This window comes from Aliirhizobium wenxiniae (assembly GCF_019511445.1).
GTDB classification, from domain to species: Bacteria; Pseudomonadota; Alphaproteobacteria; order Rhizobiales; family Rhizobiaceae; genus Neorhizobium; species Neorhizobium wenxiniae_A.
In genome coordinates this window covers 114,663-172,333 of the sequence record NZ_JAEUAN010000002.1, presented here as the reverse complement: position 1 = coordinate 172,333, position 57,671 = coordinate 114,663, and the positions used below count along the sequence as shown (strand labels likewise).

Genomic DNA, 57,671 nt, shown 5'->3' with positions numbered 1-57,671 from the left:
CCCGGCGGAAGTGCTGCAGGAGACTGCCGGCAGGGTGCGGTGGGTTTCCGGTGCGCCCGGTGAGCCGTCGGCTTATGCGGGGACCGACTTCATCATTGCCCGCGATGGGCGGATCAGCGCGATTTACCTGTTCTTCGATCCGCTGCCGGGCGAGGGGGATGTGTCGCAGGACAGGACCCGGGGGTAGGTGGTTTTGCCCTCCGATGGATCAGGCCAGTTCCCGCAATTCCTCGCGATGGCGGACCATGGTGAGGAAGCGGCGGTAATCGCGGTCATAGGCTGCCTTGCGGACAGGATCGGGGAGATATTCGGTGCCGCCTGCCTGCATCGTTGAGCCTGCGGCGAATAGCGATGAATGGAGGCCGCCGGCGACGGCTGCGGTCATGGCGGTGCCGAGCAGGACGGCATCGCTCGTCTGCGGCACCACGACCCGGCAACCGGTGACATCGGCGTAGAGTTCGACGAGCAGCGGGTTGTTCACATGGCCGCCGGTGACATGCAGGGTTTCAAACAGATAACCGAAACCGACCATGGTATCGAGGATATGGCGGATGCCGAGCGCGATCGCCACGCAGCTGCGCCAGTAGCGACGGCACAGGCCATCGAAGGATGTGTCGAGGGTCAGGCCGGTGATGACGCCGCGCACATGCGGATCGGCGAGCGGCGAGCGGTTACCGTGGAAATCCGGCAGGATATGCAGGTTGGGCGCAATGTCGCCGTCCGTCTCGGCGCGCAGCTCGGCAATGCGGGCGATGATGCGGCCGTGCAGGTCGGCGGTCGGTTCGCCGCCGGCGGCATGCATCTGGACGATATGATCGAGAAGCGCGCCTGCCGCCGACTGGCCGCCTTCGACCAGCCAGTGATCGGGCAGAACCGCCTCGTAATAGGGACCCCAGAGGCTGCGGCCGGGTTTGGGATCACGCGAGAAGGCGACGATGCAGCTGGAGGTGCCGCCGATCAGTGCGACACTGGTTTCCAGCGTCGCATCGCTGGCCGCACCCGCAAGTGCGCCGAAGGCGCCAGCATAGGCGTCGATCAGGCCGGGGGAGACTTGGACCTCCGTATCGAGACCAAGCTCGGCCGCTGCTTGTTTCGCCAATCTGCCAAGGCTGGAACCGACTTCCGCGGTGCTTTCGGGTAAGCCGGCTTTTTCCTTCAGATCTGCGAGACCGGCAAGTTTCAGATAGTCGCTCTTCCAGCCGGGCTTTTCATGCGCCAGATAGTTCCATTTGGCGGTGACGGTGCAGCGGGAACGCTCGGCCGATCCGGTTGCCTTCCAGGTGAGGAAGTCGGCGAGATCGAGGATGAAGCCGGATTTTTTCCAGCTTTCCGGCCGGTTCTCTTTCAGCCATTTCAGCTTCGGCATTTCCATTTCCGGCGACAGCGAACCGCCGGAGAAATCCAGAACATGGTGCCCGGAAGCGGAAAGTTCGTCGGCCTCACGGATAGCGCGGTGATCGTGCCAGACGATCGTATCCTGTTCAGGGAGGCCGGTGGTGGAGACGGAGAGTGGCTTGCCATTCGTGTCCCGCATCACGAGCGAGCAGGTGGCGTCGAAGCCGATGGCGGCAACGCTGGATGGCGCAATTGCAGCTTCGCTCATCGCGGCCTTCACTGCATGGCAGGTTGCGGCCCAGATATCCTCGGAGGAGTGTTCGGCATGGTTTTCCTTGGGGCGGAACATCCGGATCGGATGTTTGGCCTTGGCGAGCATTCGGCCACTGCTGTCGAAAACGCCGGCACGCGCGCTGGTCGTGCCGATATCGACCGCAACGAGATGGTCACGCATGCAGATCTGTTTCCTGTCCCTGTACCGCTCGCGGCAAACGCTTCCTCAATGACGGTCAGACCGCACGCTGGGAAGATGGTCTGTCGCGACCCTCCATGTGTTTTTTACAAGGTGGAGCAAATCCGGCATGGCGTCAAATATGAGATCCGGCGAAAGTGCGTCGATCCGTTCACGATATCCGGGAACGCAGGCATGCGAGCCGCCGGTAAAGGCGAAGACCGTCATTCCGGCGCGCTGGGCTGCCTCGATGCCGGCGGGGCTGTCCTCGATGACGATGCAGTTTTCCGGTGCAATCCCCATCTCACCTGCCGCATGAAGAAAAAGGTCGGGGGCGGGCTTGCCATTCTGAACCATGGAGGCGCTGAAGATATGCGGTTCCAGCTTGTCGAGGATGCCGGTGATGCTGAGCGACAGGCGAATGCGTTCAAGCTGGCTGGACGAGGCGACGCAGCGCGGCAGGTTGAGAAGCGCCAGCGCATCCAGCGTCTCGGCAATGCCGGGAATGGGCTGCAAGTCCGTCTTGAACAGATCGTAGAGATCGAGACGCAGGGTTTCGAGAAATTCGGGTCCGGTGTGGAAATCGTATTCCTCGTCCATCACCTGACGCATGGTGGCAAGGCTGCGGCCGAGGAAGCGTTGATAGGCTTCCTCCTCGGCCATGTCGATACCGTGGCGGTTGAGCGCCTCGACCAGAACCCGGACCGAAAGCGGTTCGCTGTCGACGAGCACGCCGTCGCAGTCGAAGATCACCAATGGGCCGGTGTTCTGTGTTGCGTTATCCGCCACGTTTCACCTCATTCCTGGACCAGCTTGTCGTCGAGATAGAGCTGCAGGGTCTTTGCAGTTCCCTCTGCCCATAGCGTCTTCAGAGCATGGGCGAAACGCTTGCGGAACAGTTCGTTGTTTGAAACCTCGCCGAAGATTTCGTCGAAGACGAGGAAGGCTGCCGGATCGTCCTTGGCCTTGATGGCTGCTGCCTGCAGTTTTTCGGCGCTGGCGTCGTTGAAGACGATCTTGCGACCGCTGTCCGAGGTGCCGGCGAAGTAGCGGCACCAGAGGGCGGAGACCAGCGACAGGCCGACGATATCCTTGCCCTGGGCGAGACGATCGCGGGTCGAGGGCAGGATGAATTTCGGCTGTCGGTTGGAACCGTCCTGCGCAAGGCGCGGAATGGTGTCGCCGATCTTCGGGTTGAGGAAACGGCGCTCGATCAGATCGAAATACTCGTCGAGATTGGTATCCGGCACCGGCGGCACGATCGGGATGATCTCTTCCTTCTCCAGTTTGGCGAGGAAGGCACGGATCAGCGGGTGTTCCATCGACTCGTGGACGAAGTGGATGTCCAAGAGTTCGCCCGGATAGGCGATCGTCGCATGGCCGCCGTTGAGGATGCGGATCTTCATCAGCTCGTAAGGGGCAACGTCGGGGACGAACTGGACGCCGACTTCTTCCAGCGCCGGGCGGCCGGCGGGGAAATTGTCTTCCATGACCCACTGCTTGAACTCTTCGCAGAAGACCGGCCAGTTGTCGTCGATGTTGAAGTCGTTCTTGAGGATATCGACTTCGCGCTGGCCGGTGGCCGGGGTGATGCGGTCGACCATCGAATTCGGGAAGGCGACATTAGCGTGGATCCACTCGGCAAAGGCCGGGTCGGACATCTTGGCAAGGCCGATGACGGTGTTTTCGGTGACGTGGCCGTTCCCCGGAATGTTGTCGCAGGACATGATGGTAAAGGGCTGTACGCCACGTTCGCGGCGCAGCTTCAGGCCGGCGAGGATGAGGCCGAATACGGTCTTCGGGGTTGCCGGGTTCTGGCCGTCCTCGACCATGGCCGGATGGGCCGGGTTGAAATGACCGGCGGCGTCGATGAAGTAACCACCCTCGGTGATGGTCATGGAAACGATGCGGATTGCAGGATCGGCGAGCTTTTCGATCAGCGCATCCTTCTGATCCGGCGCGATGACATCGATCATCGGGGCGGTGACGCGAGCGCCGGTCTTGTTGTTGTCCTGCTCGACGACGGTCGTCAGGTAATCCTGTGCCTTGAGCTTGTCGCGCATCGCGGCGTCGGACGGCATGACGCCGGCGCCGATCAGCGCCCAGTCATGGCCCTTGCCGGTGTTGAACAGGTCGTCGAGATAGACGGCCTGATGGGCGCGATGAAAATTGCCGACGCCGAAATGGATGATGCCCGGCGTCAGGCTCTTCGGGTCGTAATTGGGCACGCCAGCGGTCGCAGCGGCATCCTTGAGGCTTGCCAACGAAAGCTTCACAGTCATTTTCTCATACTCCGGTTGGCCTGCTTGGTCAGGCCGGTAGGATCAATCAGGCCCTGATAGCCAGGCCCTTGTCGTCGAAACGGTGCAGTCTGGTTTCATCCGGCGTCAGGTAGACGGTGTCGCCGTGATGCGCGCCGAACTCGCCGCTGGCGCGTGCGGTCATCTGGCCGATGCCTTCGACATCGAGATGCAGGAAGGTGTCGGCGCCGAGATGTTCGGCGACGGTGACGCGCCCCTTCCAGGTGCCACTCTCCTTGGACAGCGTCAGATGTTCGGGACGGATGCCGGCAGTCGTCGCGCCCTTGGACTTTGCGTAGTCGCCGGTGATCAGGTTCATCCGCGGCGAGCCGATGAAGCCCGCCACGAACAGGTTGCGCGGCGTCTGGTAGAGTTCCATCGGGGAACCGACCTGTTCGATATTGCCGCGATTGAGCACGACGATCTTGTCTGCCATGGTCATGGCCTCGATCTGGTCGTGGGTGACGTAGATCATGGTCGTCTTCAGCTGGTTGTGAAGATCGCTGATTTCGAGGCGCATCGTGCCGCGCAAAGCCGCATCGAGGTTGGACAGCGGCTCGTCGAAGAGGAAGGCCGAGGGTTCGCGGACGATGGCGCGGCCGATTGCGACACGCTGGCGCTGACCGCCGGAAAGCTGCGATGGGCGGCGTTCCAGATAGTCGGTGAGGTTCAGGACCTTGGCGGCGGCCTCGACCTTCTTGTCGATCGCCGACTGTTCCATCTTCGCCATCTTAAGCGGGAAGGCGATGTTCTTTCTGACGCTCATATGCGGATAGAGCGCATAGGACTGGAAGACCATGGCGAGGCCGCGGGCGGCGGGTGCCGCTTCGGTCACATCCTTGCCGTCGATGGTGATCGTGCCGCCGGTCAGGTCTTCAAGGCCGGCGATGAGGCGCAGAAGCGTGGACTTGCCGCTGCCGGACGGGCCGACGAAGACGACGAATTCGCCATCTTTGATTTCCAGATCGACGGAAGGAATGACCTTGGCTTCGCCAAAGTGTTTCTGGACGTTCTTGAGGGTAATGCTGCCCATGATCAGACTTCCTTACTTAACCGCGCCAAACGTGAGGCCGCGAACGAGTTGCTTCTGGCTGAACCAGCCGAGGATGAGGATCGGCGCAATCGCCATGGTCGAGGCTGCCGAGAGCTTTGCCCAGAACAGACCCTGTGGGCTGGAGAAGGAGGCGATGAAGGCCGTCAGCGGCGCCGCATTGGTGGTCGTCAGCTGGATGGTCCAGAACGCTTCGTTCCAAGCAAGGATGATGTTCAAGAGCAGGGTCGAGGCAATGCCCGGAACCGCCATCGGAGTCAGCACGTAGACGATCTCTTTCCAGAGGCTGGCACCATCCATCCGTGCTGCTTCCAGGATTTCGCCCGGAATTTCGCGGAAGTATGTGTAGAGCATCCAGATGACGATCGGTAGGTTGATCAGTGTCAACATGATGGTCAGGCCGACGCGGCTGTCGAGCAGGCCGAAGGTGCGGAAGATGATGAAGATCGGCAGGAGAACCGCGACCGAGGGCATCATCTTGGTCGAGAGCATCCACATGAGGATGTCCTTCGTCCGCTTGGTCGGGGCGAATGCCATGGCCCAGGCGGACGGGATGGCGATGATCAGCGCCAGGATGGTCGAGCCTACCGAGAGGATCACCGAGTTCATGAACGGCTTGAAGTAGTCGCGCTGCGTCTGAACCGTGACGTAGTTCTCGAACGTGCCGGACGGGATGAGCGAGAAGCCTGCAATGGCTTCCTGCTCCGTTTTCAGGCTGGTGATGACCGCGTAGAGGATCGGGAAAAAGATGAGCAGTGCTACAACCCAGGCGGCGATGCTCCAGCCGATCCGAGCTCCGGTTGTTACTTTGCGAGCCATGATCGTCTCTCCTACTTGTCCAGGTTCTTGCCGACGGCGCGCATCAGGAAGATGGCGACGATATTGGCGAGAACGACTGCGATGATACCGCCTGCTGCACCGCCGCCGACGTCATAACCGAGGCGTGCCGTGCGGTAGATGAGGAAGGTGAGGTTGGTCGATGCGTAACCCGGGCCGCCATTGGTGGTGACGAGGATTTCCGCATAGATGCCGAGCAGGAAGATCGTCTGGATCAGGATGACGACGGTGACCGCGCGCGAAAGATGCGGGATCGTCAGGTAGATGAAGCGGTTGAAGAAGTTGGCGCCGTCCATTTCGGCGGCTTCCTTCTGCTCGCTGTCGAGCGACTGGAGCGCGGTCAGCAGGATCAGCGTGGCAAAGGGCAGCCACTGCCAGGCAACGATGATGATGACCGAAAACAGCGGATATTGCGCAAACCAGTCGACCGGCTGCGCGCCGAAGAACTTTGCGATATCCGCAAACACGCCATAGCCCGGATGCATGATCATGTTCTTCCAGATCAGCGCAGCGACCGGGGGCATGACGAAGAAGGGCGAGATCACGAGGATGCGCACAATGCCCTGACCGAAAATCGGCTGGTCGATCAGAAGCGCAATCGCGGTGCCGCCGATGACGGTGATGGCAAGCACGCCGAGAACCAGTACAAGCGTGTTCCAGATCGACTGGAAGAAGGCCGGGTCGGTGTAGAAGTACTGGTAATTGAAGAAGCCTGCGAACGAGACATTCATCGGTGTCAGCAGGTTGTAGTTCTGGAACGAGTAGTACAGCGTCATTGCGAGCGGTACGGCCATCCAGATCAGAAGCACGACGACGGAGGGCGCCATCATAAGGCGTGCCAACGTCCTGGTATTCTGCGTTGCCATCTTAAAAACCCTCCCCGGAGCGTTGCGCTCTCATTGCCGGCCTAAACGCTCTTGATGAACGTCAGCTCGGAAGCACGATCTTGTTTTTATAGGGTAGCTTGTGGATACGACGAGAGGCGCAGCTTCCGGTCGTTGAGTTTCCGTCTGAGGCGGGCTGCCCGACGTTCGTGCCGGACAACCCTTATCCTTGGGAGGAAATCCCTTACTTGATGTAGCCGGCGCGGGTCATGTCGCGGGTTGCCGTTGCCTGAGCGGCGGCAAGCGCGTCGTCGACCGTGGACTGGCCGGCGATGACAGCTGAGAAGAGCTGGCCGACAGTGGTGCCGAGAGCCTGGAATTCAGGGATCGCGACGAACTGGCCACCCGTATAGGGCACCGGCTTGACGGTCGGCTTGGTGATGTCGGCGGCCTGCATGGCAGCGAGCGTCGGAGCGGCGAAGGCTGCTTCCTTTTTGTAGTCCTCGGTGTTGTAAAGCGAGGTGCGCGTGCCCGGAGGAACGTTGGCCCAGCCTTCCTTGGAGGCGACGAGCTGGGTGTATTCCTTGCTGGTTGCCCAGGAGATGAACTTCTGCGCGGCTTCAGCCTTCTTCGAGGATGCCGGAACGGCGAGGTTCCACGACCACAGCCAGTTGCCGTGGTTGGAAACGCCTTCCTTGGACGGGAAGATCGCGTAACCGACCTTGTCGGCAACCTTCGAGTCCTTCGGGTTGGACACGAAGGATGCGGCGACGGTCGCGTCGATCCACATGCCGCACTTGCCCTGCTGGAACAGCGTCAGGTTTTCGTTGAAGCCGTTGGAAGAAGCGCCCTGCGGGCCTGCTTCCTTCATCAGGTCTGCGTAGAACTGCAGCGAGGCCTTCCATTCCGGCTGGTCGAACTGGGGCTTCCAGTTTTCGTCGAACCAGCGGCCGCCGAAGGAGTTGTTGAGGGCCGACACGAAGGCCATGTTCTCGCCCCAGCCGGCCTTGCCGCGAAGGCAGATGCCGCTGATGTCGTTGGCGCGATCGGTGGTCTTCTTTGCTGCGTCCGCGATGAATTCCCAAGTCGGGCTTTCCGGCATCTTCAGGCCGGCTTTTTCGAACAGGTCCTTGCGGTACATGATCATGGCGGATTCGCCGTAGAACGGTGCCGCGTAGAGCTTGCCTTCGACGGACAGGCCGCCGCGGATCGCCGGCAGGAGGTCGTCCATGTCGTACTTGTCGCCAAGGCCTTCGAGCGGCAGAAGCCACTGCTGCTTGGCCCAGATCGGAACTTCGTAGTTGCCGATGGTGACGATGTCGTACTGGCCGCCGTTGGCGGCGATATCGGTAGTGACGCGCTCGCGCAGGACGTTTTCTTCCAGCGTAACCCAGTTCACTTCAATATCCGGGTTTGCCTTGGTGAATTCGGAGGTGAGGCCCTGCATGCGGACCATGTCGCCGTTATTGACTGTCGCGATGGTGAGGGTTTCAGCCGATGCCGTGGTGGCAACGAAGGCCAGCGCCGAGCAGGCGCCCAGCAGAAAAGTCTTCAATGTCATATCTTCCTCCCGAGAAGATGTTGGCGAGCATTCGCTTTGCTCGTGAGCAATTACCTATCAGTAACTGACAGAAGTCAACACGGATTCCTCGCTGCACTGCGATTAAAACGTTTTAAGCAATTGAATTTGAACGAGGAAATTTTTGCTCACAAGCGGAGCAACTGCTCAGCGGAGGCTTCATCGGTGATAATGCCATTGATCAATTTGCCACGAAGGGCGGCCGCGATGGCCTTGATCTTGCGCTGTCCCTTGGCAATCCCGATGACCGCGCTCGTGTAGCGGGACGGGATCGGAACACTGGCGACACGTTCGTTGACGGCGTTGTCGAGAAGTCGCCCCTGCTGATCGTAAACCCAGCCGCAGATTTCACCGGCTGCGCCATTTTCGACGAGAGTTTGCATTTCTTCGCGACCAAGGAAGCCGTCGACGCAGAGTGGGCCATCGACGCCCAACTCGCCAATGCCGACGAAGGTTGCAGCAGCCTCTGCACCGAGCGCCAGCGTCGAGCGGACAAGCGCCTGATCGTGTAGCGTCACGCGCTCTTCAGCCGACGAACAGAGAACCGGAAGCGGCATGGGAAAATGGCGCGCCTTGATGGCATCGGCCATGGAAAAGATGACGTTGTAGAAGGCGGCTGAGCCGTCCGGGCCGATATTGCCGGTAAGCGAAACGATACGGTGTTGCGGGCACTCCATCGGCGGCAGTTGATCGACAGCGGCTTTCAAGGTGCGGCCTGTGCCGATGGCAAGCACGATTGGCTCCGGCTGTTTCAGCCAGCGTTCGATTTCGGCGGCGGCAGCTTCGGCAATACCTGTTGTGGAGGACGATCCGGACGGGTCGCTTGGCACGACTTCGGCGTGGCGAAGCCCGTATTTCTGCTTGAGCCGTTCGGCCAATTCGAGGCAAGCGGCGATCGGATGATCCAGCCTGACCTTGATCAGGCGCTCGGCGACCGCAAGCGAGACGAGCCGTTGTGCGGATTGCCGGGAAATGCCCATGGCGGCCGCTATTTCGTCCTGGGTGCGACCGGCGACGTAATAGAGCCAGCCAGCCCTTGCTGCATCATCCAGACGTCCCTGGGTGTCAGACCGTTTTGCCATGGCAGAAATCTCCTCCTCCAATTTGCTGCCATTTTTTCTGACCTTCTGTCAAACACTTGGCAAAAGTCATGCGGCTGCATCCAACGAAAAGCGGTGCGGGAGATTATCAGCTCTCCGGCGCGGTTGCCGGTTGCGATGCAGCTAGCCGTAGCAATTCCTTTGCCGCTGTCTCGTCTGTGATCAGCGTGTTGCAGCCGATGCGCCGAATGGTGGCGCGAATGGCGACGGCGCGGTGGGAGCCGCCGGAGGAAAGAACGATGTGTTTGGCCTTCTTCAACGTGTCGAGATCGATCGACATGACGCGCTCATTCAGGGCGTGGTCGACCGAGCGGCCTTCCTCATCAAGAAAGTTGAACATCGTATCGCAGACACAGCCGGAAGCGATGAGGCGGTCCAGCTCCTTCTTCGAAATGAAGCCTTCCGAGAGCGATGTCGAGTGCGGACCGATATCGCCGCAGCTGACGACGGCGAGATCGAGATTCTCGGCCAGGTTGTAGATAGTGTCGAGGCCGCATTTGTCGATCAGGGCGCGCTTGGTGGCGACGGTATCGACGAGAAGAGGCGCCAGGAACATGTAGCATTCGGCACCCAACTGTCCGGCAAAACGCCAGGTGAAGTCGATCGGGTTGGTCTGGTGGACGGCAACGATGCCGCCGAGCAGCGAGACGACTTTGACGTTGGAATGGCGTGTGGGGCGGAAGCTGGAAAGCGAGGCGGTCATGGTGCGCCCCCAGCCGACGCCGATGGTCATGTCGTCCTGGATGACATCGGAGAGAAACTGCCCGAGTGCGAGGCCGACTGCGCCTGCAAGCGCATCGGCGCTGCTGTCGCGCGGTGTCGGAACGACCACGGCTTCATCCAGCCCGTAGGTCTTTTCCAGCTGGATGGCGAGTTCGACGCAGCTTTCGACGCCTTCGGAAATCCAGATCTGCACCTCGGAGCGCTTCATCGCCTCGTCGAGCATGCGGATGACTGTCGAGCGGCTGACGCCCAATCGCTCCGCCACGTCCTTCTGTGTGAGGCCCTGATTGTAATAAAGCCAGGCGGCGCGCAGCCTCTGGGAGGTCGCATCGGAATAGGTCGTATGGCTCTCGCGTCTCAATCTGGCCAAGGGCGCTCAATCCTCCCGATAAGCGGAATATGCAATTCCTGCGCGTCCGGTCATGATATCGTCTTCATTGGAACATATGTCAATTAAGAAGGACAAATGTCTTGACTTCTTTACCTTCCGCGGATGTTATCTAGATAACATGCCAGAGGAGCAAAAGCGGTGCCTCCAGCACCGACAGCCATCAGTGAGGACCATTCGGATGACGTCAAAACTAGAGCAACTTCGTTCCATGACCACCGTCGTCGCGGATACCGGCGACATTGAAGCCGTTGCCCGCTTGAAGCCGGTCGATTGCACGACCAATCCTTCGATCGTTCTGAAGGCAATCGGCACATCGATCTTTGCCGACAAGGTGAAGGAAGGCGTTGCCTGGGGTCGCAAACAGGGCGGTAATGAAGAGGCTATTGCCGTTGCCGTTGCCGACCGCCTGGCAATCGATGTCGGTGCTGCCCTTGCCGGTATCGTTCCGGGCCGCGTTTCGACCGAAGTCGATGCCGACCTTTCCTTCGACACCGAAGCTTCGATCAAGAAGGCGCATGACATCATTGCCGCCTACAAGGCGCGCGGCATCGAGCGCGAGCGCATCCTGATCAAGCTCGCTTCCACCTGGGAAGGCATCAAGGCTGCGGAAGTTCTGCAGGCCGAAGGCATCGATTGCAACCTGACGCTGCTGTTCAGCCATGCCCAGGCTGTTGCTTGCGCTGATGCCAAGGCATTCCTGATCTCGCCCTTCGTCGGCCGTATTCTCGACTGGTACAAGAAGTCGACCGGCCAGGACTACACGGCGGAAACCGATCCGGGCGTCGTTTCGGTTCGCTCGATCTACAATTACTACAAGGCCAACGGCATCTCCACGATCGTCATGGGCGCATCCTTCCGCAATATCGGCGAAATCGAAGCGCTGGCCGGTTGCGACCGTCTGACGATCGCGCCGAACCTGCTCGACGAGCTGGACAAGGCCGAAGGCACGCTTGAACGCAAGCTTTCGCCGGAAAAGTTCGAAGCCGTTGCACCGATCAAGATGGACGAAAAGACCTTCCGCTGGATGCTGAACGAAGACCAGATGGCGACAGAGAAGCTGTCGGACGGTATTCGTCTCTTCAACAAGGATCTGATTGCGCTTCGCAACCTTGTCAGCAAGGAGCTGCAGCTCGCTGCCGCCTGATCAGAAGAACCACCGCTAAATCATTGGAGGCTCGCCGCAAGGCGGGCCTTTTTCATGGGAAAATAGTCTTCCGGTTGTGACGGATCTCGCTCCTCTGGACACCGTAAAGTTGAATGCGATCAACTGCTTAATTAACTTAAACTTTATTAAAGATGGATAGTCTTGCCGCAAAATTAGCCAAGCGGAGATATCCATGGTCGGTTTGCCTTTCGGCCACATGCAGTCCAACGCAGCGCTTGTCGAGGCGCTCAATCGCTCGCAGGCGATCATCGAGTTCGACCTCAACGGCATCATCCTGACTGCCAACGAGAATTTCTGCCGGACGGTCGGCTATTCGCTGCCCGAGATCGTCGGCAAGCATCACCGGATCTTTGTCGACCCGGCAGATGCGGCGTCGAAGGACTATGCAGATTTCTGGGCGGGGCTGGCGAAGGGCAAGTTCGATCAGGGCAAATACAAGCGTTTCGGCAAGGGTGGCCGTGAGGTCTGGATCGAGGCTTCCTACAATCCGCTTTTCAAGGGCAACAAGCCTTACAAGGTGGTGAAGATCGCCACGGACATTACGGCATCGCGCAAGGATGCGCTGGAAAACCGCGGCAAGCTGGAGGCGCTGTCTCGGGCGCAGGCGGTGATCGAATTCACGCCGGAAGGTGAGATCATCACGGCCAACGAGAACTTCCTCAGTGCGCTGGGCTATCAGCTGGGCGAGATCGTCGGGCGGCATCACTCGATGTTCTGCGAGCCGGATTATGCGCGCTCGAGCGAGTATAAGCAGTTCTGGCGCGAGCTTGGCTCGGGGCGGTTCTCGACCGGGCAGTTTACACGGGTCAATAAAAAGGGCGAGCCGATCTATATCCAGGCGTCCTACAATCCGATCATCGACGACAGCGGCCGCGTGTTCAAGGTGGTGAAGTTCGCGACGGATGTTTCCGAGCGCATGACGGTGGTCAAGGAACTGGGCGCGGGGCTCGGGCGTCTTGCGGATTGCAATATCCGCCAGACGATTGACGTTCCGTTCGGCTCCGAGTTCGAGCCGCTGCGGCGCGACTTCAATGCCTCGATCGGCGCGTTCCAGGAAACGCTGATGGGTGTGCTGAGGCAGACCGGCATGCTGAACGGTTCCAGCCAGGAAATGCATGAGGCGGCCGACCAGATGTCTGCCCGCACGAAGGAGCAGGCGGCATCGCTGGAGGAGGCTTCTGCTGCGCTGGAGCAGGTGACTTCGACCGTTCGCGCATCGTCTGCCAACACGGTAGAGACCCGCAAGCTGGTGAAAAATGCGCTTGAGGCTGCAACGGCTTCGTCCAGCGTGGTGCAGGAAACGATCACGGCGATGAAGCGGATCGAGGATGCATCGGGTGAGATCACCAAGATCATCGGCGTGATCGACGAGATCGCTTTCCAGACCAATCTTCTGGCGCTGAATGCCGGTGTCGAGGCTGCACGTGCTGGTGAGGCAGGCAAAGGTTTTGCTGTCGTCGCGCAGGAAGTGCGCGAACTTGCCCAGCGCTCGGCAACGGCTGCCAAGGAAATCAAGACGCTGATCGACAAGTCAGGCCGCGAGGTGACGGAAGGCGTGCGGCTGGTGGACGAGACCGGCTCGGCGCTGCAGGAGATCGAGACCTTCGTCGCGTCGATCGACAGCAATGTGCAGTCGCTGGCGACAGCGGCGCAGGAGCAGGCAACCGGCCTCTCGGAGATCAACAGCACGGTTTCGCAGCTCGATCGGATGACCCAGCAGAATGCCGTCATGGTGGAGCGGACGACCACGATCAGCCGATCGCTGGCGGCGGGTGCTGCGCAGCTGGTCGAACTGGTCAATCATTTCAAGCTCAATCGGCGTAACCGCATTCGCGAGCCGGGTTCGGAGACTTCGGCTCGCAGCAAGGCGGCATGACGTCTTCACCGCTTCCCTGAGCGGATCACGTTCATCAGAAAGGCCCGGCGATTGTCGGGCCTTTCGTGGTTTCAGGACGGAGATATCTCAAGCCGCCTGTGTTGCAAGCGCCGGCTTTCCCGGCTTCCTGAGCAGCATGACCGAGACTGCGGCGAGCATGCACATGACGCCTGCGATCTGCAGGGCGGGCATGTAGGTATCGTAGTCGCTCTTGAACCAGCCGGCGCCGAAGGCTGCGGTTGCTGCCCCGAGTTGATGCCCGGTGAAGACCCAGCCGAAGACGAGACCGGCTTTTTCGCGACCAAAGTTTTCCGCCGCAAGCTTGACCGTCGGCGGTACTGTTGCCACCCAGTCGAGGCCGTAGAATATCGCGAAGACGGAGAGTTCGAGCGTGCTGAAACCTGACATGGACAGGTAGATCAGCGACAGGCCGCGCAAGCCGTAGAACCAGAAAAGCAGGATCCGGTTGTCGTAACGGTCTGAGAGCCAGCCGGCGAAGATCGTGCCGATGAAATCGAAGATGCCGATGACGGCAAGCGTGCCGGCGGCGGTGACTGCCGCCATGCCGAAATCGCCGCAGATCGAGATCCAGTGCGTCTGGATGAGGCCATTGGTGGACAGGCCGCAGACGAAGAAGGTGCCGAACAGAACCCAGAAGACCGGATTACCGGAAACGCTTTTCAGGGTGACGAGCGGGGACAGGAGCGTGGCGAGAAGCTTGTGATCCTGTTTTGGAGCCTTGTTGACGGCGGTTTCGCCATAGGCGGGCAGGCCGACATCGGCCGGGTGGTCACGCATCAGCAGCAGGACGAGCACAAAGGTCGTGGCAAGGACGGCGACGGTCAGCGTGAGGGCCGTGCGCCATCCATAGGCTTCCGTCAGGGCTGCGAGAATGGGCAGGAAAACGAGCTGGCCGGTGGCGTTGCTTGCTGTCATCAGGCCGACGACGAGGCCGCGGCGTTTTGAGAACCAGCGGCTGGCGACGGTTGCGCCAAGCACCAGAGCCGTCATGCCGGTGCCGACACCAATGACGACGCCCCAGAGCAGCAGCAATTGCCAGACTTCAGTCATGAAGAAGGAGGCGACGATGCCGAAGATGATCATGCCCAGCGCCGTCGAGACGACCTGACGAACGCCGAAATGGTTCATGAAGGCGGCGGCGAAAGGCCCGAGCAGGCCGAAAAGTACGAGGCGAACGGCCATGGCGGTGGAGATATCGGCGATATCCCAGCCGAATTCCTGGTGCAGCGGCTGGATCATCACGCCGGCCGAACCCATGGCGCCGGCGGTCGCCAGCATGGTCAGGAAGGTGGTGGCTGCAACGACCCATCCATAGTGGAGTTTTCTTGCCGCCATCCAGCCGGCAACGCCTGTCGATATCATCCGTGGTTCCCTTCGTTTGCCGCCGGGTTGCGGCTGCTTTTTGTGGGTATGCGCCCGCATTAGCGGGTAGATACCCGTATCGTGTTCAAAAATCACAGTTCTGCGAGCAGGTCCTGCAACTGCCGAGCTTTTTCGTGTCCGAGGCGAGCCTCTATATCGTCCTGCACGCCATCCCAGAGGGGCGCGCCCTTTTCCAGTATTTCCCGGCCTTTCGGCGTTATCGTCAGAACGGCCTCACGCTGATCCTCGCCGTGGCCGATGGCGATCAGGCCCATCCGTTCCAGCACCTTGGCATTGCGGCCGACGGTCGAGCGATCCAATTCGACCTTATGCGCCAGATCGGTCAGCGACACCGGCTCCATCCTGCGGATGTTTCTCAGCAGGCTGAACTGGCCGATATTGACGCCGAGCGGCGCCAGCGCCTCGTCATAATAGGACGAGACCTTGCGGGTTGCCTTGCGCAACAGGATGCAGTGACATGTATCGTTCGACATCTTGATGCGTGTATATACCCGGATCCGCCGTTACGCAAGCGGGTATATGCCCGCGACCTGATCAGGCCGCGGCGCGGGAGGCGAGCATGGTGCGAATGAAGGTGACGATGAAGGTTATCGTCATCAGAAGCACGATGGTGGGGGCGGGGGCGCTATCGAGGAAGAAGCTCAGATAGATGCCGCCGAGGGAGCAGCCGAGTGCCACTGCAACCGCTGTCAGAAGCATGGCGGTGAAACGGCGGGTCAGCAGGAAAGCGATGGCGCCGGGGGCGATCAGGAGAGCCACCGAAAGAATGATGCCGATCGCCTTCAACGCCCCGACGACCGTCAGCGACAGGACTGCGAGCAGGCCATAATGCAGCAGGCGGGTGGGCAGGCCGATTGCCTTGGCATGCTGTTCATCGAAGGCGTGGACGAGCAGGTCCTTGCGGAAGATGACGAGGAAGATGGTGGCGGCAATGGCAATCACCGTCGTCTCGATCAGGTCTTGCGGCAGGATGCCGAGCATGTCGCCGAACAGGATATGGTCGAGATGCACATCGGCCTGGACGTTGACATAGAGCACGAGGCCAAGGCCGAACATGCCGGAGAAGACGATGCCGAGCACCGTATCTTCCTTGATGCGGCTGTTTTCCTTGAGGAAGCCGGTGGCAAGCGCGCAGACCATGCCAGCGGTGAAGGCGCCAATCGAGAGCGGAATAGCCAAAATGTAGGCGATGACGATGCCCGGCAGGACGGCGTGCGAGACGGCGTCGCCCATCAGCGACCAGCCCTTGAGGATGAGGAAACAGGAGAGGATCGCCATCGGCAGGGCGATCAGCAGCGTCACCGCAAATGCGGTCCGCATGAAGTCGATCTGGAAGGGGAAGAGGAGGAGTTCGATCAGGTCGCTCATGATGCCCTCTCCGGGGTTGCTTCCTCCAACGATGCCTTTACCCGACGGCGGGCGGCGAGCATGCCGTGCTTGGGAGCGAAAACGAAAGCGACGAGGAAGATGGCCGTCTGCAACACGACGATGATGCCGCCGGTTGCGCCATCAAGGAAGTAGGAGAGATAGGCGCCGAGGAAGCTCGTCGCAGCACCGATGCCCAGTGCCAGCAGAATGACACGCTGGAAGCGGTCGGTGAGCAGGTAGGCGGTCGCACCCGGTGTCACGACCATGGCGATGACCAGAAAGGCGCCGACCGTCTGCATGGCTGCGACGGTGGAGGCGGCGAGCAGGGCGAAGAACATCACTTTCAGCGCATCGGGCTTCAGGCCGATCGTGCGGGCATGATTTTCATCGAAGAAGGCGACCATCAGGTCCTTCCACTTCAAGGTCAGGATGATGAGGCTGACGGTGCCGATGATGACGAGCTGCAGCGTATCTCCTGGCGAGATGGCCAGAACATTGCCCATGACGATGGTCTGGATATCGACCGAGGTTGGCGAGAGCGACACCATGAACAGGCCAAGCCCGAAGAAGGAGGTGAAGATCAGGCCGATGATGGCGTCTTCCTTCAATCGTGTGCGCTGGTTGAGGAACAGCATGGTGAGCGCTGCAAGGCCGCCGGACATGAAGGCGCCGATCGAGAACGGCAGGCCGAGCATATAGGCGCCGGCGACGCCCGGGACGATCGAGTGCGAGAGCGCATCGCCGATCAGCGACCAGCCTTTCAGCATCAGGTAGGCGGAAAGAAAGCCGCAGACGCCGCCGACCAGGGCCGAAACCCAGATGGCATTCAGCATGTAGCCGTAGGTGAAGGGTTCAAGAAGCGTCTGGAGCATTTACGCCATCCTTCTTCTTTCTTCTCACCTTGGGTTTCTGGGTGCCGTTTCCATAGGTGACGAAGGGGCGTTCGTCGTCGGTGATGACCTTGACGTGGCGAGGGTCCTCGTCGTCATGTAGGTCGGAACCGCCGAGGATGAAGTGGCGCAGCACGCCGCCGAAGGCCTTTTCCAGATTGGCTTCGTTGAACGTATCCGCCGTCTTGCCATAGGCGATCACGGTGCCTTTGACGAAGACGGTGCGGTCGCAGAAATCCGGAACGCTGCCGAGATTGTGGGTTGAGACCAGCATGACGCGGCCTTCGTCGCGCAGCGCCTTCAACAACGCGATAATCTGTTCTTCGGTTGTCACGTCGACGCCGGTGAAGGGCTCGTCGAGAAGGATGACTTGACCTTCCTGGGCGAGCGCGCGGGCGAGAAAGACACGCTTCCGCTGGCCGCCGGAAAGCTCGCCGATCTGGCGTTTGCGGTATTCCAGCATGTTGACCCGCTTCAGCGCTTCGGTGACCATCTCATGGTCGCGGCGCGACGGGATACGGAGGAAGTTCATGTGGCCGTAACGGCCCATCATTACCACGTCTTCCACGAGGACAGGGAAGTTCCAGTCGACCTCTTCGGATTGCGGCACATAGGCGACGAGGTTTTTCTTCAAGGCCTCGCGGGCGGGCATTCCGAGGATCTGGACCGAACCTTCGGTGAGCGTGACAAAGCCCATGATGGCCTTGAAAAGCGTAGACTTGCCGGCGCCATTGACGCCGACAAGTGCTGTAATCGTACCCTTCGGCACTTCGAAACTGGCATGTTTGAGCGCCGTATGACCATTGCGGTAGGCGACGCTGACATTGTCGAGCTTGAGGCCGACCGTGGTCGGCTTCGTTTTGCCCATCATCATTGCGCCAGACCTTTCGCGACGGTTTCCGATGTGACGCGTAGCAGGTCGAGATAGGTCGGTACAGGGCCGTCCGTCTCGCTCAGCGAGTCGACATAGAGCATGCCACCGTAAGCGGCGCCGGTTTCGGAGGCGACCTGCCTGGCCGGCTTGTCGGAGACGGTACTTTCGGAGAAGATCACCTTCACGTCATGCTCGCGCATGGCATCGATGACGGCGCGTACCTGCTGGGGCGTGCCCTGGCTGTCGGCATTGACCGGCCAGAGATAGAGTTCCTTCAGGCCGAAATCACGGGCGAGATAGGAGAAGGCACCTTCGCTCGTAACCAGCCAGCGGTGGCTTTCCGGCAGTTTCGCCAGTTCGTCGCGGATCGGCTGGACAAGGGCCTTGATCTTGTCGGTGTAGGCCTTGGCGTTGGCGGCATAGGTTTCGGCATTGGCCGGATCGACTTCGGTCAGACCTTTGCGAATGTTTTCGACATAGATGATGGCGTTTTCGGGCGACATCCAGGCGTGAGGATTAGGCTTGCCCTGATAGGCACCGCCGGCGATCGCCATGGGGGTTACGCCATCAGACACGGTGACGTTCTTCACGTCGCCAAGATTTTTGAGGAAGCGTTCGAACCAGAGTTCGAGATTGAGGCCGTTGCGCAGGACCAGGTCTGCGTCACGGGCGCGCAGCAGATCACGCGGTGTCGGCTGGTAATTGTGGATTTCGGCGCCTGGCTTGGTGATGCTTTCAACGTCAGCTGCATCGCCGGCGACATTTTTCGCCATGTCGGCGATGATGGTGAAAGTGGTGACGACCTTGGGCTTTTCCTCAGCGGAGACGGAAAAGGGCAAGGAGATCAGGCCGGCGAGGAGGCCGGTGCCGAGGCATGCAATTTTCAAAAACGACATTCGTGATCCGTTGTTGCTGTTGCAAATCATTCGCAACTTAACTTAGCGGCAAAAATCCGCCTGTCAATGCTATTGCAAATCATTCGCAATAAGATCGGAGTCCCGCTTTGGAACGGTGGCCTGACAAATCCGCTTAAAGCTTCTTCAATAAGATTGGGCGAATATGCTCTTATTGTTCCATGACTTGTATTGCGTGACTGGAGTTAGATATGCCGGGTGTTGGCAAATGAAGATCCGGCTGTCGAAGAAATTCGTTTTCCTTCTCAGCGGTGCATTGGTCCTTTGTGGTGCGAGTGGTTCGGCGGCGGTGCTGATCGGAACCGACAAGATTCTCGGCCCTTCCTATAAAGACATTAACGGCCTGACCTGCACGACCTTGCAGACGCAGAAGATGCGCCGTGACGGCAGCATCTGGATACGCAAATACGTCACCAGCGACCAGGGTGGTGACGGCATTGCACGCCTGAAGACGGCCCTACGCGTGGCGCGGGCTGTGCAGGAAAAGGAAAAGGCCGGTCTTGTGCAGGTGGCAATGATCGACAGCGCTGGACCGAAGGATACGGCCGAGATGCGCGGGCGGGCGATTGCCGCGCAGGTCGTCTATATCCCCGACCCATCCAAGATGCCCACAGGCGCACAGACCGAGAATTATTCCGCCTATTACCTCGATGGTGCGCCGAGCTCCAACGGGCATTTCTACGGCATGCGGGTCGATCTGCCGCTGGAAGATATCGAGCATCTCGACGCGCATCTGACCGACAAGGCGGACTGTTTCGATCCGTCGCTGCCGGAGGGCGGGGCGACGGCGAAGGCATCCGGACACGGAGCGCCGGCTGGCGGCGAAAAGGCATCGGGTCATGGCGCTGCGCCGGCAACCGAAGGTGCCCATGGCAAGCAGGCGGAAGGCAAACAGGAAGAAGGCAAGGCCGAAGAAGTTGCCGCGACTGAGAGCGGCGGTTTCCTGAGCTCGATTACCGGCATGGTTTTCGGTGCGAAGGAAGAAGCGCCCGCTGCCGGTCATGATGCTGCGTCTGAGGGCGAAGAGAAGGCTTCTCCTGCGCAAACGGAAGCCAAGGCCGATGTCAGCCACGCATCCGCGCCTGCCGAGCCCGCACGCGAGCCGAGAACAACCGCCGAGGGCGGCAAGGGCTGGTCGAAATCGGATGCTGCCGACGAGATCCATTCGGGGACTGCCGCCGAGGGTGAGGGCAAGCCGGAGCCAGAGGCTGAAGCCGCTCAGGCTGATGCTCATTCCGGTGCGAACGCTGCCGATGCAGCCGGTGCCGCATGGTTGGAGAAGTTCAGGGCACAGCAGGCGGCGCCTGCGGTAGATGCCGCTCCGCCGGCGGATTGATCGAGCGGCGGATAATCCCCTCACCAACAAAATCTAAGACTTAGCCTTTGGCTAAGATCTTGATTTTGTAACCTCTCCCACAAGGGGAGAGGTAAGGCGCTGAGCGTGCCTCACCGGTATCTCTCCCCTTGTGGGAGAGAAAGCAATTTCGAAATCTTAGCCAAAGGCTAAGTTTCAGAAATTGCAAGTGAGGGGGCAGAGCCCCAAATGTTCCTCAGTCCGCCTTGGCCTTGCGGGCCGGGAAGAGGATGACGTCGCGGATGGACGGGGCGTTGGTCAGGAGCATGACGAGACGGTCGACGCCGATGCCGAGGCCACCGGCCGGCGGCATGCCCTGGTCGATCGCGTCGAGGAATTCGTCGTCCAGCTGCTTATCCTTTTCGCCGCGGGCATGCGCCTGTTCCAGCTGCTCGACCATGCGCTTGCGCTGTTCTTCCGGGTCGTTCAGTTCGGAAAAGGCGTTGCCGACTTCCCAGGCGTTGCAATAGGTCTCGAAACGCTCGACGAGGCGCGGCTCGCCCGGCACTTCCTTGGCAAACGGCGAAATATCCTTCGGGAAGTGGGTGACGTGGCTCGGCTGGATCAGCGTGCCTTCGACCTTCTCTTCGAAGATGAAGGCAAGGCATTCGCCCCAGGTCCAGTCCTTCTCGACCTCGAAACCGGCAGCCTTGGCGGCAGCGCGGGCTTCTTCATCCGTCTTGATCGCCAGGAAGTCGATGCCGGTCGCTTCCTTGACGGCGTCGGGCATCGGCACGCGCTTGAACGGACCCTTGAAGGAGATCTGCTTGTCGCCGAAGGTCACATCCGGCGTGCCGTGAAGGGAGACGGCCAAGGTTTCGAACAGCCGTTCGACGAGGCCCATGACGTCCTCGTAATCGGCATAGGCCCAGTAGCATTCCATCATGGTGAATTCAGGATTGTGCCGGGTGGAGACGCCTTCGTTGCGGAAGTTGCGGTTGATTTCGAACACCTTGTCGGACAGGCCCGAGACCAGCGTGCGCTTCAAAAACAGTTCCGGCGCGATGCGCAGGTACATGTCCATCTTCAGCGTGTTGTGGAAGGTCTTGAACGGATCGGCGGTAGCGCCGCCATAAACCGTCTGCAGCATCGGAGTTTCGACTTCGAGGAAGTTTTCGCTCTCCATGAAGTGGCGGATGCCGGAGACGATCTTCGAGCGCTGCTGGAAGCGCAGCTTCGATTCTTCGTTGCTCATGATGTCGAGGTGGCGCTTGCGATAACGGATCTCGACATCGGCGATGCCGTTCCACTTTTCCGGCATCGGCAGAAGCGACTTGGTCAGCATGGTGATCTCACGCGCGTTGATCGACAGTTCGCCGCGCTTGGTGCGGCGTACGGTGCCGGTGACGCCGATAATGTCGCCGAGATCGATCAGCGGCAGCATGTTGCGCGCTTCTTCGGGTGTGACATCCTTGTGGGAGAAGATCTGGATTTTTCCGGAGGCGTCATGGATATCCATGAACATGCCGGAGTTGCGCGAGGAATAGACGCGGCCGGCGACCGTTACGACGTCCTGGGTTTCCGTGTCCGGCTCCAGCGCCTCGTATTTCGCAGCCAGTTCCGCATTGGTCATGGTGCGGTGGAAATGTGCCGGATAGACATCGCCGATGGTTTCGCGCAGCTTTGCGAGCTTTTGCGCGCGCACTTCGGTGACGTCGGAGGAGAGGGCGGTTTCGGTCTTGTTGTCGGTCATCGTGTTCGCCTTTAAGGGCTGTATTCGTTGCGGTTACCCCCCTCTGTCCTGCCGGACATCTCCCCCACAAGGGGGGAGATCAGATGAAGCACTTTCCTTGTCCTCTCTTTGGCGTCGCATGTCAGGCATTCGACGATCGATAAGGCACAGGGCAGTGCCCCTTGAGGATCTCCCCCCTTGTGGGGGAGATGCCCGGCAGGGCAGAGGGGGGTATTTCAGGGCACTGCCGTTGCCGGCAGCTCTCGATATTACTTCCCGTCGCCCACCATAGAGGCGACGACCGTTGCTGCGATCTTCAGGCGCTGGCGCACGACGGAGCGGCCGAGGATGGCCATCGAGTCAAACAGCGGCAGCGAGCGAGACGAGCCGGACATGGCGATGAAGAGCGGCGGGGTGACAACGCGCAGCTTCTTCTCAAGCTTGTCGGCCACGGCGCGCAGTTCGGCATCAATCGCCTCGACATTCCACTCGATCATCTTTTCGATGTCGGCCTGGACCGTGTTGAGGATCAGGAGCGTGTCTTCCGGCGAGGTCTTCAGGCCGGCGAAGGATGCCGGTGTGAGGCCGACATCGGCGGCGAGCAGGAAGCCGGCAAGGTTCGGCAGGTCGCCGAGCTTGGAGACGCGGCTCTGCGAATGCAGCAGACCCTGCTTCAGGCGGTCGTTTTCCATCGCCCATTCGAGCGTGCGGGCGACGAATTCTTCCGGCGTCAGCTTTTCGCGCAGCCAGCGGCCGTTCAGCCATTCGAGCTTCTGCAGGTCGAAAATCGCGCCGGCCTTGGAGAGTGCGTCCGGCTCGAACTTTGCCGTCAGCTCTTCCATGGTCAGCAGTTCTTCACCTTCGGCGATCTGCACGAAGAACAGGCCGAGGAAGTTCATCAGCGCTTCCGGCAGGTAGCCCAAAGCAGAGTAATAGCTGATCGAGGTCGGGTTCTTGCGCTTGGAGAGCTTCGACTTGTCGGCATTCCTCATCAGCGAGAGGTGCATCCAGACCGGCGCTTCCCAGCCGAAATAGCGGTAAAGCAGGATATGCTTCGGCACAGATGCCAACCACTCCTCGCCGCGGGCGACGTGGGTGATCTTCATCAGGTGGTCGTCGATGACGTTTGCCATGTGATAGGTCGGCATGCCGTCGCCCTTGATGAGGACCTGCATGTCAACCGAATCCCACGGAATCGACACGTCGCCGTAAACGGCGTCGTTGAAATCGCAGGAACCTTCGGTCGGGACTTTCATGCGCACGACGGAGCTTTCGCCGGCTGCCATTTTCGAGGTCACTTCCTCGGCCGTCAGATGCAGGCAGAGGCCGTCATATTTCGGCGGCTTGCCGGCGGCGCGCTGGCCTTCGCGCATCTGCTCGAGCCGCTCGGGCGTGCAGAAGCAACGGAAGGCATGGCCTTTGTCGAGCAGGTCCTGTGCATAGGGCTGGTACATGTCCTTGCGCTCTGACTGGCGGTAGGGACCGTAGGGGCCGCCGACATCCGGGCCTTCCGACCATTTCAGACCCGTCCATTTCAGCGCATCCAGAACCCGTTCCTCGAATTCGAGCGTCGAGCGGGTGGCATCGGTATCCTCGATGCGCAGGATGAATTCGCCGCCGTTCTTCTTTGCAAAGAGGTAGTTGAAAAGGGCGATATAGGCGGTGCCGACATGCGGCTCGCCGGTCGGCGAGGGAGCGATGCGGACGCGTGGGGTCGGGTTGATCATTGTGCTGCTCTATTTCGCGGCGCAACCGAATGCGCCAAGCCTGTTCCGGGAATAGGGATTGGGGCAGGCTTAGGCCATATTCAGGCCGAAGCGTCAAGGTTTTTAGGCCCAACGGCCCTAGCAGGATCTTACCTGTATCAACCGACTGGCCAGATGTAGAGCAAGGCCGGAATGCTGACGAGGATGATGAGGAAGGACAAAGGCAGACCAAGCCTCGGGTAATCGGAGAATTTGTAGCCGCCCGGACCGAAGACCAGCGTGTTGCACTGGTGGCCGACGGGGGTCAAGAAATCGCAGCCGGCGCCGATCGCCACCGCCATCAGGAAGGCCTCGGGCTTGAAACCGAGATTGGTGGCAAAGCTTGCAGCGATCGGACCCATGACCAGCACGGTCGCAGCATTGTTGAGGAAGGGGGTGACGGCCATTGCGGTGACAAGGATGAGGCCAAGGGCGCCCCAGGCCGGCAGGGTGGCCGCGACCTCGCCGAGCCAGCCGGCGATCAGGTCGCTGCCGCCTGTGGTGCGCAGGCTGTCGGAGACGGGAATGAGCGCTGCCAGCATGACGAGGATCGGCCCGTCGACGGACTTGTAGAAATCGGTGAGCGGGATGCAGCGGAAGACGACCATTCCGAGGGCTGCGGCGAAGAAGGCGACCGGAACCGGGGCGAGGCCGACGGCAGTCGCCGCCATGGCGAGCGCAAGAATGATGAGCGGGATATAGGCGCGGCGGCGGGTGCCGAGCAGCACTTCGCGCTGGGCGAGCGGCAGGAGGGAAAAATCCTGCATGATGGTTGGCATCGTCTTTCGCGAGCCCTGCAACACGATCACGTCGCCGGCCGCAAGCGTCAGTCTGCCTAGGCGCTCCTTCACGCGTTCGCCATGACGGCTGATCGCAAGAAGATTGACGCCGCGGGTATAGGAGAGTGCCAGTTCCTTGGCGGACAGGCCTTTCAGCGGTGATTCCTGGCTGATGATCGCTTCGACCGAGATGATATCGCCCTGCGCCTGTTCGCCGGTCAGCGGCTTGCCGGACAATTGCAGCTTGGCGTTCGAGACGATGCGGTCCAGCGCCTTGGATGGGCCTTCGAGCAGGACGATATCGTTTTCCCGCAGGGTGAGGTCCGGGAATGGCGCCATGCGGGCAGTGCCGCGCAGCACGGCGTTGGCGATCACTTCGCCATCGCCAAGCTTCAGCAGTTCGCCCAGCCGTTTTTCGAGCACGGTGGATTGCGCCGTCACCATCACTTCTGACGTGTAGTTCTTGATCTCGACGGCTTCCTCGATCGAGTTGTTTTCCTTCGTACGGCTGGGTACCAGCCAATGGAAGAAAAGCAGGAAGGTGATGCCGACAACGCAGAGGATGACGCCCATCGGGGTGAAATCGAACATGGTGAAGGACTGGCCGGTCAGTTCTTCACGGATGCGCGAAACGACGATATTGGGCGAGGTGCCGATCTGGGTCATCAGCCCGCCGAGCAGTGCGGAGAAGGCCATCGGCATAAGGTATTTCGACGGTGAGGCGCCGGACTTCTTGGCGAACTGGAAGGCGACCGGCATCATGATGGCGAGTGCGCCGATATTCTTGATGAAGGCGGAGAGGATCGCCACTACGATCATCAACAGGGCAAGCTGCGTGTGCAGCGTGTTGAGATTGGGGAAGAATTTCTTGATCGCCAGATCGACGATGCCGGAGCGTGCCACACCTGCGGAGACGACAAGTGCTGAGCCGACGATGATGACGATGTCGTCGGAAAAGCCGGAAAATGCCTGATCGGTTGGCACGACACCAAGCGCTACCGCCAATACCAGCGCGCAACAGGCGACCACATCATAGCGAAACCGATCCCAGATGAACACGGCCATCATCGCGGCGATGACGGCGAAGGCGAGGATCTGCTGGGTTGTCATGCGGCTCCGGGGGGTATGCGTGCGGCGAGGCGGGTGGTGTCGAGTGACGCAATAATGCCCGAGAGGCCGGATCGTTTCAAACGCGGATGCAGGATATTGCCGATTTGTACAATTCTACTGCGAATTGGGTGGGGTCATCGGAACAGGGCCATTTTTCAAGTGAAAGTTGATTGTTTTGGTCATGAAATGGTCGTAGGTCCGCAACCGGGAGGAGATCTGATGCAACGGACACACAGAGGACACCCATGAGACCGATCGTATTTTCCGCTTTCGCCCTTGCGCTTGGTGCATCCACCGCTTTCGCCACCGACTATCCGGCAAACATCACCGATGTCGCTGGTCGCAGCGTGACGATCACCAAGAAACCCGAGCGGATCATTCTGCAGGATGGTCGCGACATGCTGACCGTTGCATTGCTCGATCGCGACAACCCCTATGCACGTGTCGTCGGCTGGAGTTCCAATTTCGTTAAGTCGGATCCGGGTACCGCCAAGCTGATGGACCAGGCTTTCGGCAAGGCGCCGCCGGTGATGAGCCTTTCCGAGGATGGTGAAACCGATCTGGAAGCGGTCATCGCCGCCAAGCCTGATGTCGTCGTCGCTCAGATGCGGGCACAGAAATCCTTCAAGGAAGGCGGTATCGAGGAAAAGCTGAAGGCGCTTGATATCCCTGTCGTCTATCTGGACGTGATGGAAGAGCCGGTCGGCCACACGACGGAAAGCGTCGAAGTGCTCGGCAAGGTCATGGATCGCGAGAAGGAAGCCGCCGAATATGTATCCTTCTACAAGCAGCATCTCGACCATCTGAACGAGGTCATCGCCAAACAGGAGACACATCCGAACGTCTTCGTCGAAGCCAAGGCCGGCAACAAGGGTGACGGTTGCTGCTTTACTCACGGTGATACCGGCTTTGGCAAGCTCGTCACCTCGCTGAAGGGCAACAATATCGGTTCCAAGCTTTTGCCGGGCCAGACGGGTACGGTGTCGCTCGAAGCGCTGCTCGGCTCCAACCCGCCGGATGTCTACATCATGTCCGGTTCGCAGTGGACGAACCCGGAGAACTCGGCGGCACCTTTCGGCTACAACGTCACGCCGCAGCAGGTTTCGGCCGCACTCGGCAAGCTGGAACAGCGCGACGGCTTTGCGGCGATGAAGGCGGTGCAGGATGGCCGTGTCTACGGTCTCTACCATCAGTTCTACAACCATCCGTATAATATCGTCGGCCTCGAATACATGGCGAGTTTCATGTATCCAGAAGCCTTCAAGGATCTCGATCCCGCCGCGACCTATGCGACGCTGATTAAGACCTTCACCAAGATCCCCGATGCACCTGTCGTGCTTGGCGCCTCGGCACCGGTAACGCAGTAATTTTTTGGAGTAGCTTCGCCTTTCCACACGCGAAGCTGCTCCATCCATCTGTTTTTAAAACTCCAGCATCGGAGCATCGTTTGAGTATTGCCGAACACAATTCGCCGGTTCTGCTGGCGGAGGCGGAGCGTGCCTATCATGGCAAGATCCGCGTGAAAGTGATGATGCTGATCATTCTTGCCGTGGCGCTTTGCGCCGCGGCAGTGATCGATGTCTGCGTCGGGTCTTCCGGTCTTTCACCCAGTGACGTACTGGCCGCGATCTTCCAACCGGAGAGTGTCAGCCGGGGCGTGCGGGCGATCGTCGTCGACGTGCGGCTGCCCTATTCGCTGATGGCTCTGCTTGTCGGTGCTTCCCTGTCGCTTGCCGGTGCCGAGATGCAGACCATTCTCGACAATCCGCTGGCAAGCCCCTTTACGCTCGGTGTGTCGTCCGCCGCATCCTTCGGTGCGGCGCTTGCCATCGTGCTGCAGCTCGGCATTCCGGGCCTGCCGGCCGAGTGGTTCATTCCCGCCAACGCATTCATCTTTGCTTTCGGCTCGGTTCTGCTTCTGCAGGCGCTTTCCGGCTTGCGCGGCGCGGGTGTCGAAACGCTCGTGCTGTTCGGCATTGCGCTCGTCTTCATCTTCAACGCGCTAGTCGCCATCATGCAGTTCGTCGCTTCCGCCGAGGCGCTGCAGCAGCTCGTGTTCTGGAGCATGGGTAGCCTGACCCGCTCGACCTGGACGAAGCTGCAGATCATGGCGCTGGTCATGGCCTGCGTCGTGCCGTTCTCGATGGCGGCCTGCTGGAAGCTGACGGCGTTGAGGCTCGGCGAGGACCGGGCGCGCTCGTTCGGCATCGACGTGACGCGTTTGCGGTTCTTCTCACTGCTGCGCGTCAGCATTCTCGCCGCGACCTCCGTTTCCTTCGTCGGCACGATTGGGTTCATCGGTCTCGTCGGGCCGCATATCGCACGGCTTCTGGTTGGCGAGGATCATCGGTTCTTCCTGCCGGCGAGCATGCTGTGCGGCGCGCTGGTCATGGCGCTCGCATCGGCCGCCAGCAAGATCATCGTGCCGGGCGTGCTGATCCCGGTCGGTATCGTCACCTCGCTGATCGGCGTGCCGTTCTTCCTTGCCCTGATCTTTTCCAAAGCAGGGAAATCCTGATGCTTTCGGTCGAAAAACTCTCTGCCGGTTACGGCAAAAAGCCGGTGCTGAAAGATGTCGATATTTCCGCGATGCCGGCCGGGACGATCACGGCGTTTCTCGGCCAGAACGGCGCCGGAAAGTCAACGCTGCTGCGTTCGCTTGCGGGTCTGCACAAGGCAGGTGGGGTGCTGCATCTGGATGGCGCCGACATCACCCGGCAATCGCCGGCTGAGCGGGCACGGGCGATCACCTATATGCCGCAATCGCTGCCGCAGCGGGTGGCGCTGACGGTGCTGGAGGCAACGATCGGGGCACTTCGCGCCTCGTCACGTGATCCGGATGCGGTGAAGCGCTCGCTTGCGGTATTGGACAGGCTCGGGATCAGCAATCTTGCCATGGCGCAGCTGGATTCGCTTTCCGGCGGTCAGCGGCAGCTGGCCAGCCTTGCGCAGGCGCTGGTGCGCAAGCCGCGCGTGCTGCTGCTCGACGAGCCGACCTCGGCGCTCGACGTTGCCCATCAGATCCGCGTCATGCGCACGATCCGGGAGATTACCGAGGAGCAGGGGATCATCTCGATCGCGGTTCTGCATGATCTCGGTCTTGCCTGCCGCTGGTGCGAGCGGCTGGTCCTGCTGTCCGGCGGGCGAGTGGTTTCCGATGGTGAGCCAGAGGTGGCGCTGACACCTGACGTACTCAACCAGGTCTATGGCGTGACGGGCCGGATCGAGCGCTGTTCACGCGGCCAGATCCAGGTGCTGATCGACGAGGTCGCCTGAGCCATGGACAAGCCGGATGTGCGTATTAAGCTGCGCGCATCCGCATTGCATCTCCCGAGGAGTTTTCCATGACCGATATTCTTTCCATTCCCGTCAAACGCACTGACGGGAGCGAGACCACGCTTGGCGATTACAAGGGGCAGGTCATGCTGGTGGTGAACGTCGCCTCCAAATGCGGGCTGACCAAGCAGTATGAAGGGTTGGAAAAGCTCTATGAAGACAAGCGAGACGAAGGGTTCGTCATCACGGCTTTCCCGGCGAACAATTTCAAGGAACAGGAGCCGGGCACGGATGCTGAGATCGTTGAGTTCTGCCAGCTGACCTATGACGTGAAATTCCCGATCTTTTCGAAGATCTCTGTAAAGGGCGAGGACAAGCACCCGCTCTACAAGGCGCTTACCGGTTCGGGCGTTTCGACCACGGGCGACGGTCCGATGAAGGAACGGCTGCGCGCTCACGGCATGGAGATCGCCGATGACGGGGAGATCGTCTGGAATTTTGAGAAGTTCCTGATCGGCCGTGACGGAAAGATTGTGGCGCGTTTTGCGCCGGATGTGACCGCTGAGGATAGCCGGTTGATCGCCGTGCTGGATCGCGAACTGGCGAAAAACTGATAATAAAAAAGGGCGCCTTGGGCGCCCTTTTCCTTAGATCAATGGTGCGTTTCGCCGCCGCCCTTGGCCTTGTTTTTGGCCTTGGCGTTTCTGGACCACATGTTGAGCATCTCGACCAAAGCCGAGAAGGCCATGGCGGCGTAGATGTAGCCCTTAGGCACATGGACGCCAAAACCTTCCGCGATCAGCGTCGCGCCGATCATCAGCAGGAAGCCGAGTGCCAGCATGACGATGGTCGGGTTGCGCTCGATGAAGTTGGCGAGCGGCGTTGCGGCAAGCAGCATGACGGTGACGGCTGCGACGACGGCGACGATCATGATCGGCAGATGCGGCGTCATGCCGACAGCGGTGATGATCGAGTCAATCGAGAAGACCAGATCGAGAATGAGGATCTGCACGATTGCCGCGCTGAAGCTCATCTGCACGACTTCCGAACCAGCACCGACAAGATCTTCCTTGTGATCGACGACATCGACAGAATGATGGATTTCCTTGGTCGCCTTGTAGACGAGGAACAGGCCACCGGCGATGAGGATCAGGTCCTTCCAGGAGAAGGGCTGGCCGAAAACCTCGAAGATCGGGTTGGTCAGCTGGACGATCCAGGCGATTGTGCCGAGCAGGCCGAGACGCATGATCAGTGCCAGACCGATACCGATCTTGCGTGCCTTCTCGCGATGCTCAGGCGGCAGCTTGTTGGTCAGGATGGAAATGAAGATCAGGTTGTCGATGCCGAGCACGACTTCCATGACCACGAGTGTTACGAGCGCTACCCAGGCCCCCGGGTCTGCTAAGAGCGCTGCAATGTCCATCCATATCTCCTGTTTTCAATCAAAGGCGGTAAATGCCCGCCGCATTTGGGGGCTTGCTGCCTAAAAACAAGAGGAGGTTGAGCCAATGAAGCGACAATTTGCCCCGTTCAGACGGCCTTTGCGATCACGGGTTTGTTACCTGATGCATAAGCTGCCATGAAAACACGGATTGCGCCACGAATAACGCGCTCGATTTCCTGCCGCGACGGTGGCTCCGGCATGGTGCCGAACAGCCGGAATTTGAAGAAACTGCCGCTGACGAGATCGAGGAACTGGCCAGCGGCGAGATCGAGATCGTCGATCTCGAGCGTGCCGGCGGCGACGCCCTGACCGAGATAGTCGTTCAGCACCGTTCTCAAGTTCTGCGGGCCGCGGAAAAAACGGGAACAGAGATCGGGCATGCGTTCGCGAACGCCGAGCACCGTGCGCATCGCGGTGACGACTTTTTCGTCGGTCATATGTTCAAGGAAGGTGACGCCGAACTCGTAAAGACCCTTGTCGATATTCTCGCTCTTGGCCAGAACGGTTCTCATCGCACCGAGAAACACCTCGCGCTCGGCCTCGACCATGGCGACGAACAGGTCTTCCTTGTTGGCGAAATAGACATAGATCGTTCCCTTGGAAACGCCTGCCTCGCGGGTGATGTCGTTCATGCTCGCCGCATCGAAACCCATGCGCATGAACACGCGCTTGGCCCCATCGAGGATCTGCTCGCGCTTTACGGGATCCTCTCCCGCTGCAAAGCGGCCGGAAGCCTTGGTAGCTTCCTTTAGCGAGACCTTTTTTAACCCTTTCGGCGTCATTTTTTCCATTTCCAACTTTTTTCGAACCGCTCGGTTCGATCTGGACTTGATATGTGGCAAGGAAGGCTTTATGTCAATGCTCCGAACTGATCGGTTCGATTGGTTTCAACCTCCTTCAACGATGGTTATACCTATGACGGCTTCTAAAAATGCCGGCGCTCTGCGCACAGTAAAAAGCGATGACATCGACGTGAACAAGACGCAGGAGCAGGGCGATGCAAGCCCCGCTGTGGCCGAAGCAGCACCTGCTGCGCCGACACAGTCGCAGGCTCCGGCCCAGACGGCTGATGCGCCCAAGAAAAAGAAGCGCGGCGTCGTGCTTCCGGTTGTCGTGCTCGCACTTCTCGCCGGTGGCGCCTGGTATGGCTATGAATGGTGGACCACTGGCCGTTTCATGGTGTCGACCGACGACGCCTATATCGAAGGCGATATCGCTACGATTTCTCCTAAAGTGACGGCCTTCGTTGCCAAGGTCAATGTGGTTGCCAACCAGCAGGTGAAGGCCGGCGATGTGCTGGCTACGCTTGACAATGGCGACTACCAGAACGCGCTCGACCAGGCCAATGCGGCGGTCGAGACCGAAAAGCTGTCGCTGTCGCGCATCGATGCACAGGTGGAAGGTGCCGAGGCAAGCCTTGCACAGGCGCAGGCTTCAAAGGTTGCGCTCGAAGCTGCCGTTCGCGGCGCCGAGATCACTCAGAAACGCCAGCAGGAACTTGCCACCAAGTCGGTCGGCACGGCTGCCGATCTCGACAGCGCCAATGTGGCGCTCGATCAGGCGCATGCCAACCTGATCGGCGGCGAGGCCGCGATCAAGTCGGCCCAGGCCAACATCACGATCCTCGAAGCGCAGCGTAACGAGGCGGAAAGCTCTGTGCGTACGCTGGAACTGCAGCGCGACAAGGCGGCCCGCGATCTTTCGTTCACGGTGCTGAAGGCGCCCTACGATGGCGTCGTCGGCAACCGCTCGGTTCAGGAGGGTGATCTCGTTTCGCCCGGCCAGCGGCTGATGGCGCTGGTGCCTACCCGCCAGCTTTATATCGATGCCAATTTCAAGGAGACCCAGATCCAGCATCTGGAGCCGGGCTCCAAGGTGAAGGTGCATGTCGACGCCTATAGCGACGACCCGATCACCGGAACGGTGGAATCGATCTCGCCGGCTTCCGGCTCGGTCTTCTCGCTGCTGCCGCCGGAAAATGCGACGGGCAACTTCACCAAGATCATCCAGCGTGTTCCGGTGCGTATCGCCCTGCCGCAGGATGCTCTCGACACCGGTCGCCTTCGGGCTGGTCTGAGCGTCGTGGTCGATGTCGATACGCGCACGGCTCCACAGAAGTAACAGCCGTTCGTCCGGCTCCTCGTCAAACAGGCCCTGATTGAAGGGCGGAGGTGGTCCCATGGCTGGGAGCGCAACAGCAACTGCAGGATCAATACCGGCAGATGAGCCGATGGATCGGAGAAAGCTGATCGCTTTCTTCGCCATGGTGCTCGGCATGTTCATGTCGATCCTCGATATCCAGATCGTCTCGGCGTCGCTGTCTGAAATCCAGGCGGGTTTGTCCGCCGGCTCGGATGAGATCGGCTGGGTGCAGACATCCTATCTGATCGCGGAAGTCATCATGATCCCGCTTTCCGGTACGCTCGCGCGGATCATATCGACCCGTTATCTGTTTGCCGCTTCTGCTGCCGGGTTCACGGTTGCCAGCGCGCTCTGCGCCACGGCGACGAATATCGATCAGATGATCGTCTATCGCGCCATCCAGGGCTTTATCGGCGGGGGCATGATCCCTTCCGTATTCGCCGCGGCCTTCACCATTTTTCCGCCGTCGAAGCGCGCCATCGTCTCGCCGATCATCGGGCTTATCGCGACACTTGCGCCGACCATCGGCCCCACCGTCGGCGGTTATCTTTCCCATGCCTTCTCATGGCACTGGTTGTTCCTGGTCAACATCGTGCCGGGCATCATCGTTACGATCGTGGCCTGGAATTTCATCGACTTCGACAAGCCGGAGCTTTCGCTGTTGAAGAAGTTCGACTGGTGGGGTCTTTTCTCGATGGGCGTGTTTCTCGGTGCGCTGGAATATGTGCTCGAAGAAGGCAACTCCAACGACTGGTTCAACGACCATCTGATCGTCATCGGCGCGATCGCTTCCGCTGCCGGCGCTATGGTGTTCTTCTATCGTGCCTTCACGGTGGAATTCCCGGTGGTGGACCTGACCGCATTCGCCAATCGAAATTTTGCACTCGGTTCGATCTTCTCCTTCGTCATGGGGATCGGGCTTTACGGGCTGACCTATATCTACCCTGTCTATCTCAGCCGCGTGCGCGACTATGACAGCCTGATGATTGGCGAAACGATGTTCGTCTCGGGTCTGGCGATGTTCTTCACCGCGCCGATCGCGGGCAAGCTGTCGACCGTGATGGACCTGAGGGCGATGATGGTGCTGGGATTCGTTAGCTTCGGTGCCGGCACATACATCATGACCGGGATCACGGTGGACTGGGACTTCTACGAGCTGTTCATTCCGCAGATCCTGCGCGGTTTCGGCCTTATGATGTGCATGGTGCCGATCAACAATATCGCGCTCGGCACGCTGCCGCCGTCGCGCATCCGCGGGGCATCCGGCCTGTTCAACCTGACGCGTAACCTTGGTGGCGCCGTGGGGCTGGCCATCATCAGCACCGTGCTGTCCAACCGTCAGGACGTGCACTACGAGCGGCTGCGCGAGCATCTCGATTGGGGCAATCCGACAGCCGTCGACCAGTTGAACAGCATGACCTCCAATCTCAACGCAGCCGGACTGGATGGTGCGACAGGTGCGATCCGGCAGATGGTCAATCTCGTCACGCAGCAGGCTGTCGTCATGTCGTTCAGCGACGTCTTCCTGATCCTGACCGTGCTGTTCGGATTGATGGTGCTGGGTGTCGCGATGATCGAAAAACCTTCGCCGCAGATCACAGGGCGAAGTGGCGGCGGTCACTGATCGTCTTGTAAGTGATTTCAGGAAACCACCGCCGAAAGGGGCCGTCGCTGCAAGGGGACGGCCCCTTTTTGGTCGCATGTCACAGGCGCTGCGATTTTCTGATTTACGTACCTCAAAAACTGGGCTACGACGCTTCACGGAGGAATTCATGAAGCCCACAGTCCATGATATCGCGCGAAGTGCCGGCGTCAGTCTGGCGACGGTCGATCGCGTGCTCAATGGACGGCCGGGCGTGCGCCATGTCACTCGCGAGCGTGTCGAACAGGCAATATCGAGCCTCGGTTATGTGCGCGATGTCGCTGCCGCCAACCTTGCCAAGGGGCGGACCTATTCCTTCGCATTCGTGCTGCCTAATTACGACAACTCCTTCATGATCGGCATCCGCGACGAGGTCGAGGCCGCGATCTCGCGCTCCGGCGCCGAGCGGACGCAGATCCGTATCGTCGAGGTGCCGCCCTTCGATGCGCCGGCGCTGGCGGATGCGCTTGACCGGATTGCCGCCGACATGCCGGATGGTGTCGCATTCGTCGCCGTGGAGGGCGATGAGGTGCATGCGGCGGTCGGCCGATTGAAGGAAGTGGGGATTGCCGTCGCCACACTGGTTTCGGACCTGCCCGGTTCGGAGCGGGATCATTTTGCCGGTATCGACAACCATGCGGCGGGACGAACGGCCGCCAATCTTCTCGGCCGGTTTGCCGGCGGACGTGAGGGGCGTATCGCCGTTCTTGCCGGCTCGATGCTAGTGCGTGACCATCGCGAAAGACTGGAAGGGTTCGTTGCGGTGATGGGCGAAAGCTTTCCGCGGCTTGCCGTTCTGCCGGTCATGGAGGCGCGCGACGACCCGTCGCTTGCTGCCGATGTCGTGTCTGCAGTGCTGCAGCGCTATCCGGATATCATCGGCCTTTACAGCCTTGGTGCGGGCAATCGCGGCATCGTGCATGCCGTTCGTGAGATCGCGCCCGATGCGCGGCCACTTGTGGTGGCCCACGAATTGACGCGGACGACCCGTGCGGCGCTCGCCGAGGGCCTTATCGATGCCGTACTCAATCAGGATGCTGGCCATGAGGTCCGCAGCGCCATCCGGGTGCTGAAAGGCAAGGCGGACGGCCTGCCGGTGATTGCGGCACAGGAGCGTATCCGTATCGACATATTCCTGAAGGACAATATGCCTTGAGGGTGCGTCCCGACTGAAGTGGGCCATCTCCCGAAGACGATGCGCTCTGAACAAAAAAAGACTGCCCAAGGGCTGGATGAAAGGAAAAGACATGTATCTCGGTCTCGATCTCGGTACCTCCGGCGTCAAGGCGATGCTGATTGACGGCGACCAGACGATCATCGGTTCGGCGAGTGGCGCACTTGATGTTTCGCGCCCGCATTCCGGCTGGTCGGAACAGGAGCCTGCGCACTGGATCCGAGCTTGCGAGGAAGCGATCGCGGGATTGAAGGCCGCGCATCCGGCAGAGCTTTCTGCGGTCAAAGGGATCGGCCTTTCCGGCCAGATGCACGGCGCGACGCTGCTTGATGCTGACGACAAGGTGCTGCGCCCCTGCATCCTTTGGAACGATACCCGTTCCTTCCATGAGGCGGCAGCACTGGACGCCGATCCGCGTTTTCGCAAGATCACCGGCAATATCGTCTTCCCCGGTTTCACCGCACCGAAACTGGCATGGGTGAAGAAAAATGAGCCCGAAATCTTCGCCAAGGTTGCCAAGGTTCTGCTTCCGAAGGATTACCTGCGGCTCTGGCTGACGGGTGAGCATATTTCGGAAATGTCGGATTCTGCCGGCACGTCCTGGCTCGATACCGGCGCACGAAAATGGTCGTCCGAACTGCTTGCCGCGACCGATCTTTCCGAGGAGCAGATGCCGTCGCTGGTCGAGGGTACGGATCAGGCGGGCAAGCTGCGCGGCGAGCTGAAATCCAGATGGGGCATTGCCGGCGATGTGGTCGTTGCCGGCGGGGCGGGTGACAACGCGGCTTCCGCCTGCGGCATGGGTACGGTGAAGGAAGGCCAGGCTTTCGTGTCGCTCGGCACGTCCGGCGTGTTGTTTGCCGCCAACGGTTCCTATCTGCCGAAGCCGGAGAGTGCTGTTCATGCCTTCTGCCACGCACTGCCGAAGACATGGCACCAGATGGGCGTCATCCTGTCTGCGGCCGATGCGATCAACTGGCACGCGAAGGTGATGGGCAAGTCTGCGGCGGAACTGTCGGGCGAACTCGGCGATACGCTGAAGGCGCCGACCGGCGTGACCTTCCTGCCTTATCTTTCCGGCGAACGCACGCCGCATAACGATGCCGTCATTCGCGGCGCCTTCATCGGCCTTGAACACGAGTCGAGCCGTCCGGTGCTGACGCAGGCGGTGCTTGAAGGTGTGACCTTTGCGATCCGGGACAATCTCGAAGCGCTGAAATCCGCTGGAACCTCGATTTCCCGCGTGACGGCGATCGGGGGTGGTTCGCGGTCGCGTTACTGGCTGTCTTCCATCGCAACCTCGCTGAACGTGCCGGTCGACATTCCGGCAGACGGCGATTTCGGTGCGGCCTTCGGGGCCGCCCGTCTGGGCCTGATCGCGGCAACCGGTGCCGATCCGGTTTCCGTCTGCTCGGCGCCGAAGACGGAAGCGACGATCGAGCCGGTGTCTGCCCTGTCGGATGCTTATGAGACCGCGTACGCACGCTACCGCGCCGCCTATCCGGCAATTCGCGCGATTGCCGGCTGATACATCTCGGGGAGGGGGCACCTCCTCCCCACCAACCGGGCCGAACCGACGCATTTTTTTGGCCTATAATGAGGTACGTACCTCACGAATGTCGAAACTCTTTTCGACGAGTTTTCCAAGGAGGAAACGCATATGAGCACAGGCTTTTTCGGTGATATTTCGAAGATCAAATATGAAGGCCCGGACAGCACCAATCCGCTGGCCTACCGCTTCTACAACCCGGATGAGATCGTGGCTGGCAAGCGGATGGAGGATCACCTCCGTTTCGCCATTGCCTACTGGCACTCGTTTGCCTGGGAAGGCGGCGACCCCTTCGGTGGCCGCACCTTCGATCGTCCGTGGTATGACGGCGAGATGGACAAGGCCAAGCTGAAGGCCGATGTCGCGTTCGAAATGTTCTCGCTGCTCGGCGCGCCTTATTACTGCTTCCACGATGCGGACGTGCGCCCCGAAGGCAAGACCTTTGCCGAGAACACGAAGAACCTCAACGAGATCGTCGACTATTTTGCGGGCAAGCAGGAAGAGACGGGCGTCAAGCTGCTCTGGGGCACGGCGAACCTGTTCTCCAACCGCCGTTTCATGTCGGGCGCGGCCACCAATCCCGATCCGGACGTGTTTGCCTATTCGGCAGCGACCATCAAGACCTGCATGGACGCCACGATGAAGCTCGGCGGTGAGAACTATGTTCTGTGGGGCGGTCGCGAAGGGTATGAGACGCTGCTCAATACTGACCTGAAGCGCGAATTCGACCAGATGGCACGCATGCTGCACATGGTTGTCGAATACAAGCACAAGATCGGCTTCAAGGGCGCGATCCTGGTCGAGCCGAAGCCGCAGGAACCGACCAAGCACCAGTATGACTATGACGTCGCGACCGTCTACGGCTTCCTGAAGAAGTACGGCCTCGAGAACGAAGTGAAGATGAATATCGAACAGGGCCATGCGATCCTTGCCGGCCATACGTTCGAGCATGAACTGGCGCTTGCCGCGGCACACGGCATCTTCGGTTCGATCGACATGAACCGCAACGACTACCAGTCCGGTTGGGATACCGACCAGTTCCCCAACAATGTGCCGGAAATGGCGCTGGCCTATTATCAGGTTCTGCTGGCAGGCGGCTTTACCTCCGGCGGTACCAATTTCGACAGCAAGCTGCGCCGTCAGTCGATCGATCCGGCCGACCTTCTGATCGGTCACATCGGCGGCATGGATTGCTGCGCGCGGGGCCTCAAGGCTGCGGCGAAGATGGTGGAAGATGGCGCGCTGTCGAAGCCGCTCGCCGATCGTTATGCCAAGTGGGACAGTGCGGATGCACAGAAGATGCTGCGCGGCGAGTTGAGCCTCGAGGAGATCACCGCAAAGGTGGAGCGCGAGAACATCAATCCGGAACCGAAGTCAGGTCGCCAGGAATATCTGGAAAACGTCGTCAATCGGTATGTCTGATGAGCAGTTCGACCTTCGTTGAAGGCCGAACTGGATTTCCCATGGCGCCGCCTCCTTGCGAGGCGGCGCTTCTGTTTTCAGGCTGCTTTCTTGCCGGCGATACCATCCAGTTCGCTCAAGGCGTCTTCCGGCAGGTCCAATTCACCGGCTGCGAGATTTTCCTTCAGATGGCCAATCGAAGACGTGCCGGGGATCAGAAGAATGTTCGGCGAGCGCTGCAGCAGCCAGGCAAGGGCTACCTGCATCGGGGTGGCGTTGAGGCGTGCCGCAACATCCGAGAGCGTTGAGGATTGCAGCGGCGAGAAACCGCCCAGCGGGAAGAAGGGCACGTAGGCCGTGCCTTCCTTGGCGAGCTGATCGATAAACGCGTCGTCTTCGCGATGGGCGAGATTGTACTGGTTCTGAACGCAGACGATTTCAGTGATCTTGCGTGCTTCGGCGATCTGGATGGGGGTGACATTCGAGACGCCGATATGGCGGATGAGGCCCTGACGCTTAAGATCGGCAAGCACCGTTACCTGTTCCTCGATCGATCCTTCTGCCGGGCCGTGGATGCCGTGCATGGAGCGGAAGTTGACGATGTCGATGACATCGAGGCCGAGATTGCGGAGGTTGTCGTGGACGGCGGCGATCAGTTCCTCCTTCGACATGGCCGGCAGCCATTCGGCATTCGGTCCGCGTTTTGCCGAAACCTTGGTGACGATGGTGAGATTGTCCGGATAGGGATGCAGTGCCTCGCGGATGATCTGGTTGGTTACATGCGGGCCGTAGAAATCGCTGGTGTCGATATGGTCGACGCCGGCCTCGATTGCAGCGCGCAGGACGGCGATGGCAGCTGCGCGATCCTTCGGCGGGCCGAAAACGCCCGGACCGGCAAGCTGCATGGCGCCGTAACCGATGCGCTTGACCGTGTGGCTGCCCATCTTGAACGTGCCGGATTTCGCGAGATCGAATGTGCTCTGATCGGACATGGGGGTGCTCCTTTTGCTGATCGCCGGTTGTTTGCGATCTTCGGTGAAATGGAAATAGCGCGGGGACGTTCCCTTTATAAGTCTGCACAATTCGGATAGTCTGTACGCTGAAACGGACAATCGAAAGCAGGGTTCATGGGCGTGGAAATCAGCGATCTGCAGGCCTTCCTCACCGTGGCGCGGGCCGGTGGATTTCGCGAGGGGGCGCGGATCAGCGGCGGCAGTGCATCGGGATTGAGCGATGCCGTGCGGCGGCTGGAAACGCAGCTTGGCGTGCGGCTGCTCAACCGGACGACGCGCAGCGTGGCGACGACCGAGGCGGGGCAGGGGCTTATCGACCGGCTGGCGCCGGCTCTGGCGGAAATGGAAGCGGCACTCGATGTGGTCAACGGGTTTCGCGAACGGCCTGCGGGTGTGCTGAAGCTGAACGTGCCGGTCAGCGCTGCGCGGCTGGTCTTGCCGTCGATCGTGCCGCGGTTTCTGGCGGCTTACCCGGATATTCGGCTGGAACTGATGATCGAGGACAGTTTTGTCGATGTGATCGCGGCTGGCTGCGATGCCGGTATCCGTTATGACGAGCGGCTGGCGCAGGACATGATCGCGGTGCCGATCGGCCCCCGCACCCAGCGTTTTGCCGCTGTCGCCTCGAAGGATTATCTCGACCGGCGCGGCCGGCCCAGCCATCCACGCGATCTGATGCAGCATGCCTGTATCCGCAACCGTTTCGCCAGCGGCTCGATGCCGGATTGGGAGTTCGAACGGGATGGCGAGACGGTGCTGATCGATCCGCCTGCTGCGTTGATTGTGCAGACTGGCGGCGGGGTCGACCTGGCGGTCGATTGTGCCAAGGCGGGGGCAGGGATCGTAACGCTGTTTGAGGATTGGCTGCGACCGCATATCGAAAGTGGGGCGCTGGAGCCGGTGCTGGAGGACTGGTGGCCGGAATTTTCGGGGCCGTTTCTCTATTATCCCGGTCGCCGTCTGGTGCCGGCCCCGCTCAGGGCCTTCATCGATTTCATCAAGACGGCCTGAGCGGAAAGGTCGCGCAACCTCTGCGCTCAATTCTTCATAACGGAGAGTTGAAGCAGGGCTTGGGCTGCATTTTGACTTGGCGCATTATTGGGGCGGCAACCGGTCGGCTAGAACCTTGCGGCAAACATAAGGAGATCTTCATGTCAGTTCGTGCACCGCAATTCTTCGGTTCGCCATCGCTTCAGAGCGGATTGAGCGCCCTGGAATACGAGATCGCCGAGGAGCGTGCGAGCGCACTGGGGCGCAACGGACGGCAGGTGGAAGCGAGCCTTGAAAAGCTTCGGAAATGGGATGCCGAGCATGCCGGCAAGGATCAGGCAAAACGTTTGGATCTGGTACAGGACGCGGCCGAAGCCGTATGGGGGCTTTTCGTCCAGCGGGAATTGTGCGGGCTGAGTAATGGCCCGGACGTGGCGAAGGATTATCAGATCCCCGGTGACGTGATGGCAAAGGTCGGGACCTTCAGACGTTCCGAGTAATGACGCAGAGTTGACGTTCAATTCTGCTTTACGTACCTCATATCTTTGGATAGCCTGAAATTCAGGGAGGATTTCAGGTGCACCACATCGCTTGCGAGGAGGCAGGCGTTGGGGGCGTGTCGCATGGCGACCGTTTCACGACGCTCGTGAATTTGAGGGCGGGTGGATGACAGTATCCCCCGCACCCGTTCACTCATCCATTAATCCGCGGCTGCTTGACGCCAGCGGTCTGTCGAAGACGTTCGGGATCATCGAGGTCCTGAAGGATATTTCACTCACCGTCCGCGCCGGCGAGGTGCATGCGATTATCGGCGAGAATGGCGCCGGAAAATCGACATTGATGAAGATCCTTGCCGGCAATCATCAGCCGACGCGAGGCGAGATCAGGATCGACGGCGCTCCGGTGAGCTTTTCCGGTCCGGTGGACGCGGAAAACCACGGCATCGTGCTGGTGCATCAGGAGATCTTGCTCGCGCCCGACCTGACCGTGGCGCAGAACATCTATCTCGGTCGCGAGCTAAGGAAGGGGCTCACCGTCGACGATCAGGCGATGCGTTCCGGTGCCCGGCAGGCGATCGTCGATCTCGGTGGGTATATCGACCCGGATACGATCGTATCGCGGCTCTCCATCGCCCAGCGCCAGTTGGTGCAGATCGCCCGTGTGCTGTTGGTGCCGCACCGGATCGTGATCTTCGACGAGCCGACGGCATCACTGACCCCGCATGAGACTGAGGCCTTGCTGAAGGTGATCCGCGATATCCGCGCCAAGGGTGTCGGTGTCCTCTACATCTCGCATCGCCTGCCGGAGGTGAAAGAGATTGCCGATCGCGTCACCGTTCTGCGAGACGGGCGGCTTGTCGGTTCGCATGATGCGGCCGAACTTCAGCCGGCTGACATGGCGCGGCTGATGGTGGGGCGTGATGTTGCAAAACTTTATCCCGACCGGCATGCGGCCGAGGTGCGGCAGGCGGTGCTTGAGGTCGAAAGGTTCGAGGTTCCGGGGTTTGCGCTCGATGCCGCCTTTACGCTCAGAAAAGGCGAGATCCTCGGCTTTGCCGGTCTGATCGGTGCAGGGCGCACCGAGCTGATGGAAGGGCTGGTCGGCCTGCGCCCGGCCAAGGGCAAGGTGGTGCTGAATGGCCATCCGGTTTCGTTCACCGATGTGCATTCGAGCCTCAAGGCCGGTGTCGCCTATCTTTCAGAAGACCGGAAGGGCAAGGGGCTGCTGCTGACCAAGGATCTTCGGGTCAACCTGACGCTTGCCTCGCTCGGAAAGTTCATTCGCGGATTGCAGATCGACAGAAAACGCGAGGGTGATGCGCTCGACAAGGCGATCAAGGATTTCGATATCCGGACGGGAACGAAAAACATCCTTGCCGGGCAGCTTTCCGGCGGCAACCAGCAAAAACTCCTGCTTGCCAAGATGATGATGCTCGACCCGCAAGTCGTCATCATCGACGAGCCGACCCGCGGCATCGATATCGGCAACAAGGAACAGATCTACAAATTCATCGCGGCCTTGGCCGAAGAGGGGCGGTCGATCATCGTCGTTTCCTCCGAGATGCCGGAACTGATCGGTATCTGCGATCGCATTCTGGTGATGCGGACGGGGAGGATCGTCGGTGAGGTTCAGGGAGAGCACATGACCGAAAACGAAATCGTTCAGCTTGCCACGGGCGTCAATGCGGGGGCGGCGGCATGAGCGCGGCGACGACCGATACGGCGAAGGCGCCAAAGACGTCGCGGGACTGGGACATGGCGGCGATTGCGCCATTCGTGGCGCTCGCCCTGCTTCTGGTGCTCGGATATTTCGCCAATCCGAACTTCGTCTCCGTTGCCAACCTCACCAATGTCATCACTCGTAGCGCCTTCATCGCCATCATCGCGCTCGGTGCGACCTATGTGATCTCATCCGGCGGGCTTGACCTTTCTGTCGGGGCGATGGTCGCCTTCGTTGCGAGCCTGATGATCCTGTTCATGAATACAGGTGCGATCGGCGACCCGACGCTGATGCTGGTTGCGGCGATGCTGGTGGCGCTGGGGCTCGGGGCCGCCTGCGGGCTGGCGAACGGGCTGATCACGACTGTCGGGAAAATCGAGCCGTTCATTGCCACGCTCGGTACCATGGGCATCTATCGCGGCCTGACGACATGGCTCAGCCAGGGCGGTTCGATCACGGTCAGGGACCGCGAGCTGCAGCAGCTTTATCGGCCGGTCTATTTCGGCGATGTCTTCGGCGTTCCGATCCCGATCATCGTCATCTTCGCCACCGCGGCACTCGCCGCTTTCGTGCTCTATCGGACGCGTTATGGCCGGCATCTGATCGCTGTCGGTTCGAACGAGGAAGTGGCGCGGTATTCCGGCATATCGGTGCAGAAGGTGCGAACCATTGCTTATATCGTGCAGGGGCTTTGCGTGGCGGTGGCGGTGATCATCTATGTGCCGCGCCTCGGCTCGACTTCGGCGACGACGGGCATTCTTTGGGAACTGCAGGCGATCACGGCGGTCGTCGTCGGCGGCACGGCATTGAGGGGCGGTGTCGGGCGGATCTGGGGTACGGTCTGCGGGGCGTTCATCCTCGAGATCGTCGGCAATATCATGCTGCTTTCCAACTTCGTCAGCGAATATCTGATCGGCGCAATCCAGGGGGCGATCATCATCATCGCCATGCTGGTGCAGCGGTCGCTGATGCGGAAATAGGGAGGCATTCGCAATAGGCCGGGCCATCTGGGGTAGGCCCGGTCAGGAGGAGATCACCCCTTAAACCTTGGGAGAGAGAATATGCACAAGAGATTATTGGGCTATGCCGCAGCGGCGCTGACGGCATTTGCCGTGGCGGTGCCGGCGACGACCTTTGCCCAGGAGGCAAAGAAGGTGACGATCGGCGTTTCCATTCCGGCCGCCGACCATGGCTGGACGGCCGGCGTGGTGTTCCATGCCGAACGTGTCGCCAAGCTTCTTATGGCCGAGCACAAGGGATTGAACGTCATCGTCAAGACGTCTGCCGATCCGGCAAGCCAGGCCAATGCGGTGCAGGACCTTGCGGTGCAGGGCATCGATGCGCTCGTCATCCTGCCGACCGATCCGGATCAGCTCGTATCGGCCATCCAGCAGGTGAAGGATGACGGCAAGTTCGTGGCGCTGGTCGACCGCGCGCCTTCCGTCAACGACAACACGATCCGCGATCTTTATGTTGCCGGTAACAACCCGGCGCTAGGCGAAGTCGCTGGCCAGTATATCGCCAAGACGACGCCGGAAGCCGAGGTCGTCATCATTCGCGGCCTGCCGATCCCGATCGACCAGCAGCGGCAGGACGGTTTCGACAAGGGCATCGAAGGCTCGAAGGTTAAGGTGCTGGATCGCCAGTATGGCAACTGGAGCCGCGACGACGCCTTTCGCGTGATGCAGGATTATCTCACCAAATATCCGAAGATCGACGTGGTCTGGTGCCAGGATGACGACATGGCCGTCGGCGTGCTGGAAGCCATCGAACAGGCCAAGCGTACCGACATCAAATATGTCATCGGCGGCGCCGGTTCGAAGGACATGATCAAGAAGGTCATGGACGGCGACAAGATGATGCCGGTCAACGTGCTCTATCCGCCGGCCATGGTGGCAACCGCGATGGAGCTGACGGCCGGTAATTTCTACGATCAGGTTCCGGTGAGCGGCAATTACATCCTCGATGCTACGCTGATCACCAAGGACAATGCGGAGAGTTTCTATTTCGCTGACTCGCCGTTCTGATCGGCCTTTTCGAGCGCGCATGGTTGTCAGCCTGCGCGCTCGTTCCATGTTCTGAATTGTATAGAGGAGGAATTTTTGATGAAGACGATCAAGGGACCCGGCATCTTTCTCGGGCAGTTCGCGGGTGATGCGGCGCCGTTCAATACCTGGGACGGGATCACCAAATGGGCGGCGGACAAAGGCTATATCGGCGTGCAGGTGCCGACCTGGGCGAGCCAGCTGATCGACCTGAAAAAAGCCTCGACCTCCAAGGATTATTGCGACGAACTGGCCGGCAAGGCGCGGGAAAACGGTGTCGAGATCACCGAGCTTTCCACTCATCTTCAGGGCCAGCTGGTGGCCGTGCATCCCGCCTATGACGAGGTGTTCGACGGCTTTGCCGCACCGGAAGTGCGCGGCAACCCGAAAGCGCGGCAGGAATGGGCGGTTGAGCAGGTGAAGATGGCGATCACCGCCTCTAAGCATCTTGGCATCAAGGCGCATGCGACCTTTTCAGGCGCGCTGGTCTGGCCGTATCTCTATCCGTTCCCACAGCGCCCGGCCGGTCTTGTCGAGACCGCATTCGACGAACTGGCGAAACGCTGGACGCCGATCCTGAACCATGCCGACGAAAACGATGTCGACGTGTGCTACGAGATCCATCCGAGCGAAGATCTGCATGACGGGATCACGTTCGAGATGTTCCTCGAGCGGGTTAAGAACCACCGCCGAGCCAACATGCTCTACGATCCGTCGCATTATGTGCTGCAATGCCTCGATTATCTCGACAACATCGACATCTACAAGGACCGGATCAAGATGTTCCACGTCAAGGACGCGGAATTCAATCCGACCGGGCGGCAGGGCGTTTACGGCGGTTTCCAGAGCTGGGTGAACCGCGCAGGGCGCTTCCGTTCGCCGGGTGACGGGCAGGTGGATTTCGGTGCGATCTTCTCGAAAATGGCGGCAAACGACTTTGACGGCTGGGCCGTGGTCGAATGGGAATGCGCGTTGAAACATCCGGAAGACGGGGCGCGGGAAGGCGCTGAATTCGTCAAGGCGCATATCATTCGAGTCACGGAACATGCGTTCGACGATTTTGCTGCAGGCGGCACCGACGAGGCGGCGAATAGGCGGATGCTGGGGCTCTAGCAAGACCCGTCCCAACCCTCCCCACAAGGGGGAGGGCTTAACCCAGCCGCTCCGCTCAGGCCCAATCGAGACACGAGGTTGCCGCAAACTTTCTCCCCCCTTGTGGTGGGGTCCGAAGGACGCCGGCAGGCCAGAGGGGGACTTTGGCGCAAAGCGCTAATATTCAAGGGAGATATTTCATGGCAATCGAAGGAAAACGGGAAGATGCGCGCGAGCCGCGGATCCGGCTCGGCATGGTGGGTGGCGGTTCGGGCGCATTCATCGGCGCGGTGCATCGCATGGCGGCACGGTTGGATGATCAGTTCGAACTGGTTGCAGGGGCGCTGTCGTCGACGCCTGAAAAGTCGCTGGCCTCGGGGCGCGAGCTCGGGCTCGATGTGTCGCGCACCTACGGTTCCTACAAGGACATGGCGATCCGCGAGGCACGGTTGAAGGATGGGATCGAGGCGGTGTCGATCGTCACGCCCAACCATGTGCATTACGAGGCGGCGCGGGAATTCTTGAAACGCGGCATCCATGTGATCTGCGACAAGCCGCTGACCTCCAACCTGACTGATGCGAAGAAGCTGAAAAAGCTTGCGGATGAAAGCGATGCCCTGTTCATCCTGACGCATAACTATACCGGTTATCCGATGGTGCGGCAGGCGCGCGAGATGATCGCCAATGGCGATCTCGGCAAGCTGCGCGTGGTGCAGGTGGAGTATGCGCAGGACTGGCTGACCGAGGCAGCCGAGCAGACTGGTGCCAAACAGGCGGTATGGCGCACCGACCCGGCGCAATCCGGTGCCGGCGGCTCGACGGGCGATATCGGCACCCATGCCTATAACCTCGCTTCCTTCGTTACCGGTCTGACCCTGGAGAGCCTTGCGGCCGATCTCGACAGTTTCGTGCCGGGCCGGAGATTGGATGACAATGCGCATGTGATGCTGCGGTTTGCCGAAGGCGCCAAGGGTATGCTCTGGTGCAGCCAAGTCGCACCGGGCAACGAGAATGGGCTGAAACTGCGCGTCTATGGCGAAAAGGGCGGGCTGGAGTGGAGCCAGGAGAACCCGAACTATCTGTGGTTCACGCCGTTCGGTGAGCAGAAGCGGCTGATCACCCGCAACGGCGCCGGAGCGGGGGCTGCGGCAGGGCGCGTCTCGCGCATCCCGTCGGGCCATCCTGAAGGCTATCTGGAAGCCTTCGCGACGATCTACACGGAGGCTGCGCGCGCCATTCACGCGAAGAAGAAGGGTGCGAAGCTCGACAAGGCGGTGATCTATCCGACCGTTGATGACGGGGTGAAGGGCGTCGCTTTCGTGGAAGCCTGCGTCGCGTCTTCGAAACGGAATGGCGCCTGGGTCAAGCTTTAAGGTCAGTGTGACACGGATGGTAGGACTTGCCGGTTCTGCCATTCGCCTTGCTTTGGTCGGTTTCGGCCGATAGATCACGGATCGTCCGCAATACCAACAGGATGTGTGCCGCAATGGATTTCATCTCGATCGCAACGCCGCTTTGCCTTGCAATCCAGGGAAATCATATCCATGCCTGCTTCCATCACACTTTCCAATCTTTCGTGGTCCACGCCTGACGGCCGCACTCTTTTCTCCAATGTCGATCTGAGTTTCTCAACTGAGCGCGCCGGGCTTGTCGGCCGCAATGGCGTCGGCAAGACGACGATGCTGAAGCTTATCGCCGGGCATATTCTGCCGCAGACCGGCTCCATTTCCGTTCATGGCAGCATCGGCATGATGCGCCAGAGCGTGCAGGTCGATGGCCAGCAGACGATCGCTGATCTCTTCGACGCTCGGGCTGATCTTGCGCTATTGAAAAAGGCAGTTGCCGGTGACGCGACGGTTGATGAGATCGGGATCGTCGATTGGCTCGTCGAGGAGCGTATTGCCTCGGCACTTTCCGGTGTCGGTCTCGATGCGGGGCCGGAGACGCATCTCTCATCCCTTTCCGGCGGGCAGCGCACTCGGGCGGGGCTTGCCGCGCTCATCTTTCGCGAGCCGGATTTTCTGCTGCTGGACGAGCCGACCAACAATCTCGACAGGGACGGGCGTAATGCCGTTATCGATCTTCTGTCGCGCTGGAAGGCAGGTGCGATCGTGGTCAGCCATGATCGCGAGCTTCTCGACAGCATGGATGCGATCATTGAACTGACGACGCTCGGGGCCAGGCGCTACGGTGGTAACTGGAGCCGTTTTCAGGAGCGCAGGGCGCTGGAACTGGCGGCCGCCGAGCATGATCTGGCGGATGCGGAAAAGACATTCGACGAGATCGCTCGCACCGCCCAGGTTCAGGCGGAACGCAAGGCGCGGGGGGATCGTGCCGGCAAGCGCAAGGCTGATCGGGGTGACATGCCGCGCATCGTGGCGGGCGGATTGAAGATGCAAAGTGAGGTTACCAGCGGCGAGAATGCCCGGCTGGCGGCGCGGCGCAAGCAGCAGGCATCGGAAGCGATAACGGAAGCGCGGCAGAGGATCGAGATCCTGCAGCCGTTTTCGGCGCATATCGCTTCGACCGGGCTTCCTGCGGCCAAGACCGTCTTGCGGCTCGATCATGTGAGCGTCGGTTATGGCGAGGGGCCGCCTGTTCTGTCGGACATCTCTTTCGATCTGGTCGGGCCGGAGCGGGTTGCCATCGTCGGGGCCAACGGCTCCGGCAAGACGACGCTGATCCGCGCGCTTACAGGTGCGATTGCGCCATCCGATGGCATGGTGTCCATCTTCACGGATTATGCATTGCTTGATCAGACCGTGAGCCTGCTCGACACGGGAGCGACGATCCGGGATAATTTCCGCCGCCTCAATCCGGCGGCCGACGAGAATACGTGTCGGTCGGCTTTGGCGCGCTTCATGTTCCGCGCCGATGCCGCCTTGCAGCCGGTGTCGACGCTTTCCGGCGGGCAGATGCTGAGGGCGGGGTTGGCCTGCGTGCTCGGCGGTAAAAATCCCCCGCCATTGCTCATTCTGGATGAGCCGACCAATCATCTGGATCTCGACTCGGTTGCGACCGTGGAGCGTGGACTTTCGGCTTATGACGGAGCGCTCTTGGTCATCAGCCATGACGAGGTGTTTCTGGATGCGATCGGCATCACACGCAGGCTGGAATTGCGCGCGGGGACAAAAGGCTGAGGGGATTACCTCAGCCTTTTGGATTTTCTTACTTGCTCTTCATCTTGGCATCGACGCTGACCGGGCCGGGGCCGGCGGCGAAGATGTAGAGGAAGATGAAGCAGAACAGGATGGAGGCTACGCCGCCATTCAGGGACGGATAAAAACCGCGCGGGAAATGGCCGATGAAATAGGCGAATGCCATCAGGCCGGAAAGGACGAAAGCCGCATAACGCGTCTTGAAGCCGATCAGGACGCAGAAGCCGAGTACCAGCTCGAGAAGGCCTGCGGTCCAGGAAAGCGAGCCGATTGCGGGAACTTTTTCGGTAACGGGAAAATGAAGGATCTTCTGCGTGCCGTAGCTGAACAGCACGAGGGCCGAAACGGCGCGCAGGAGGCTGAGGAAATAGGGCTGGGATTTATCGAGGTTCTGCAGCATGATTTTGTCCATCTGGATAAAGGGGCCACGCCTCTTCCATTGTCGGGCGCAAGGCTGCAACTCAACTTCCGTTGAAATTCACGTGAATTGACAGCTATTCACACTGAATGCGCGTTCAGGGGAACATCGAGCCCAATCGCAGGACGAGCTTGCGGTCGAAGAGATTTGGCTTGTCATACATCCAGGTCAGCGCTTCGGACGTGGACCAGGCCTTCTTGTAAGGGCGCACGGTGGTCAGCGCATCGAAGACATCGCAGACGGTGCAGATGCGAACGGCCGTGCCGATCTGCTCGGCCTTGAGGCCAAGCGGATAACCGCTGCCATCGAGCGTTTCGTGATGCAGGCGGCAGACATCAAGGATGAGGTTGGAGACGCCGCCGAGTTTTTTCATGTGTCGGTAGCCGATCTCCGGATGGCTGCGGATCATGCGTTTCTCGGCAGCATTCAGCTCTCCCGGCTTGTTGAGAATGGCGTTGGGAATGAGCAGTTTTCCGAGATCATGGAGGATACCCGCGCGGCCGATCTCGTCGATGACGTCTTCGTCGAATTCCAGCAGGACTGCCATCTGCGCCATCAGACCGGCGACGGAAACGGAGTGGAGGTAAGTCCCCTTGTCCTTAGTTTTCAGGCGGGTGACCTGCATGAACAGGTCTGGTGCCGCCTCTACCGCCCTGCGTGCAGAAGCAGCCGATTGCGTGATTTGCTCCATATCGACCCTGCCGGACACCATGTTTGCCAGCCCGTGACGCATTGTCGTCACGGCATCGTCGAGCGCCTTGTCTGTCTCGGTCGCAGGGGATTTGTCGAGGGAAGCGAGTTTTGCGTAACGTGGCGGCGCGCGTTCAAGAAGAGCCGTCGCGTCTATGCGGCTCTTTTGCCGGCTGACGAGAATATCGACGGCGGAGGAAAGCAGGATCGCCCTCACATCCTCCTCTGTTTCAATCATGAAGCGTCGCCGGGAGAATTCACTGCTCGGGCATTCGACCGTCTCTATAAAAAGGCCGGGCTGGACAAGATTTTTCGGTAGTCGAAGTATCACGCCACTCAATTCCTCGAATTGTGAGGATATTTGGCGCTATCGAGAATGAATAAATCACCTATTTGGGTGAAGCCGCGGCTTTATTTTTCGTCGTGCCGCGAATTTTTCTGCAGAAGCGGCGATGATCAAGCGGTTCCGGGCGTGATTTTCATTCAACGGTTTCGCCTCTAGTGGAGTTTAAACTCCAGATGGTGGCGGATGAACCGAAAAGGCTCCGCCATCGATCGATGGCGGAGCCGAGTGTTCGTTAATGCGCCGCGAGATCGCGGACGGCCTTCACCTCGGCAGCCGAGACGCCCGGTGCCTTGTTGTGCCAGCCTTCACGCAGGAAGGTGGCAAGCGTTGCGACCTCTTCGTCGGACAGGCGGTTGTCGTAGCCCTGCATGCGCAGCTTCATCGGACGGTCAGCCGTCGACGGCAGTTCCGCGCCGTGGAGGATGACGCTGATCAGGCCCTTGGGCGACTTGGCGGTGACGAGCGAGTTGCCGTCGAGTTCAGGGAAGGTCTCGCCGGCGCCATTGCCGTTGACGATGTGGCAGGCCGCACAGTTATCGAGATAGAGGCGGGGGCCGAGCGGCATATCGGGCTTGGCGTCCGTCAGCAGCTTTTCCGTCTCGGTAACCTCGGGCTTTGCGGCCGCGGCCGACGCATTTGCCGGAGCAGTGCCGATCTTCTTGAGGTAGGCGGCGATCGCCATGTTGTCCTCGTGGGTCATGTACTGCAGCGAGTCACGCACGACCAGCATCATTTCGCCGGTTGCCGAGGAATGGGCGTTGCGGGCAGTCGCCAGATAGGCCGCGGTCTGCTCGGTGGTCCATTTCTGCGGGCCGCTTTCCGGACCACGAAGGTCAGGCGCGGTATAACCGTCGATTTCGCCACCGGTCAGGAAGGCGTTCGACGTGTCGTCGATGCCGTCCTGTGCCATAAACAGGTTGCGCGGGCTGTGGCAGGCGGCGCAGTGGCCAGCGCCTTCAACGAGATACTTGCCACGGTTGAACTGTTCGTCCTCGCCCTGCACCGGCTTGAAACCGGCCGGATAGCTGGCGGCAAGCCAGTTCCAGGCACGCAGGCCGAAGCGCATGTTGAACGGGAAGGCGAGCTTGGTTTCCTCGACCTTGTTCGACACCGGTTCGACCTGATGCATGAAGTAGTCGTAGAGGGCGACGATGTCCTCTTCCGACATCTTGCGGTAGTTCTCATACGGCATGGCCGGATAGAGATGCGTGCCGTTCGGGGTTACGCCATCGTAGAGAGCCGCGCGAAAATCGTCGAGCGACCAGCTACCGATGCCGGTTTCTTTGTCCGGGGTAATGTTGGTGGTCCAGATCGTGCCCATCGGGCTTTCGATGGCGCGGCCACCGGCAAAAGGCTTGCCGCCCTCCGACGTGTGACAGGCCATGCAGTCGCCTGCATGCATGACATATTCACCCTGACCTTCGGCCGGCTTGAAGTCTGCAGCGAGCTGGGTGACCGGGCCGGTACGCTGCACCGGCACGAAGATGAAGGCGAGAAGGGCGACGATGCCCAGAACGACGAGGACGCCGAGAACGCGAATAAGTTTTTTCATCGTGTCTCTCCTCACACCAGCGGACGCGGATTGGGCAGGTAATCCTTGCGGATATGTTCTGCCGCCCAGTAGGCGAGGCCACCGACCATGCCGGTCGGGTTGTACTGGGTGTTCTGCGGGAAGGTATTTGCCCCCATGACGAAGAGGTTATGGCAATCCCAGGACTGCAGGTAACGGTTCAGAACCGAAGTCTTCGGATCGTCGCCGGTCACCGTGCCGCCGGTGTTGTGAGTGGTCTGGTAAGGACGGACGTCGAACATGGCGCCTTCCTTCTTGAAACCTTCCTGCATCGTCGTCGGGTTCATCGACTTGGCGACCGGTTCCATCTTCTGCTTCATGAACTGCGTCTGGCGGATCTCGTTCGGATGCCAGTTATAGGTCATGCGCAGCATCGGACGGTCGTGGCGGTCCTTGTAGGTCGGGTCGAGGTCGAGATAGTGGCCGCGATAGGACATGACGGAGCCGTGGGCGCCGATCGACATCGCATGGCCGTACCACTCGCCGATGCCCTTCTTCCAGCCCGCACCCCAGGAGGGCGTGCCTGCAGGCAGCGGCATCGTGTGGCCGGGCTGACCATTGGTCTGGCCCGCACGCCAGTAGGCGCCGCCGATAAAACCTTCCTTGGCGAAGTCGATATTGTCGATACCGAAGTCGTCGATGCAGAAGCCGTTGGCACCGGTACCGATGAACGGGTTGAAGTTCTCGTCCTTGAAGAACAGCGTGTAGCCACCGGTGATCTGGTAGGCGTAGTTACGGCCGACGACGCCTTCATTGGTGTTGGGGTCGTAAGGCTGGCCGATGCCCGAAACGAGCATCAGGTGAACGTTGTTCAGTGCAAACGCCGTCAGGATGACGAGGTCGGCAGGCTGGAAAACTTCTTCGCCGGTCTTGTGGTCGAAATAGGTGACGCCGGTGACGGTCTTGCCGTCGGTCGACTTTTCGACGCGCAGCACTTCCGAATTGACGCGGTATTCGAAATTCTTCTTGCGCTTCAGAGCATCGATGATGGCCGTTTGCGGGGAAGATTTCGAATAGTTGTAGCAGCCGTAACGCTCGCAGAAACCACAGTGGTTACACGGGCCCATCTGCATGTTGTATTCGTTCTTGTAGTCCTTGGAGGCAATGCCGCCCGGCGACGGGAACGGGTGGTAACCGGCAGCCTTGGCGGCGTCGCGGAACTTTACGCCATCCCAGGTCGAAGGCATGGCCGGCATCGGGTATTCATCCGAGCGCGGCGCCTCGAACGGGTTGCCGCCCTCTATGATCTTGCCGTTGACATTGCCGGCGGTACCGGAAATGCCGGCGACCTTTTCGAACCGGTCGAAATGCGGCTCGAGCTCCTCGTAGGTCATCGGGTAGTCCTGGATCGTCATGTCTTCCGTCATGACGCCTGCGCCGAACTTTTCGGTGATATAGGACTTGAGTTTGTATTCCGACTGCATCGGACGCCAGTTCAGGCCGTTCCAGTGCGTGCCGGCGCCACCGACGCCGGTGCCGAGCAGGAAGGTGCCGAGGCTGCGATAGGGCAGTGCCTCTTCATCCAGCGAACGGCGGATGGTGACCGTCGTGTTGGCCGGCTTTTCCATCATGCCGTAACGGATGCCGTATTTCAGCTCGTCGATCATTTCGGGGTACTGGAAGTTCGGAACCGTATCCTGATCGTGGCCGCGTTCCAACGCCAGAACCTCGAGGCCTTCATTGGCAAGCTCGATGCCCATGATCGCGCCGGTCCAGCCGAAGCCGACGAGGACGACGTCTTTTTTCTTTTCTGTACGTGCCATGACGTTCAACCCCTTTCGCCGGAGATCGAGACGGGGCCAAGCGGATACTTGACGTTATGCTTACCGACCCACTCCTTGTAGGAGCCGCGGGCGCCCGGGAAGCCGATATATTTCCAAGCCGCCATGCCATGGTTGCCGCCGTACATCGGGTCGGAGAAGTAGCCTTCCTTGGTGTTGGCCAAGAGGATCGAGAAGAATTCGCGCAGTTCCGGCTTGATCTTCATCTCGTCCTTCTGGAGCGAGGTCAGGGCCTTGTCCTGGGTTGCCGGATCAAGCTCGGCAAAGATCTTGCCGTGGGTCTGCTTGCACCATTCGTCGAAGACCGGGATCGCCTGCTGGTAGGTTTCCAGCGGATTGAGGGGGGTCTGCCAGCCACGCAGCGGGCTTGCCGCCGGCTGATAGGGGCCGACCATGTACCAGTCGGACGCCTTGCCGTAATCGCCGGCGAGCTGCTTGTCGATGAAGACCGGAACGCGTGTTTCGATCGCGCCGGGGCCTTCGCCATCCGACGGGATCAATCGTGCTACCGCTGCCATCACGAAAGCCCACTCACTGGGCTTGAGACAGTCCGGCTTGTATTCGGTGAGGGCCACCGGTTCTGGCTTCTGTTCGGCTTTCGCATGGCTCGCGATGCCGGCGATGGCTGCAGTCGCCGCCGATGCTTTCAGGAAGCCTCGGCGGGACGGCAATCCCGGAAGATCTCTCATTGTTCACTCCTTCGTGGCTGAGGGGTACAGCCTTTGAAATTCAAGTGAGGCCGTCCGATCGAAGGATGAGGCGTCACTATGACGCCTGCGATCTATCGCCGCAGTCTGAGGGCATCAAGGATCGAAAGGCTAAATTTCGCCAGGTTTTTGCCAAATTTGAGAATGATTTTCTATGGATGAATATCTAACGCTAAAATTGCATGTCTCATAGATTGTATTTTGGAAAATATAACTCATTTTGAGGGCGAAATGTTTATCTTTGCGTGTGCCTTGCTGGGTATGTTCGGGGCTTGAGCGGGGTGAGGGAAGCCACCTGAGGCTGTCTGCGCGCGTCTCTTTGCGCGGCATCGTTGCTCCTGCAAAGCGCCGCAATATCTGTTATGGAGATCGGCAATCATCCGGACGGGAGTTCTGATTTCCGTTGCCCGACGCGTCATCATAAAGAGGACAGCCTGCTCATGACCGATCCGAAGATTTTCGCGGCGCGTTTTCCCGGTGACTTTCTTTTCGGTGTGGCAACCGCCGCCTTCCAGATCGAAGGGGCGACGAAGGCTGACGGGCGCAAGCCTTCCATCTGGGATGCGTTCTCCAACATGCCGGGGCGGGTGTTCAATCGCGACAATGGCGATATCGCCTGTGATCACTACAATCGCCTTGAGGAGGATCTTGACCTTATCAAGAAGATGGGGGTCGAAGCTTACCGCTTCTCGATTGCCTGGCCGCGGATCATTCCCGAAGGAACGGGGCGGATCAATGAAAAGGGTCTGGATTTCTACGATCGATTGGTCGACGGCTGCAAGGCGCGCGGCATCAAGACCTATGCAACGCTCTATCACTGGGACCTGCCGCTGACCCTGATGGGAGACGGCGGATGGGCTGCCCGTTCGACAGCATACGCATTCCAGCGTTATGCGAAAGTGGTCATGGCGCGGCTCGGCGACCGGCTGGATGCGGTGGCAACGTTCAATGAGCCGTGGTGCTCCGTCTGGCTGTCTCATCTTTTCGGCGTTCATGCACCGGGCGAGCGCAACATGGAGGCAGCACTTGCCGCCATGCACACGACCAATCTGGCACATGGCCTTGCCGTCGAAGCCATCCGGCATGTGACCCCGAATGTACCGGTCGGTCTGGTGCTGAACGCCCATTCGGTCATTCCGGGCTCCGAGAGCGCCGAGGACAAGGCGGCGGCGGAGCGTGCCTTCGATTTTCACAACGGCGCGTTTTTCGGCCCGGTGTTCAAGGGAGATTATCCGCCTTCACTCATCGAAGCGTTGGGCGAAAAAATGCCGAAGATCGAGGAGGGTGATCTTTCGATCATCAGCCAGAAGCTCGATTGGTGGGGGCTCAACTATTACACGCCGATGCGCGTGACGAATGACCCGGCAGAAGGGGCAGTCTATCCTGCTACGCAAGGAGCGCCCTTCGTCAGCCAGAAGGTGACGGACATCGGCTGGGAAATCTATGCGCCGGCGATGAAGTCGCTGGTCGAGGATCTTTATCGTCGCTACGAGCTGCCAGACTGCTACGTGACCGAGAACGGTGCCGCCTACAATGTCGGGCCTGAAAAGGGCGAGATCGACGACCAGCCGCGGCTCGATTATTATGTCGAACACCTTTCGGTCGTGGCGGATCTCGTTTCGGACGGTTATCCGGTGAAAGGGTATTTTGCCTGGAGCCTGATGGATAACTTTGAATGGGCTGAAGGCTACCGTATGCGGTTCGGCCTCGTGTACGTCGATTACGAGACCCAGGAACGGACGATCAAGAAGAGCGGAAAATGGTACCGCGAACTGGCGTCGCAATTTCCCGGCGGAAATCATCGAACAGTTTGACAAAAGCCAGCTCCGAGAGGGACTTAGGAAGAGTTTTTCCCATGCTCGCGTATAATTGAAATTCCATCCCTAGGAATTAGGGTAAGGCCGGGGCATTGATCTGCCACCAACAAGGCTGCTAGGCCTTTTTTGAGAGAAAGCCGATCGAATGCTCCGGAAAGTCACCTGTCATCGAATGTGCCGACTGGGCGCGTGATCGAGCGGCATTCTCGCCGTTATTGTGACCTGACTTAACTCGTGAGTTTCAAATGACCATCCAGCATGCCGCGACAAATGTCGCGCCGTCCGTCCGGGCGAAGGAAAAAGGCCACGGGGAGCCTTCTGACACTCCCATGGTTTCCTTCGAGGGCGTAACGAAGCGCTTCGGCGGTACGGGCGGCCAGCCCGCTTTCACGGCCCTTGACGGGGTTGATTTTACCGTTGCCCATGGTGCGATCGCTGGCATTATCGGCCGCTCGGGTGCCGGCAAGTCGACGCTCGTTCGCCTGGTCAACGGACTTGAGAAGCCGACTTCCGGCAAGGTCGTGGTGGATGGCACAGAGGTAGGCGGCCTGTCCGAATCTGCCCTGCGCGGCCTTCGCCGCCAGATCGGCATGATCTTCCAGCACTTCAATCTCCTGTCGTCGCGCACGGCCTTCGACAACGTTGCGCTGCCGCTGGAAATCGCTGGCGTCGACACCAGGACGATCAAGGCGAAGGTCGGGCCGCTGCTCGATCTCGTCGGTCTCGGTGACAAGGCAAAAAGCTATCCTTCCGAACTCTCTGGCGGCCAGAAGCAGCGCGTGGGTATCGCCCGTGCGCTTGCGACCGACCCGAAACTGCTGCTTTCGGACGAAGCCACCTCGGCGCTCGACCCGGAAACGACGCAGTCCATTCTCGAGCTTCTCAAGCGCATCAACGCCGAACTCGGCCTTACCGTGCTCCTCATCACGCACGAGATGGAGGTGGTAAAGACAATCGCCACCGATGTCGCCGTCATCGACAGGGGGCTGATCGTCGAGTCGGGCAAGGTCTTCGACGTTTACGCCAGCCCTAAACATGAGACCACACGGACCCTGCTGGCTTCGTCGCTTGCCCTGCCGGAATGGCTGCGGACGGGCATCAAGCAGACCCCTTCTGCGGGCGATCGTGCGCTGGTGCGTCTGGTCTTCTTCGGTGAGACCGCGTTCCAGCCGCTGACAGGCCGTCTCGTTGCCGAACTCGGTTCGGACGTGAATATTCTTGCGGGCGGGATCGAGGAGATCGGCGGCAAGCCGTTCGGCTCGCTGGTTGTTTCCTATTCCGCAGATCCCGCCGTCATCGAGCGGGCCAATCGTTTCTATGCCGAAACCGGCCTTTCCACGGAGGTGCTCGGCTATGTCGCCTGATATGCTTCTCAACCTGCTTTTGAAGTCACTTGGCCAGACGCTGCAGATGGTTGCCGCTGCCGGTGTGATCGGTTCGCTGATCGGACTGCC

The 57,671-nt window shown here is 60.0% G+C and carries 50 protein-coding genes (2 of these 50 cut by a window edge); 24 read left to right on the top strand and 26 right to left on the bottom strand.

Annotated elements, in window-relative coordinates; all coding sequences use genetic code 11:
- Nucleotides 1–187 carry the final stretch of a nuclear transport factor 2 family protein gene (locus tag JNB91_RS03045; RefSeq protein WP_220324045.1) on the top strand. 215 nt of this gene lie to the left of the window's left edge, so only the last 187 of its 402 coding nucleotides appear in the window; the start codon falls outside the window, past its left edge; the stop codon is at nt 185–187.
- Between the two features lie 21 nt (nt 188–208).
- Here JNB91_RS03045 and JNB91_RS03040 read toward each other — a convergent pair whose 3' ends face one another.
- From JNB91_RS03040 to JNB91_RS03000, 9 genes are all read right to left on the bottom strand, one after another.
- On the bottom strand, nt 209–1,789 hold the full coding sequence (locus JNB91_RS03040; protein ID WP_220324044.1) for an FGGY-family carbohydrate kinase: 1,581 nt from the start codon (nt 1,787–1,789) through the stop codon (nt 209–211).
- A 45-nt stretch (nt 1,790–1,834) separates the two neighbouring features.
- Nucleotides 1,835–2,575, bottom strand: a complete 741-nt coding sequence (locus tag JNB91_RS03035; protein WP_220324043.1) for an HAD family hydrolase — start codon at nt 2,573–2,575, stop codon at nt 1,835–1,837.
- Between the two features lie 8 nt (nt 2,576–2,583).
- The gene (locus JNB91_RS03030) at nt 2,584–4,068 is read right to left on the bottom strand and encodes a mannitol dehydrogenase family protein (RefSeq protein ID WP_220324042.1); all 1,485 of its coding nucleotides are present in this window, start codon (nt 4,066–4,068) and stop codon (nt 2,584–2,586) included.
- Between the two features lie 46 nt (nt 4,069–4,114).
- Nucleotides 4,115–5,119 (bottom strand): ABC transporter ATP-binding protein, encoded by a 1,005-nt coding sequence (locus tag JNB91_RS03025; protein WP_220324041.1) that lies wholly within the window; start codon nt 5,117–5,119, stop codon nt 4,115–4,117.
- 12 nt (nt 5,120–5,131) lie between these two features.
- On the bottom strand, nt 5,132–5,956 hold the full coding sequence (locus JNB91_RS03020) for a carbohydrate ABC transporter permease (RefSeq protein WP_220324040.1): 825 nt from the start codon (nt 5,954–5,956) through the stop codon (nt 5,132–5,134).
- An 11-nt stretch (nt 5,957–5,967) separates the two neighbouring features.
- Nucleotides 5,968–6,840: a carbohydrate ABC transporter permease gene (locus tag JNB91_RS03015; RefSeq protein ID WP_220324039.1), complete on the bottom strand. Its 873-nt coding sequence runs from the start codon at nt 6,838–6,840 to the stop codon at nt 5,968–5,970.
- A gap of 202 nt (nt 6,841–7,042) precedes the next feature.
- A complete protein-coding gene (locus JNB91_RS03010) occupies nt 7,043–8,359 on the bottom strand; it encodes an ABC transporter substrate-binding protein (RefSeq protein WP_220324038.1) in 1,317 nt (438 codons plus the stop codon).
- Between the two features lie 146 nt (nt 8,360–8,505).
- Nucleotides 8,506–9,459 carry a sugar-binding transcriptional regulator gene (locus JNB91_RS03005; protein WP_220324037.1) on the bottom strand — a complete coding sequence of 318 codons (954 nt, stop codon included), beginning with the start codon at nt 9,457–9,459 and terminating at the stop codon, nt 8,506–8,508.
- A gap of 106 nt (nt 9,460–9,565) precedes the next feature.
- A complete protein-coding gene (locus JNB91_RS03000; protein ID WP_220324036.1) occupies nt 9,566–10,570 on the bottom strand; it encodes a sugar-binding transcriptional regulator in 1,005 nt (334 codons plus the stop codon).
- A 199-nt stretch (nt 10,571–10,769) separates the two neighbouring features.
- Between JNB91_RS03000 and tal the strand changes: the two genes are divergently transcribed.
- Both tal and JNB91_RS02990 read left to right on the top strand, forming a co-directional pair.
- Entirely contained in the window at nt 10,770–11,735 is a 966-nt protein-coding gene (gene tal / locus JNB91_RS02995; RefSeq protein ID WP_220324035.1) for a transaldolase, read from the top strand.
- Between the two features lie 193 nt (nt 11,736–11,928).
- A complete protein-coding gene (locus JNB91_RS02990) occupies nt 11,929–13,632 on the top strand; it encodes a methyl-accepting chemotaxis protein (protein ID WP_220324034.1) in 1,704 nt (567 codons plus the stop codon).
- Nucleotides 13,633–13,719: 87 nt separating this feature from the next.
- Here the strand turns inward: JNB91_RS02990 and JNB91_RS02985 are convergent, their stop codons facing one another.
- The 6 genes from JNB91_RS02985 to JNB91_RS02960 form a co-directional block, all read right to left on the bottom strand.
- Nucleotides 13,720–15,015, bottom strand: a complete 1,296-nt coding sequence (locus JNB91_RS02985; protein WP_220324033.1) for an MFS transporter — start codon at nt 15,013–15,015, stop codon at nt 13,720–13,722.
- Between the two features lie 92 nt (nt 15,016–15,107).
- Nucleotides 15,108–15,509: a MarR family winged helix-turn-helix transcriptional regulator gene (locus JNB91_RS02980; RefSeq protein WP_220324032.1), complete on the bottom strand. Its 402-nt coding sequence runs from the start codon at nt 15,507–15,509 to the stop codon at nt 15,108–15,110.
- Between the two features lie 61 nt (nt 15,510–15,570).
- Complete coding sequence (locus JNB91_RS02975) at nt 15,571–16,404, bottom strand: metal ABC transporter permease (RefSeq protein ID WP_220324031.1); 834 nt, start codon at nt 16,402–16,404, stop codon at nt 15,571–15,573.
- Nucleotides 16,401–17,276, bottom strand: coding sequence for a metal ABC transporter permease (locus JNB91_RS02970; protein ID WP_220324030.1), 876 nt, complete (start codon nt 17,274–17,276; stop codon nt 16,401–16,403). Before JNB91_RS02970 ends, JNB91_RS02975 begins: the two co-directional genes overlap by 4 nt.
- Nucleotides 17,257–18,168, bottom strand: a complete 912-nt coding sequence (locus JNB91_RS02965) for a manganese/iron ABC transporter ATP-binding protein (protein ID WP_220324029.1) — start codon at nt 18,166–18,168, stop codon at nt 17,257–17,259. The genes JNB91_RS02970 and JNB91_RS02965 overlap by 20 nt, the downstream gene beginning before the upstream one ends.
- Complete coding sequence (locus JNB91_RS02960; protein ID WP_220324028.1) at nt 18,165–19,064, bottom strand: metal ABC transporter substrate-binding protein; 900 nt, start codon at nt 19,062–19,064, stop codon at nt 18,165–18,167. Before JNB91_RS02960 ends, JNB91_RS02965 begins: the two co-directional genes overlap by 4 nt.
- A 226-nt stretch (nt 19,065–19,290) precedes the next feature.
- Here JNB91_RS02960 and JNB91_RS02955 point away from each other — a divergent pair, with 226 nt between their 5' ends.
- Nucleotides 19,291–20,418 (top strand): hypothetical protein, encoded by a 1,128-nt coding sequence (locus JNB91_RS02955; protein WP_220324027.1) that lies wholly within the window; start codon nt 19,291–19,293, stop codon nt 20,416–20,418.
- Nucleotides 20,419–20,632: 214 nt separating this feature from the next.
- Here JNB91_RS02955 and lysS read toward each other — a convergent pair whose 3' ends face one another.
- From lysS to JNB91_RS02940, 3 genes are all read right to left on the bottom strand, one after another.
- Complete coding sequence (lysS, locus tag JNB91_RS02950) at nt 20,633–22,129, bottom strand: lysine--tRNA ligase (protein ID WP_220324026.1); 1,497 nt, start codon at nt 22,127–22,129, stop codon at nt 20,633–20,635.
- Nucleotides 22,130–22,377: 248 nt separating this feature from the next.
- Nucleotides 22,378–23,835 (bottom strand): glutamate--tRNA ligase, encoded by a 1,458-nt coding sequence (gltX, locus tag JNB91_RS02945; RefSeq protein WP_220324025.1) that lies wholly within the window; start codon nt 23,833–23,835, stop codon nt 22,378–22,380.
- Nucleotides 23,836–23,972: 137 nt separating this feature from the next.
- A complete protein-coding gene (locus JNB91_RS02940) occupies nt 23,973–25,742 on the bottom strand; it encodes an SLC13 family permease (protein ID WP_220324024.1) in 1,770 nt (589 codons plus the stop codon).
- Between the two features lie 245 nt (nt 25,743–25,987).
- Between JNB91_RS02940 and JNB91_RS02935 the strand changes: the two genes are divergently transcribed.
- The 4 genes from JNB91_RS02935 (at nt 25,988) to JNB91_RS02920 (ending at nt 29,632) form a co-directional block, all read left to right on the top strand.
- Complete coding sequence (locus JNB91_RS02935; RefSeq protein ID WP_220324023.1) at nt 25,988–27,109, top strand: ABC transporter substrate-binding protein; 1,122 nt, start codon at nt 25,988–25,990, stop codon at nt 27,107–27,109.
- A 161-nt stretch (nt 27,110–27,270) separates the two neighbouring features.
- Entirely contained in the window at nt 27,271–28,260 is a 990-nt protein-coding gene (locus tag JNB91_RS02930; RefSeq protein WP_220324255.1) for a FecCD family ABC transporter permease, read from the top strand.
- Nucleotides 28,260–29,018: an ABC transporter ATP-binding protein gene (locus JNB91_RS02925; RefSeq protein ID WP_220324022.1), complete on the top strand. Its 759-nt coding sequence runs from the start codon at nt 28,260–28,262 to the stop codon at nt 29,016–29,018. The genes JNB91_RS02930 and JNB91_RS02925 overlap by 1 nt, the downstream gene beginning before the upstream one ends.
- 68 nt (nt 29,019–29,086) lie before the next feature.
- Nucleotides 29,087–29,632 (top strand): glutathione peroxidase, encoded by a 546-nt coding sequence (locus tag JNB91_RS02920; RefSeq protein WP_220324021.1) that lies wholly within the window; start codon nt 29,087–29,089, stop codon nt 29,630–29,632.
- 38 nt (nt 29,633–29,670) lie between these two features.
- Here JNB91_RS02920 and JNB91_RS02915 read toward each other — a convergent pair whose 3' ends face one another.
- Nucleotides 29,671–30,441, bottom strand: coding sequence for a TerC family protein (locus JNB91_RS02915; protein ID WP_220324020.1), 771 nt, complete (start codon nt 30,439–30,441; stop codon nt 29,671–29,673).
- 107 nt (nt 30,442–30,548) lie between these two features.
- Nucleotides 30,549–31,244: a TetR/AcrR family transcriptional regulator gene (locus JNB91_RS02910; protein WP_220324254.1), complete on the bottom strand. Its 696-nt coding sequence runs from the start codon at nt 31,242–31,244 to the stop codon at nt 30,549–30,551.
- A gap of 133 nt (nt 31,245–31,377) precedes the next feature.
- On the opposite strand from JNB91_RS02910, the gene JNB91_RS02905 reads away from it, so the two are divergent.
- From JNB91_RS02905 to xylA, 5 genes are all read left to right on the top strand, one after another.
- Entirely contained in the window at nt 31,378–32,583 is a 1,206-nt protein-coding gene (locus JNB91_RS02905) for an HlyD family secretion protein (RefSeq protein ID WP_220324019.1), read from the top strand.
- Between the two features lie 58 nt (nt 32,584–32,641).
- Nucleotides 32,642–34,228: a DHA2 family efflux MFS transporter permease subunit gene (locus JNB91_RS02900; protein WP_220324018.1), complete on the top strand. Its 1,587-nt coding sequence runs from the start codon at nt 32,642–32,644 to the stop codon at nt 34,226–34,228.
- A 148-nt stretch (nt 34,229–34,376) separates the two neighbouring features.
- Entirely contained in the window at nt 34,377–35,402 is a 1,026-nt protein-coding gene (locus tag JNB91_RS02895) for a LacI family DNA-binding transcriptional regulator (protein ID WP_220324017.1), read from the top strand.
- Nucleotides 35,403–35,493: 91 nt separating this feature from the next.
- The gene (gene xylB / locus JNB91_RS02890; RefSeq protein WP_220324016.1) at nt 35,494–36,948 is read left to right on the top strand and encodes a xylulokinase; all 1,455 of its coding nucleotides are present in this window, start codon (nt 35,494–35,496) and stop codon (nt 36,946–36,948) included.
- A gap of 132 nt (nt 36,949–37,080) precedes the next feature.
- Nucleotides 37,081–38,391 carry a xylose isomerase gene (gene xylA / locus JNB91_RS02885; RefSeq protein ID WP_220324015.1) on the top strand — a complete coding sequence of 437 codons (1,311 nt, stop codon included), beginning with the start codon at nt 37,081–37,083 and terminating at the stop codon, nt 38,389–38,391.
- Between the two features lie 77 nt (nt 38,392–38,468).
- Here xylA and JNB91_RS02880 read toward each other — a convergent pair whose 3' ends face one another.
- Nucleotides 38,469–39,362, bottom strand: coding sequence for an aldo/keto reductase family oxidoreductase (locus tag JNB91_RS02880; protein WP_220324014.1), 894 nt, complete (start codon nt 39,360–39,362; stop codon nt 38,469–38,471).
- A gap of 135 nt (nt 39,363–39,497) precedes the next feature.
- Between JNB91_RS02880 and JNB91_RS02875 the strand changes: the two genes are divergently transcribed.
- The 8 genes from JNB91_RS02875 to JNB91_RS02840 all read left to right on the top strand — a co-directional run bounded on the left by JNB91_RS02875 (nt 39,498) and on the right by JNB91_RS02840 (nt 48,870).
- Entirely contained in the window at nt 39,498–40,394 is an 897-nt protein-coding gene (locus JNB91_RS02875; RefSeq protein WP_220324013.1) for a LysR family transcriptional regulator, read from the top strand.
- 140 nt (nt 40,395–40,534) lie between these two features.
- Nucleotides 40,535–40,873 carry a DUF6665 family protein gene (locus tag JNB91_RS02870; RefSeq protein ID WP_220324012.1) on the top strand — a complete coding sequence of 113 codons (339 nt, stop codon included), beginning with the start codon at nt 40,535–40,537 and terminating at the stop codon, nt 40,871–40,873.
- Nucleotides 40,874–41,039: 166 nt separating this feature from the next.
- On the top strand, nt 41,040–42,575 hold the full coding sequence (locus tag JNB91_RS02865) for a sugar ABC transporter ATP-binding protein (protein WP_220324011.1): 1,536 nt from the start codon (nt 41,040–41,042) through the stop codon (nt 42,573–42,575).
- Complete coding sequence (locus JNB91_RS02860) at nt 42,572–43,573, top strand: ABC transporter permease (RefSeq protein ID WP_220324010.1); 1,002 nt, start codon at nt 42,572–42,574, stop codon at nt 43,571–43,573. Before JNB91_RS02865 ends, JNB91_RS02860 begins: the two co-directional genes overlap by 4 nt.
- Nucleotides 43,574–43,654: 81 nt before the next feature.
- Nucleotides 43,655–44,620 carry a substrate-binding domain-containing protein gene (locus JNB91_RS02855; RefSeq protein WP_220324009.1) on the top strand — a complete coding sequence of 322 codons (966 nt, stop codon included), beginning with the start codon at nt 43,655–43,657 and terminating at the stop codon, nt 44,618–44,620.
- A 78-nt stretch (nt 44,621–44,698) separates the two neighbouring features.
- Nucleotides 44,699–45,751, top strand: coding sequence for a sugar phosphate isomerase/epimerase family protein (locus tag JNB91_RS02850; RefSeq protein ID WP_220324008.1), 1,053 nt, complete (start codon nt 44,699–44,701; stop codon nt 45,749–45,751).
- 179 nt (nt 45,752–45,930) lie between these two features.
- On the top strand, nt 45,931–47,103 hold the full coding sequence (locus tag JNB91_RS02845) for a Gfo/Idh/MocA family protein (protein ID WP_220324007.1): 1,173 nt from the start codon (nt 45,931–45,933) through the stop codon (nt 47,101–47,103).
- A 171-nt stretch (nt 47,104–47,274) separates the two neighbouring features.
- Entirely contained in the window at nt 47,275–48,870 is a 1,596-nt protein-coding gene (locus tag JNB91_RS02840) for an ABC-F family ATP-binding cassette domain-containing protein (protein ID WP_220324006.1), read from the top strand.
- Between the two features lie 28 nt (nt 48,871–48,898).
- Here JNB91_RS02840 and JNB91_RS02835 read toward each other — a convergent pair whose 3' ends face one another.
- The 5 genes from JNB91_RS02835 to JNB91_RS02815 form a co-directional block, all read right to left on the bottom strand.
- Nucleotides 48,899–49,288, bottom strand: a complete 390-nt coding sequence (locus JNB91_RS02835) for a DoxX family protein (RefSeq protein WP_220324005.1) — start codon at nt 49,286–49,288, stop codon at nt 48,899–48,901.
- A 115-nt stretch (nt 49,289–49,403) separates the two neighbouring features.
- Nucleotides 49,404–50,327 carry an HD-GYP domain-containing protein gene (locus tag JNB91_RS02830; protein ID WP_346269252.1) on the bottom strand — a complete coding sequence of 308 codons (924 nt, stop codon included), beginning with the start codon at nt 50,325–50,327 and terminating at the stop codon, nt 49,404–49,406.
- Nucleotides 50,328–50,574: 247 nt separating this feature from the next.
- On the bottom strand, nt 50,575–51,894 hold the full coding sequence (locus JNB91_RS02825) for a cytochrome c (protein ID WP_220324003.1): 1,320 nt from the start codon (nt 51,892–51,894) through the stop codon (nt 50,575–50,577).
- Nucleotides 51,895–51,905: 11 nt separating this feature from the next.
- Nucleotides 51,906–53,675, bottom strand: a complete 1,770-nt coding sequence (locus tag JNB91_RS02820) for a GMC family oxidoreductase (protein WP_220324002.1) — start codon at nt 53,673–53,675, stop codon at nt 51,906–51,908.
- 5 nt (nt 53,676–53,680) lie between these two features.
- Nucleotides 53,681–54,382, bottom strand: a complete 702-nt coding sequence (locus JNB91_RS02815; protein ID WP_220324001.1) for a gluconate 2-dehydrogenase subunit 3 family protein — start codon at nt 54,380–54,382, stop codon at nt 53,681–53,683.
- 458 nt (nt 54,383–54,840) lie between these two features.
- Between JNB91_RS02815 and JNB91_RS02810 the strand changes: the two genes are divergently transcribed.
- From JNB91_RS02810 to JNB91_RS02800, 3 genes are all read left to right on the top strand, one after another.
- Nucleotides 54,841–56,214 (top strand): GH1 family beta-glucosidase, encoded by a 1,374-nt coding sequence (locus JNB91_RS02810; RefSeq protein WP_220324000.1) that lies wholly within the window; start codon nt 54,841–54,843, stop codon nt 56,212–56,214.
- 332 nt (nt 56,215–56,546) lie between these two features.
- Nucleotides 56,547–57,581: a methionine ABC transporter ATP-binding protein gene (locus JNB91_RS02805; protein WP_223218047.1), complete on the top strand. Its 1,035-nt coding sequence runs from the start codon at nt 56,547–56,549 to the stop codon at nt 57,579–57,581.
- A protein-coding gene (locus JNB91_RS02800) for a methionine ABC transporter permease (protein WP_220323998.1) crosses the window boundary here: on the top strand, nt 57,571–57,671 show its 5' end (the start). 568 nt of this gene lie beyond the right edge of the window; only the first 101 of its 669 coding nucleotides appear in the window; it begins with the start codon at nt 57,571–57,573; its stop codon lies beyond the right edge, outside the window. The genes JNB91_RS02805 and JNB91_RS02800 overlap by 11 nt, the downstream gene beginning before the upstream one ends.

Excerpts from the sequence above, each read along its gene's own strand:
- JNB91_RS03010 (WP_220324038.1), bottom strand. The coding sequence starts at position 8,359 with ATGACATTGAAGACTTTTCTGCTGGGCGCCTGCTCGGCGCTGGCCTTC.
- JNB91_RS02920 (WP_220324021.1), top strand. The coding sequence starts at position 29,087 with ATGACCGATATTCTTTCCATTCCCGTCAAACGCACTGACGGGAGCGAG.
- JNB91_RS03005 (WP_220324037.1), bottom strand. The coding sequence starts at position 9,459 with ATGGCAAAACGGTCTGACACCCAGGGACGTCTGGATGATGCAGCAAGG.
- JNB91_RS02910 (WP_220324254.1), bottom strand. The coding sequence starts at position 31,244 with ATGACGCCGAAAGGGTTAAAAAAGGTCTCGCTAAAGGAAGCTACCAAG.
- JNB91_RS02930 (WP_220324255.1), top strand. The coding sequence starts at position 27,271 with ATGATGCTGATCATTCTTGCCGTGGCGCTTTGCGCCGCGGCAGTGATC.
- JNB91_RS02880 (WP_220324014.1), bottom strand. The coding sequence starts at position 39,362 with ATGTCCGATCAGAGCACATTCGATCTCGCGAAATCCGGCACGTTCAAG.
- JNB91_RS02980 (WP_220324032.1), bottom strand. The coding sequence starts at position 15,509 with ATGTCGAACGATACATGTCACTGCATCCTGTTGCGCAAGGCAACCCGC.
- JNB91_RS02900 (WP_220324018.1), top strand. The coding sequence starts at position 32,642 with ATGGCTGGGAGCGCAACAGCAACTGCAGGATCAATACCGGCAGATGAG.
- xylA (WP_220324015.1), top strand. The coding sequence starts at position 37,081 with ATGAGCACAGGCTTTTTCGGTGATATTTCGAAGATCAAATATGAAGGC.
- JNB91_RS02850 (WP_220324008.1), top strand. The coding sequence starts at position 44,699 with ATGAAGACGATCAAGGGACCCGGCATCTTTCTCGGGCAGTTCGCGGGT.
- JNB91_RS02925 (WP_220324022.1), top strand. The coding sequence starts at position 28,260 with ATGCTTTCGGTCGAAAAACTCTCTGCCGGTTACGGCAAAAAGCCGGTG.
- JNB91_RS02860 (WP_220324010.1), top strand. The coding sequence starts at position 42,572 with ATGAGCGCGGCGACGACCGATACGGCGAAGGCGCCAAAGACGTCGCGG.
- JNB91_RS02805 (WP_223218047.1), top strand. The coding sequence starts at position 56,547 with ATGGTTTCCTTCGAGGGCGTAACGAAGCGCTTCGGCGGTACGGGCGGC.
- JNB91_RS02825 (WP_220324003.1), bottom strand. The coding sequence starts at position 51,894 with ATGAAAAAACTTATTCGCGTTCTCGGCGTCCTCGTCGTTCTGGGCATC.
- JNB91_RS02965 (WP_220324029.1), bottom strand. The coding sequence starts at position 18,168 with ATGATGATGGGCAAAACGAAGCCGACCACGGTCGGCCTCAAGCTCGAC.
- JNB91_RS02940 (WP_220324024.1), bottom strand. The coding sequence starts at position 25,742 with ATGACAACCCAGCAGATCCTCGCCTTCGCCGTCATCGCCGCGATGATG.
- JNB91_RS02960 (WP_220324028.1), bottom strand. The coding sequence starts at position 19,064 with ATGTCGTTTTTGAAAATTGCATGCCTCGGCACCGGCCTCCTCGCCGGC.
- JNB91_RS03020 (WP_220324040.1), bottom strand. The coding sequence starts at position 5,956 with ATGGCTCGCAAAGTAACAACCGGAGCTCGGATCGGCTGGAGCATCGCC.
- JNB91_RS02865 (WP_220324011.1), top strand. The coding sequence starts at position 41,040 with ATGACAGTATCCCCCGCACCCGTTCACTCATCCATTAATCCGCGGCTG.
- JNB91_RS02975 (WP_220324031.1), bottom strand. The coding sequence starts at position 16,404 with ATGAGCGACCTGATCGAACTCCTCCTCTTCCCCTTCCAGATCGACTTC.
- JNB91_RS02895 (WP_220324017.1), top strand. The coding sequence starts at position 34,377 with ATGAAGCCCACAGTCCATGATATCGCGCGAAGTGCCGGCGTCAGTCTG.
- JNB91_RS03025 (WP_220324041.1), bottom strand. The coding sequence starts at position 5,119 with ATGGGCAGCATTACCCTCAAGAACGTCCAGAAACACTTTGGCGAAGCC.
- JNB91_RS02915 (WP_220324020.1), bottom strand. The coding sequence starts at position 30,441 with ATGGACATTGCAGCGCTCTTAGCAGACCCGGGGGCCTGGGTAGCGCTC.
- xylB (WP_220324016.1), top strand. The coding sequence starts at position 35,494 with ATGTATCTCGGTCTCGATCTCGGTACCTCCGGCGTCAAGGCGATGCTG.
- gltX (WP_220324025.1), bottom strand. The coding sequence starts at position 23,835 with ATGATCAACCCGACCCCACGCGTCCGCATCGCTCCCTCGCCGACCGGC.
- JNB91_RS02815 (WP_220324001.1), bottom strand. The coding sequence starts at position 54,382 with ATGAGAGATCTTCCGGGATTGCCGTCCCGCCGAGGCTTCCTGAAAGCA.
- JNB91_RS02845 (WP_220324007.1), top strand. The coding sequence starts at position 45,931 with ATGGCAATCGAAGGAAAACGGGAAGATGCGCGCGAGCCGCGGATCCGG.
- lysS (WP_220324026.1), bottom strand. The coding sequence starts at position 22,129 with ATGACCGACAACAAGACCGAAACCGCCCTCTCCTCCGACGTCACCGAA.
- JNB91_RS02835 (WP_220324005.1), bottom strand. The coding sequence starts at position 49,288 with ATGCTGCAGAACCTCGATAAATCCCAGCCCTATTTCCTCAGCCTCCTG.
- JNB91_RS03030 (WP_220324042.1), bottom strand. The coding sequence starts at position 4,068 with ATGACTGTGAAGCTTTCGTTGGCAAGCCTCAAGGATGCCGCTGCGACC.
- JNB91_RS02840 (WP_220324006.1), top strand. The coding sequence starts at position 47,275 with ATGCCTGCTTCCATCACACTTTCCAATCTTTCGTGGTCCACGCCTGAC.
- JNB91_RS02875 (WP_220324013.1), top strand. The coding sequence starts at position 39,498 with ATGGGCGTGGAAATCAGCGATCTGCAGGCCTTCCTCACCGTGGCGCGG.
- JNB91_RS03040 (WP_220324044.1), bottom strand. The coding sequence starts at position 1,789 with ATGCGTGACCATCTCGTTGCGGTCGATATCGGCACGACCAGCGCGCGT.
- JNB91_RS02810 (WP_220324000.1), top strand. The coding sequence starts at position 54,841 with ATGACCGATCCGAAGATTTTCGCGGCGCGTTTTCCCGGTGACTTTCTT.
- JNB91_RS02870 (WP_220324012.1), top strand. The coding sequence starts at position 40,535 with ATGTCAGTTCGTGCACCGCAATTCTTCGGTTCGCCATCGCTTCAGAGC.
- JNB91_RS02935 (WP_220324023.1), top strand. The coding sequence starts at position 25,988 with ATGAGACCGATCGTATTTTCCGCTTTCGCCCTTGCGCTTGGTGCATCC.
- JNB91_RS02955 (WP_220324027.1), top strand. The coding sequence starts at position 19,291 with ATGAAGATCCGGCTGTCGAAGAAATTCGTTTTCCTTCTCAGCGGTGCA.
- JNB91_RS02990 (WP_220324034.1), top strand. The coding sequence starts at position 11,929 with ATGGTCGGTTTGCCTTTCGGCCACATGCAGTCCAACGCAGCGCTTGTC.
- JNB91_RS03015 (WP_220324039.1), bottom strand. The coding sequence starts at position 6,840 with ATGGCAACGCAGAATACCAGGACGTTGGCACGCCTTATGATGGCGCCC.
- tal (WP_220324035.1), top strand. The coding sequence starts at position 10,770 with ATGACGTCAAAACTAGAGCAACTTCGTTCCATGACCACCGTCGTCGCG.
- JNB91_RS02855 (WP_220324009.1), top strand. The coding sequence starts at position 43,655 with ATGCACAAGAGATTATTGGGCTATGCCGCAGCGGCGCTGACGGCATTT.
- JNB91_RS02985 (WP_220324033.1), bottom strand. The coding sequence starts at position 15,015 with ATGATATCGACAGGCGTTGCCGGCTGGATGGCGGCAAGAAAACTCCAC.
- JNB91_RS02970 (WP_220324030.1), bottom strand. The coding sequence starts at position 17,276 with ATGCTCCAGACGCTTCTTGAACCCTTCACCTACGGCTACATGCTGAAT.
- JNB91_RS02905 (WP_220324019.1), top strand. The coding sequence starts at position 31,378 with ATGACGGCTTCTAAAAATGCCGGCGCTCTGCGCACAGTAAAAAGCGAT.
- JNB91_RS02820 (WP_220324002.1), bottom strand. The coding sequence starts at position 53,675 with ATGGCACGTACAGAAAAGAAAAAAGACGTCGTCCTCGTCGGCTTCGGC.